Source organism: Peptacetobacter sp. AB800 (assembly GCF_047807365.1).
Lineage (GTDB): Bacteria > Bacillota > Clostridia > Peptostreptococcales > Peptostreptococcaceae > Peptacetobacter.
In genome coordinates this window covers 1-57,671 of record NZ_JBLOUI010000009.1, presented here as the reverse complement: position 1 = coordinate 57,671, position 57,671 = coordinate 1, and the positions used below count along the sequence as shown (strand labels likewise).

55 protein-coding genes, 1 tRNA gene and 1 other annotated feature (1 of these 57 running past the window's edge) are annotated in these 57,671 nt (G+C 31.4%); of the genes, 5 read left to right on the top strand and 51 right to left on the bottom strand.

The window, feature by feature from the left end:
* The 12 genes from ACK2WN_RS04800 to ACK2WN_RS04745 form a co-directional block, all read right to left on the bottom strand.
* Window positions 1–255, bottom strand: the beginning of a protein-coding gene (locus ACK2WN_RS04800; protein ID WP_006440706.1) for an amino acid ABC transporter permease. 417 nt of this gene lie to the left of the window's left edge; 255 of the gene's 672 nt are visible here — the first part of the coding sequence; its start codon is at window positions 253–255; its stop codon lies off the left edge, out of view.
* A gap of 60 nt (window positions 256–315) precedes the next feature.
* Window positions 316–1,137 carry a transporter substrate-binding domain-containing protein gene (locus ACK2WN_RS04795; RefSeq protein ID WP_300528216.1) on the bottom strand — a complete coding sequence of 274 codons (822 nt, stop codon included), beginning with the start codon at window positions 1,135–1,137 and terminating at the stop codon, window positions 316–318.
* Between the two features lie 82 nt (window positions 1,138–1,219).
* Window positions 1,220–2,059, bottom strand: a complete 840-nt coding sequence (locus ACK2WN_RS04790; RefSeq protein WP_416154963.1) for a transporter substrate-binding domain-containing protein — start codon at window positions 2,057–2,059, stop codon at window positions 1,220–1,222.
* Window positions 2,060–2,326: 267 nt separating this feature from the next.
* Window positions 2,327–2,538, bottom strand: a binding site (T-box leader).
* 71 nt (window positions 2,539–2,609) lie between these two features.
* A complete protein-coding gene (locus ACK2WN_RS04785) occupies window positions 2,610–4,502 on the bottom strand; it encodes an ATP-dependent helicase (protein WP_416154962.1) in 1,893 nt (630 codons plus the stop codon).
* A 67-nt stretch (window positions 4,503–4,569) separates the two neighbouring features.
* Window positions 4,570–6,153 carry a ClC family H(+)/Cl(-) exchange transporter gene (locus ACK2WN_RS04780; RefSeq protein ID WP_416154961.1) on the bottom strand — a complete coding sequence of 528 codons (1,584 nt, stop codon included), beginning with the start codon at window positions 6,151–6,153 and terminating at the stop codon, window positions 4,570–4,572.
* 245 nt (window positions 6,154–6,398) lie between these two features.
* A tRNA-Ser gene (locus ACK2WN_RS04775) sits at window positions 6,399–6,492 on the bottom strand.
* Window positions 6,493–6,588: 96 nt separating this feature from the next.
* Window positions 6,589–7,383, bottom strand: a complete 795-nt coding sequence (hisJ, locus tag ACK2WN_RS04770; RefSeq protein WP_416154960.1) for a histidinol-phosphatase HisJ — start codon at window positions 7,381–7,383, stop codon at window positions 6,589–6,591.
* A 26-nt stretch (window positions 7,384–7,409) separates the two neighbouring features.
* Window positions 7,410–8,297 (bottom strand): methylenetetrahydrofolate reductase, encoded by an 888-nt coding sequence (locus ACK2WN_RS04765; protein ID WP_416154959.1) that lies wholly within the window; start codon window positions 8,295–8,297, stop codon window positions 7,410–7,412.
* Window positions 8,297–8,971: a methylenetetrahydrofolate reductase C-terminal domain-containing protein gene (locus ACK2WN_RS04760; protein WP_300528231.1), complete on the bottom strand. Its 675-nt coding sequence runs from the start codon at window positions 8,969–8,971 to the stop codon at window positions 8,297–8,299. The genes ACK2WN_RS04765 and ACK2WN_RS04760 overlap by 1 nt, the downstream gene beginning before the upstream one ends.
* 172 nt (window positions 8,972–9,143) lie before the next feature.
* Window positions 9,144–10,001: a bifunctional 5,10-methylenetetrahydrofolate dehydrogenase/5,10-methenyltetrahydrofolate cyclohydrolase gene (locus tag ACK2WN_RS04755; protein WP_416154958.1), complete on the bottom strand. Its 858-nt coding sequence runs from the start codon at window positions 9,999–10,001 to the stop codon at window positions 9,144–9,146.
* A gap of 1 nt (window position 10,002) precedes the next feature.
* The gene (locus ACK2WN_RS04750; protein WP_300528236.1) at window positions 10,003–10,635 is read right to left on the bottom strand and encodes a cyclodeaminase/cyclohydrolase family protein; all 633 of its coding nucleotides are present in this window, start codon (window positions 10,633–10,635) and stop codon (window positions 10,003–10,005) included.
* 194 nt (window positions 10,636–10,829) lie between these two features.
* A complete protein-coding gene (locus ACK2WN_RS04745; RefSeq protein WP_201416752.1) occupies window positions 10,830–11,528 on the bottom strand; it encodes a TVP38/TMEM64 family protein in 699 nt (232 codons plus the stop codon).
* 263 nt (window positions 11,529–11,791) lie between these two features.
* On the opposite strand from ACK2WN_RS04745, the gene saoD reads away from it, so the two are divergent.
* Window positions 11,792–12,124, top strand: a complete 333-nt coding sequence (saoD, locus tag ACK2WN_RS04740) for a DsrE-related protein SaoD (protein WP_300528242.1) — start codon at window positions 11,792–11,794, stop codon at window positions 12,122–12,124.
* Between the two features lie 74 nt (window positions 12,125–12,198).
* Here saoD and saoL read toward each other — a convergent pair whose 3' ends face one another.
* The 23 genes from saoL to ACK2WN_RS04625 form a co-directional block, all read right to left on the bottom strand.
* Window positions 12,199–12,822, bottom strand: a complete 624-nt coding sequence (gene saoL, locus ACK2WN_RS04735; protein ID WP_416154957.1) for a MerB-like organometallic lyase SaoL — start codon at window positions 12,820–12,822, stop codon at window positions 12,199–12,201.
* Between the two features lie 34 nt (window positions 12,823–12,856).
* Window positions 12,857–13,618, bottom strand: coding sequence for an ABC transporter ATP-binding protein SaoA (saoA, locus tag ACK2WN_RS04730; protein ID WP_006440691.1), 762 nt, complete (start codon window positions 13,616–13,618; stop codon window positions 12,857–12,859).
* Window positions 13,618–14,364 carry an ABC transporter permease subunit SaoP gene (gene saoP / locus ACK2WN_RS04725; protein ID WP_243411984.1) on the bottom strand — a complete coding sequence of 249 codons (747 nt, stop codon included), beginning with the start codon at window positions 14,362–14,364 and terminating at the stop codon, window positions 13,618–13,620. The genes saoA and saoP overlap by 1 nt, the downstream gene beginning before the upstream one ends.
* 26 nt (window positions 14,365–14,390) lie before the next feature.
* Window positions 14,391–15,179, bottom strand: coding sequence for an ABC transporter substrate-binding (seleno)protein SaoB (gene saoB / locus ACK2WN_RS04720; RefSeq protein ID WP_416154956.1), 789 nt, complete (start codon window positions 15,177–15,179; stop codon window positions 14,391–14,393).
* A 14-nt stretch (window positions 15,180–15,193) separates the two neighbouring features.
* Window positions 15,194–16,288: an ABC transporter substrate-binding subunit SaoX gene (gene saoX, locus ACK2WN_RS04715; RefSeq protein ID WP_416154955.1), complete on the bottom strand. Its 1,095-nt coding sequence runs from the start codon at window positions 16,286–16,288 to the stop codon at window positions 15,194–15,196.
* A 62-nt stretch (window positions 16,289–16,350) separates the two neighbouring features.
* Complete coding sequence (saoC, locus tag ACK2WN_RS04710) at window positions 16,351–16,848, bottom strand: Cys-Cys-COOH (seleno)protein SaoC (protein WP_006440685.1); 498 nt, start codon at window positions 16,846–16,848, stop codon at window positions 16,351–16,353.
* Window positions 16,841–17,932 carry an efflux transporter SaoE gene (gene saoE / locus ACK2WN_RS04705; protein ID WP_416154954.1) on the bottom strand — a complete coding sequence of 364 codons (1,092 nt, stop codon included), beginning with the start codon at window positions 17,930–17,932 and terminating at the stop codon, window positions 16,841–16,843. Before saoE ends, saoC begins: the two co-directional genes overlap by 8 nt.
* A 16-nt stretch (window positions 17,933–17,948) precedes the next feature.
* The gene (gene saoT / locus ACK2WN_RS04700) at window positions 17,949–18,218 is read right to left on the bottom strand and encodes a thioredoxin-like (seleno)protein SaoT (protein WP_242649227.1); all 270 of its coding nucleotides are present in this window, start codon (window positions 18,216–18,218) and stop codon (window positions 17,949–17,951) included.
* Between the two features lie 314 nt (window positions 18,219–18,532).
* Entirely contained in the window at window positions 18,533–20,218 is a 1,686-nt protein-coding gene (gene ilvB, locus ACK2WN_RS04695; RefSeq protein WP_416154953.1) for a biosynthetic-type acetolactate synthase large subunit, read from the bottom strand.
* Window positions 20,219–20,236: 18 nt separating this feature from the next.
* Window positions 20,237–21,901, bottom strand: a complete 1,665-nt coding sequence (gene ilvD / locus ACK2WN_RS04690; RefSeq protein WP_416154952.1) for a dihydroxy-acid dehydratase — start codon at window positions 21,899–21,901, stop codon at window positions 20,237–20,239.
* A gap of 9 nt (window positions 21,902–21,910) precedes the next feature.
* Window positions 21,911–22,993, bottom strand: a complete 1,083-nt coding sequence (gene leuB, locus ACK2WN_RS04685) for a 3-isopropylmalate dehydrogenase (protein ID WP_416154951.1) — start codon at window positions 22,991–22,993, stop codon at window positions 21,911–21,913.
* A 6-nt stretch (window positions 22,994–22,999) separates the two neighbouring features.
* A complete protein-coding gene (gene leuD / locus ACK2WN_RS04680; protein WP_300528264.1) occupies window positions 23,000–23,494 on the bottom strand; it encodes a 3-isopropylmalate dehydratase small subunit in 495 nt (164 codons plus the stop codon).
* Between the two features lies 1 nt (window position 23,495).
* Window positions 23,496–24,767 (bottom strand): 3-isopropylmalate dehydratase large subunit, encoded by a 1,272-nt coding sequence (gene leuC, locus ACK2WN_RS04675; RefSeq protein ID WP_300528266.1) that lies wholly within the window; start codon window positions 24,765–24,767, stop codon window positions 23,496–23,498.
* A gap of 70 nt (window positions 24,768–24,837) precedes the next feature.
* Complete coding sequence (gene ilvC / locus ACK2WN_RS04670; RefSeq protein ID WP_300528268.1) at window positions 24,838–25,854, bottom strand: ketol-acid reductoisomerase; 1,017 nt, start codon at window positions 25,852–25,854, stop codon at window positions 24,838–24,840.
* Between the two features lie 91 nt (window positions 25,855–25,945).
* Window positions 25,946–26,422, bottom strand: a complete 477-nt coding sequence (gene ilvN, locus ACK2WN_RS04665) for an acetolactate synthase small subunit (protein WP_300528270.1) — start codon at window positions 26,420–26,422, stop codon at window positions 25,946–25,948.
* Window positions 26,423–26,425: 3 nt separating this feature from the next.
* Entirely contained in the window at window positions 26,426–28,111 is a 1,686-nt protein-coding gene (gene leuA / locus ACK2WN_RS04660; RefSeq protein WP_329999459.1) for a 2-isopropylmalate synthase, read from the bottom strand.
* A 188-nt stretch (window positions 28,112–28,299) separates the two neighbouring features.
* Entirely contained in the window at window positions 28,300–28,818 is a 519-nt protein-coding gene (locus tag ACK2WN_RS04655; RefSeq protein ID WP_118548608.1) for a hypothetical protein, read from the bottom strand.
* Window positions 28,819–28,839: 21 nt separating this feature from the next.
* Complete coding sequence (locus tag ACK2WN_RS04650; protein WP_300528278.1) at window positions 28,840–29,349, bottom strand: YcxB family protein; 510 nt, start codon at window positions 29,347–29,349, stop codon at window positions 28,840–28,842.
* A gap of 105 nt (window positions 29,350–29,454) precedes the next feature.
* Window positions 29,455–31,131, bottom strand: a complete 1,677-nt coding sequence (locus tag ACK2WN_RS04645; protein WP_416154950.1) for a formate--tetrahydrofolate ligase — start codon at window positions 31,129–31,131, stop codon at window positions 29,455–29,457.
* Between the two features lie 158 nt (window positions 31,132–31,289).
* Window positions 31,290–32,195 carry a bifunctional enoyl-CoA hydratase/phosphate acetyltransferase gene (locus ACK2WN_RS04640; RefSeq protein WP_416154949.1) on the bottom strand — a complete coding sequence of 302 codons (906 nt, stop codon included), beginning with the start codon at window positions 32,193–32,195 and terminating at the stop codon, window positions 31,290–31,292.
* 36 nt (window positions 32,196–32,231) lie between these two features.
* On the bottom strand, window positions 32,232–32,906 hold the full coding sequence (locus ACK2WN_RS04635; protein ID WP_329999454.1) for a hypothetical protein: 675 nt from the start codon (window positions 32,904–32,906) through the stop codon (window positions 32,232–32,234).
* A 308-nt stretch (window positions 32,907–33,214) separates the two neighbouring features.
* On the bottom strand, window positions 33,215–34,360 hold the full coding sequence (locus ACK2WN_RS04630) for a tetratricopeptide repeat protein (RefSeq protein WP_300530865.1): 1,146 nt from the start codon (window positions 34,358–34,360) through the stop codon (window positions 33,215–33,217).
* Window positions 34,361–34,392: 32 nt separating this feature from the next.
* Window positions 34,393–36,147, bottom strand: a complete 1,755-nt coding sequence (locus ACK2WN_RS04625) for a B12-binding domain-containing radical SAM protein (protein WP_300530868.1) — start codon at window positions 36,145–36,147, stop codon at window positions 34,393–34,395.
* Window positions 36,148–36,318: 171 nt separating this feature from the next.
* Here ACK2WN_RS04625 and ACK2WN_RS04620 point away from each other — a divergent pair, with 171 nt between their 5' ends.
* On the top strand, window positions 36,319–36,522 hold the full coding sequence (locus tag ACK2WN_RS04620) for a hypothetical protein (RefSeq protein WP_006440669.1): 204 nt from the start codon (window positions 36,319–36,321) through the stop codon (window positions 36,520–36,522).
* Window positions 36,523–36,528: 6 nt separating this feature from the next.
* Here ACK2WN_RS04620 and ACK2WN_RS04615 read toward each other — a convergent pair whose 3' ends face one another.
* The 4 genes from ACK2WN_RS04615 to ACK2WN_RS04600 form a co-directional block, all read right to left on the bottom strand.
* Complete coding sequence (locus tag ACK2WN_RS04615) at window positions 36,529–37,455, bottom strand: hypothetical protein (protein ID WP_416154948.1); 927 nt, start codon at window positions 37,453–37,455, stop codon at window positions 36,529–36,531.
* Between the two features lie 79 nt (window positions 37,456–37,534).
* On the bottom strand, window positions 37,535–39,232 hold the full coding sequence (gene argS, locus ACK2WN_RS04610; protein ID WP_416154947.1) for an arginine--tRNA ligase: 1,698 nt from the start codon (window positions 39,230–39,232) through the stop codon (window positions 37,535–37,537).
* A gap of 180 nt (window positions 39,233–39,412) precedes the next feature.
* Complete coding sequence (locus ACK2WN_RS04605) at window positions 39,413–39,868, bottom strand: DUF523 domain-containing protein (protein ID WP_416154946.1); 456 nt, start codon at window positions 39,866–39,868, stop codon at window positions 39,413–39,415.
* Between the two features lie 308 nt (window positions 39,869–40,176).
* The gene (locus ACK2WN_RS04600; protein ID WP_416154945.1) at window positions 40,177–42,558 is read right to left on the bottom strand and encodes an endonuclease MutS2; all 2,382 of its coding nucleotides are present in this window, start codon (window positions 42,556–42,558) and stop codon (window positions 40,177–40,179) included.
* Between the two features lie 299 nt (window positions 42,559–42,857).
* On the opposite strand from ACK2WN_RS04600, the gene ACK2WN_RS04595 reads away from it, so the two are divergent.
* On the top strand, window positions 42,858–44,318 hold the full coding sequence (locus tag ACK2WN_RS04595) for an aminoacyl-histidine dipeptidase (RefSeq protein WP_416154944.1): 1,461 nt from the start codon (window positions 42,858–42,860) through the stop codon (window positions 44,316–44,318).
* Window positions 44,319–45,823: 1,505 nt separating this feature from the next.
* Here ACK2WN_RS04595 and ACK2WN_RS04590 read toward each other — a convergent pair.
* The 5 genes from ACK2WN_RS04590 to queG all read right to left on the bottom strand — a co-directional run bounded on the left by ACK2WN_RS04590 (window position 45,824) and on the right by queG (window position 49,885).
* Window positions 45,824–46,834 (bottom strand): BMP family ABC transporter substrate-binding protein, encoded by a 1,011-nt coding sequence (locus ACK2WN_RS04590; protein WP_300531491.1) that lies wholly within the window; start codon window positions 46,832–46,834, stop codon window positions 45,824–45,826.
* A gap of 25 nt (window positions 46,835–46,859) precedes the next feature.
* Window positions 46,860–47,705, bottom strand: a complete 846-nt coding sequence (locus ACK2WN_RS04585; RefSeq protein ID WP_300531488.1) for a DegV family protein — start codon at window positions 47,703–47,705, stop codon at window positions 46,860–46,862.
* A gap of 20 nt (window positions 47,706–47,725) precedes the next feature.
* Window positions 47,726–48,196, bottom strand: a complete 471-nt coding sequence (locus ACK2WN_RS04580; RefSeq protein WP_118548589.1) for a tRNA (cytidine(34)-2'-O)-methyltransferase — start codon at window positions 48,194–48,196, stop codon at window positions 47,726–47,728.
* 85 nt (window positions 48,197–48,281) lie between these two features.
* Window positions 48,282–48,923 (bottom strand): endonuclease III, encoded by a 642-nt coding sequence (nth, locus tag ACK2WN_RS04575; RefSeq protein WP_118548588.1) that lies wholly within the window; start codon window positions 48,921–48,923, stop codon window positions 48,282–48,284.
* The gene (gene queG / locus ACK2WN_RS04570; protein WP_300531483.1) at window positions 48,923–49,885 is read right to left on the bottom strand and encodes a tRNA epoxyqueuosine(34) reductase QueG; all 963 of its coding nucleotides are present in this window, start codon (window positions 49,883–49,885) and stop codon (window positions 48,923–48,925) included. Before queG ends, nth begins: the two co-directional genes overlap by 1 nt.
* Before the next feature lie 110 nt (window positions 49,886–49,995).
* On the opposite strand from queG, the gene ACK2WN_RS04565 reads away from it, so the two are divergent.
* Window positions 49,996–50,412 (top strand): RusA family crossover junction endodeoxyribonuclease, encoded by a 417-nt coding sequence (locus tag ACK2WN_RS04565; RefSeq protein WP_270839726.1) that lies wholly within the window; start codon window positions 49,996–49,998, stop codon window positions 50,410–50,412.
* A gap of 136 nt (window positions 50,413–50,548) precedes the next feature.
* Here ACK2WN_RS04565 and ACK2WN_RS04560 read toward each other — a convergent pair whose 3' ends face one another.
* From ACK2WN_RS04560 to ACK2WN_RS04530, 7 genes are all read right to left on the bottom strand, one after another.
* Window positions 50,549–51,376 carry a deoxyribonuclease IV gene (locus ACK2WN_RS04560; protein ID WP_416154943.1) on the bottom strand — a complete coding sequence of 276 codons (828 nt, stop codon included), beginning with the start codon at window positions 51,374–51,376 and terminating at the stop codon, window positions 50,549–50,551.
* Window positions 51,377–51,528: 152 nt separating this feature from the next.
* Complete coding sequence (locus ACK2WN_RS04555) at window positions 51,529–52,080, bottom strand: helix-turn-helix domain-containing protein (RefSeq protein WP_329999930.1); 552 nt, start codon at window positions 52,078–52,080, stop codon at window positions 51,529–51,531.
* Between the two features lie 95 nt (window positions 52,081–52,175).
* Window positions 52,176–53,837: a nucleoside kinase gene (locus tag ACK2WN_RS04550; RefSeq protein WP_300531581.1), complete on the bottom strand. Its 1,662-nt coding sequence runs from the start codon at window positions 53,835–53,837 to the stop codon at window positions 52,176–52,178.
* Window positions 53,838–53,877: 40 nt separating this feature from the next.
* Window positions 53,878–54,672 carry an endonuclease gene (locus ACK2WN_RS04545; RefSeq protein WP_416154942.1) on the bottom strand — a complete coding sequence of 265 codons (795 nt, stop codon included), beginning with the start codon at window positions 54,670–54,672 and terminating at the stop codon, window positions 53,878–53,880.
* Between the two features lie 18 nt (window positions 54,673–54,690).
* On the bottom strand, window positions 54,691–55,347 hold the full coding sequence (gene lepB / locus ACK2WN_RS04540; protein ID WP_329999935.1) for a signal peptidase I: 657 nt from the start codon (window positions 55,345–55,347) through the stop codon (window positions 54,691–54,693).
* A 103-nt stretch (window positions 55,348–55,450) separates the two neighbouring features.
* A complete protein-coding gene (locus tag ACK2WN_RS04535) occupies window positions 55,451–56,752 on the bottom strand; it encodes an RsmF rRNA methyltransferase first C-terminal domain-containing protein (protein WP_416154941.1) in 1,302 nt (433 codons plus the stop codon).
* Between the two features lie 83 nt (window positions 56,753–56,835).
* Window positions 56,836–57,336 (bottom strand): GyrI-like domain-containing protein, encoded by a 501-nt coding sequence (locus ACK2WN_RS04530; RefSeq protein WP_416154940.1) that lies wholly within the window; start codon window positions 57,334–57,336, stop codon window positions 56,836–56,838.
* Between the two features lie 55 nt (window positions 57,337–57,391).
* Here ACK2WN_RS04530 and ACK2WN_RS04525 point away from each other — a divergent pair, with 55 nt between their 5' ends.
* Window positions 57,392–57,544, top strand: a complete 153-nt coding sequence (locus ACK2WN_RS04525; protein WP_329999940.1) for a hypothetical protein — start codon at window positions 57,392–57,394, stop codon at window positions 57,542–57,544.
* Window positions 57,545–57,671 lie beyond the last annotated feature (127 nt).

Below are 57,671 nucleotides of genomic sequence, written 5' to 3'. Positions count from 1 at the left end.
ACTTGGGAAATTAATTCCTATCTGTGGAAGTCCGTAATATATGATTGATAACTGTACTAAAAGTGGTGTATCACGAATTACTTCTATATATATTGTTGATAATGCTTTAAATATGCCATTTTTTGACATTTTAGCTAAGCAAAGTATAAGCCCTATTATAAAACCGAAGAATAATGCTATAAATGATATTTCTATAGTTGTTAGTGTCGATTTCATAAAGGTTGGTAAATATGGTCCTACAAAATCAAAACTCATGTTATATCTCTCCTATCCCCTTACAAAAGAATTCTTATTCTTTATCGTATTTATTTCTTATTATTCCTGAGCAGCTAAAGCTGAGTTATCTTCTAATGATTTCTGAAGATCGTTAGCTACGAAATCTTTTACTGCTTTGTTTATTGCTTCTAAGTATGCTGTGTTGTTTCCTTTTTTAACTGCTATAGCCATACTTTCTTCTGCGTCACCTTCTGGTAAGTTGAAGCTAGATAATGCTATACCATCTATCTGATTTACGTTTATTAAACCAACTGTATCATTAACTATTACTGCATCTACATTTCCATTTTTAAGTTCCATCATTAAATCTGGCACTGATTCAAGAGATTTTAATCCAGTACATCCTATTTTTTTAGCGTATGTTTCCTGTATTGAACCTTTCTGAGCTGCAACTTTCATTGATTTAACCTGATCTTCAGAAGTTATTTTATCTTCTTCACCTTCTCTTACTATAAGTACGTTTTTACCAGTGTAGTATACATCTGAGAAGTCAACATTTTCTTTTCTTTCTGGAGATGGTGACATTCCTGATATAACCATATCAACTTTGTCTGCTTTTAATGCTCCTACTAATCCATCAAATGTCATTTCTTTTACTTCTACATCTACACCTATTTCTTTTGCTACTGCATTTGCTAAGTCAACATCAACACCTGCAACTTTGTCTGCTCCGTCTTTTGTTGAATGGAATTCAAATGGTGGATAGTCAGCTGACATAGCCACTACTAATTTACCACTTTCTTTTACTGCATCTAGTTTGTCTGCTGCTTCAGAAGATTCTTTTTCTCCTCCACCACAAGCTACTAAACCTAAAGATAATACCATTGCCATTCCTAAACTTACTAATTTTTTCATTTTCATAATAATTACTCTCCTTCACGTTATAAATTTTTTTATTATTTTTTTATTTTAGTTATTATTTAAAATCAGCTTTTATATGTTACTATTTATTTTCTTTTGTTGCTAAATCTGTATTTTCTTTTAATGATTTTTCAAACTCATTAGTTTTGAAGTTGTTTACTGCTTTGTTTACTGCTTCTAAGAAAGCTTTGTTGTTGTCGTCCTGTTTTACAGCTGCTGCCATACCTTCTTCAGAATCTCCTGCTGGAAGTTCTAAGTTAGCCTGAACAAGTCCACCCATTTCCTGCATGTTTAGTATACCAACTGTGTCGTTTACTACTACTGCATCTACATTTCCATTTTTAAGTTCTGTCATAACATCTGGTATAGCTTCAAGAGATTTTATAGAAGTACATCCAAGTTTTGTTACATATGCTTCCTGTATTGAACCTTTCTGAACTGCTATTTTAAGATTTTTTAATTCATCTACTGATTTTATTTTATCTTCTTCTCCTTCTTTAACTGCTACTATGTTTTTACCAGTGTAGTATAAATCTGTGAAGTCTACGCTTTTTTCTCTTTCTGGAGTTGGAGACATTCCTGAAAGTACGATATCTATTTTATCTGCTTTTAATGCTCCTATAAGTCCATCAAATGTTATTTCTTTGAATTCTGCCTCTACTCCTAATTCTTCAGCGATTGCTTCTCCTAGATCTTTATCAACTCCTGCTATTTCATCTGAGCCATTAGCTGTTGAGTGGAACTCAAATGGTGGGTAGTCTGGATATATACCTACAACTAATTTTCCACTTTCTTTTACCTGTTCTAATTTGTCTGATGTCGATGAAGTTGAAGCTTCTTTATCTTCTCCTCCACTGCAAGCTACTAAGCCTAAAGATAATACCATTGCCATTCCTAAGCTGATTAATTTTTTCATTTTCATATGAAACCACTCCTTTTTTTAATTTTTCCTTTTTTTGTTTTTTAGTTTTTTGGTATTTTGGTAGTTTGTCGCCAATCTGAATTGGTAGTTCAGATACAACTGTCCAGTTTTAAGTAATAAAAAAAGTCCCCTAGCTAATTTTACTTAGCTAAGAGACGAATTAACCGCGTTACCACTCTTATTGATAGGTTTAAATACTATGTAGTAATTAGTGAATTCTTTTTAGTCTTTCGAATTTGGAAATAAAAAAATCTCTTAGTCCGAAGACTAAGAGACGAATTAACCGCGTTACCACTCTTATTGATAAGTATTTCTACCTACCCTCTCAAACCCTTAAGGCGGGCGACCTAATTCCATACTATTATTTCTGGAATTCTCCTCAAAAGTTCTCTTCACTCTATACTTCATTATCGGACTCACACCAAACTCCGACTCGCTGGAAATCCATTATAGGCTACTCTCTTTGTCACTGGATTTATATGTCTTTCAGTTGTTGATTATTATTATACTTTTACTATTTTATTTTGTCAACAATTTTTTGAAAATTTTTTTACTTCTTTATTTTTACCCTTTTATTTGTATCTTCCATCTCTTTTACAAATCTAGATACCTGTATTTTTTTTGAGTATCTATTTTTAGGAGAACTTATACAAACATTATTTTTCGCTCTTGTAACCGCTACATACATGAGTCTTCTTTCTTCCTCTATCTGAGATTCTTTTTTATCATCATCTTCAATATCATATGTCTTTTCATGTGGAGAAATTCCTTCACTTGCTCCGATAACATATACATTTTCAAACTCAAGCCCTTTTGCGCTGTGCATTGTAGTAAATATTACTCCATCTTGCTGCGAATTTAAAGTGTTTTCTTCTGCCTTTTTCTTTATCATTTCAATATGCTCTAAAAATTCTTTTATCGTTTTGAAATTTACAGCAGAGCTTTCAAATTCATTCATTATCTCTATAATTCCAGCTGGCTTAATTTTTCTATTTTGACAGTAATCCAGAATATATCTATCATAATCCAAAGTGGACCTTATATATGATATCGCGTACTTAGGCTGCAAAGTTTTTATATATCCCATATCTATATCTAGTTCTTCTAAAGTCCTAATCTGTATCTTTTTTAAATCACATTCAGACATAAGGCATCCGATAAAGTTTTTAGACGCCTTTGCCTTTGATATAGCTACTTTTGGAATATATCTAAGAGGTCTATTGATTATTCTCTCCCAATCTATATTCCTATTAGGATCTAATGCCAATTTTAAATATGATATAATGTCACAAATAGCCCAATGACTGTATATAGTCACTACAGAATCTTTTACACTAAAAGGAATTCTCATATTCATAAATACATCTACAAGAGCTCTCGACTGTATATTTGTCCTGTATATGACTGCATATTCGCTGTATTCATCGTCATTTTCTTGTACTTTTTTCTGAATTTCCTTAGCTATAAATGTAGCTTCTTCTTCTGGATCGTATGGCTCTATATATCTAACAGAAGCCCCTTCCCCAGACGCACATTTTATAGTCTTCTCAAATCTATTTAAGTTGTTTTTAATTAAGCTATTTGATATATCTATTATCTCTTTTTTAGAACGATAATTTACCTCAAGAAAAATTTTCTCAGTCCCTTCAAAGTACCTTTCAAATTCTAAAAGGAAATCTGGTCTAGCTCCTCTAAATCCATAAATACTCTGGTCCTCATCTCCCACAGCAAATATATTATTTAAAGGATTTGCAATCATTCTTATAATCTCAAACTGTACTCTATTTATATCCTGAAACTCATCTATAAGTATGTATTTATATACATTTCTAACAAATTCCAATCTATTTGGATATTCTTTAAGCATATAATATGTTCTAATGAGCATATCGTCAAAGTCTATCTTTCTCACATTTTCTTTATATGCCTCATACATAGAATATACTCTTGTAAAATCATCTTTTGTAAGTACATCCGAATTGAAATCAGAAGGACTCATTAGCTCATTTTTTATATATGAAATCTCTGTCATTATCTGAGTAATTGTATCATCGTCATCTGTATTTTCTATTTTTAAATTTTTTATTATATTTTTTATAGCGTATCTTTTCTCTTTATCATCGACTATACTTTTTAGCTGCAGATTTTCAAAATATCTCAACATCCTAAAAAATACAGAGTGGAAAGTACCACATGTAACTTTAGCTAATCTCACATTATTAGATATTGCCATTAATCTATTTTTCATTTCCATAGATGAAGCCTTTGTAAAACTTATCGCCAATATCCTAGCTCCTGGAATATTTTTGTTGATAACCATATTTGCAATTCTATATGTTATAACTCTAGTCTTTCCAGAACCTGGACCTGCAAGAACCATACATGGACCTTCTATATGTTGTACAGCCTTTAATTGATTTTCATTTAAACTATCTAAATTCATACACCTCTCCTCCTTTCTTAAAATTCTTATCTATTATAATTATCTACATCTATTCTTATTTTTATATCTATTCATTTACAGTCGTAAGCGTCGATATTGTTTTTAATTCCTCTAGTACGTATGGAGAGTTATCCTGTGAGGTCATTACGGTTATTAAATCGCCATGTATAAGCGTTAAATCACCTTTTGGAATTATTTCCTTTTCTCCTCTATTTACAGCAACTATTAAAGATGTTTCCGGCCATTTTATCTCTTTTATCTTTTTACCATCTGCCATACAATCCATATCTATTGAAACTTCAAGCAATGTTTTCTGTTTAGACGCACCTTTATATTCGTTTGCACTGTGTTCTCTAGCAAGAAGTCTATCAAGTAGGCTTTCATATATAGGTTCTCCTTTTAATACATCTGCTGTCAACTGCGCAACTACACTGACTATTGCAAGTGGTAGTAAATGAGCAAGAGATCCCGTCATTTCAGAAATTAGTATTATACCTGTTATTGGTGCTTTTACTATTGCTGCGAAATGTCCTGCCATTGCAAGTACAACAAAGTTCATTATATATATAGTAGGAATTCCAAGATATCTTATTGATATAAGTCCAACTATATTTCCTACAAGTGCACCAAGTACTAAAAGTGGGAAGAATATCCCTCCTGGCACTCCTGAACCAAAACATACAAATGTAAAAATAAATTTAACCACTAAAAATACAACTAATGTCATAAGCATAAAATCTGTGCTCTGAAGCTCCATTATTAGCTCATGTCCCCCACCTGTAAGTATTGGAGAAATCATACCTATAACACCTGTAACAAAGAATGGTATCATTATCTTTACATATCTATTTAATTTACTTTCTTTAAACATCTTTTGAGTTTTTAATATTCCACTATTGAATATAACACCACTAATTCCTACTGCTATTCCTAATATTATAAGTACCCAATAATATTTTATAGGCATTATATTTAACTGATTGAATTTTAAAGATGGGATTATCCCAAAGAATTGCTTTGCAACACAGTCCGCAGTAAGTGATGCAATCATAGCAGATAATAAAATCATCGGAGAAAAGTTTTTATGTGCCTCTTCAAGCGCAAACATAACACCAGACATAGGTGCATTAAATGCTGCTGAAAGACCTGCACTAGCACCACAGGTAGTTAGATACACTTCTTCATAGTCTGGCTTCTTCCCTCTTTTAGAGAATTCTTCACCTATACATCCACCCATCTGAACAGAAGGACCCTCTCTACCTACAGAAAGACCTGCTCCTAAGCAGATTACTCCCCCTACAAACTTATAAAATAATACCTTCATCCGGTTTATGCTTAATTTTCTTGAAAGTATTCCCTCTAACTGTGGTATACCACTTCCCGAAATCATAGGCTCTTTCTTTACAAATTCTGCAACTACAAAAGCCGATGCCGCAAGTAATATAAACACCGCTGGTATCATCAACATATTTTTATCTGCGTATCCGTAAATATAATTAAAAAATACAGCTAATTTTGACGCTAATATTCTATAAACAACTATAACAACACCTGTTATTATTCCGACCATAAGTGAATCCAAAATAAGCCTATTTTTTATAGTTCTAGTCCTCTGAAATATATCAGAAATCTTTAATCCTTTTCCGTCCATAAGTCACCTCTCGTATCATTATCTTTTAATTTATGTTTAATTTTTTCTTTACTTAGAATTTACACACTCTATTAGTATATCATAAATTTTCTTAAAAAAAGATTTTGTCATTATTCCAAAAGTTTTTATTTATAACATCTCTATAAATATAATAAAAAAGCGAGTAGATTACCAAAATTCTACTCACTTTTTTATTATTACTAATTTTTACAATAAAAAAAGACCTTTTAAAAAGGTCTTCACACTGGCGGAGAAGGAGGGATTCGAACCCTCGCACCGGTGTTACCCAGCCTAAACCCTTAGCAGGGGCTCCTCTTATAGCCTCTTGAGTACTTCTCCAGATACTCTTTATATTCTATATTATTAAACTAACTTAGTCAATATCTTTTAATATAGAAACGGCTATAATCTATTTATTTTCTTAATATTATTTAATTACTTAGTAAATTTTTCATATTCTTCTCTACTCACTATTGTTTCAGCTGTATGTGAATCAGATCCTAAAACAGTTTTTATATCGTATTTATCAGCTAATTCTTTTAAATATCCTGAAACATATATCTCACCACAGTATGGCTTTCTAATTCCAGATACATTTAAATCAAGCTCAAATTCATTTTCTTTTAATGCTTTCATTATATCTTCTAAAATATCTTGTTCACTATAATCATACTCAAACACCTTGCAGAATTTTCTTATTAGGTTTAGATGACCAAATCTCTTTGGTTTATACTCTCCTAAATTAGCTTCTATAGCTTTTTTAACAGTTTCATAGTATTTACCATAAAGCTTGTCAACTCCTCCTGCTAAATCTGAAATTCTTTTAAATTCCTCTGGGCTATAATCAATACATACAAATTCACCACAAACCTTCATATTATGTACAGAAAGCAAAGCATCATCCAATCTCTTTCCGTATTTTTCTAAATTATTTTTTATCTGTTCTTCATAGCCTTCAAGATAATCTACTTCAGTACCAACATTTATCTTTATCTTATCCCGATATTTCTTTTTCATTTCCTCAGCCTCATCTAAATACCGTTCAAAAGCTTCAACAGAAGGTGTGCTATCCTGCTCTGGAGATGGATCTACAAACCCATCTGGTAATGGAAAATGCTCGGTAAAACTTATCTCATCGTATCCGTTTTTTATAGCATTTTCTATGTACATTTCAAAAGAATCATTTGTCCCGTGAGGACAATAATGTGAATGTATATGACCGTCTTTCACAAAAATCACCTCTCTAAAAATATTTTTTATATTTCAATTCCAGCCATTTTTATAATTTCAGGAATATTTTTTTCTGCTCCAACAGACATTATATGAACGCCATCGCATAATTTTTCTTCTTTTAGTTTCTTAATAAACTCTGCGGCGATTTTCATTCCCTCTTCCCTATAATTTTCTTTTCCAACAGACTCCATTCGCTCTATTATATACTCTGGAACATCCACACCTGGAATATTTTTATTTAAAAATCTAGCCATTCCAGGAGATTTTAAAGGAATAATTCCTATAAGAACCTTACACTCAAAATTCTTAGTTCTTCTTCTAAATTCTCTCACTGTTTCTATATCAAAAACAGCTTGTGTCTGGAAAAATTTTGCTCCAGCAGCTATTTTCTTTATCATTTTTATGATTTGAATCTCAATCGGAACAAATCCCGGAGATACAGCAGCACCCATATAAAACTTTGGATGTCCTTTTAATTCATTGTGATTCATGTCCTTTCCAATAGATATGTACTCAGCAGCTTTTAATATATTTATACTATCCAAGTCGAATACATTTTTCGCTTGAGGATGGTCTCCCTTGCTAGTATGGTCCCCTGTTATAGCAAATAGATTTTCTATACCAAAAATTCCTGCTGATAAAAGCTCCCCTTGTATTGCAATTCTATTTCTATCTCTACCTGTCATCTGCAAAACTGGTTCTATTCCATTATCTTTTAATATCTTACAAGTTACAAGTGATGTCGAGCGTACAACAGCTGATTGAAAATCCGTTACATTAACTGCATCTACTTTTCCCTTTAATACTTCTATACACTCCATAACATGAGAAATATCTGTTCCCTTAGGAGGTGCTATTTCACACGTTATAGTAAATTTTCCACTTTCTAGTGACTCTTGTAATCTACTCATTAGCGTTTCCTCCTATCATTCAATTCCTTCATAGTTATATCTCTTTTTCTATTTAGTTTAGAGTAATCTCTTTCATCTCTAACTTTTAATAGATTTTCAAGTTGGTTTAATCTTTCTAGTCTTTTATATATTTTTACCCATGCACAGCTATATTCTGGATTTACCTCACATCTTCCATCTTTGTCAGCTCCACCACAAGCACCATTTAATAATCCTTTTGAGCAAGATGTGACAGGGCAAATTCCTCCAGTCCAAGCAAGTTGACAATCTCCACATGCTCTACATGCTTCCTCATATCTCCCCAACATCTGAACCTCACCAATAAACAGCGTGTCATTTGCTGGATAAACTGGCTTATATTCCATAACTTTTGCTATAGTCTGCGTTCCATCTCCACAAGCCATAGATAAAATAGAGTCTGTGTTCTGAATAATATCCATAAATTCCTCTAAATCTCTTTTAGTTTTTGAAAGTGTACATGCTGGGTCTAATATAGTGGTTCCTGTTATTACTTTACCTTCCCGTTCAAGGAGTTTTTTCATAGCTTGAACCTGCTCTTCTCCACCACTTTTACAAACTGTTGCACATTTTCCACAGCCGATTATAAATACAGTCTTATCATCTTTTAAAAACTCTTTTATCTCATCAAATGGTTTATTTCCCGAAATAATCATATTTTGCAACCCCCTTTATCTCAATATTTTTAGTTTTTTAACTTTAATTTATTATCTATTTAATAATTATAATATATTTAATTTTTTTATATATGTGTTTATAAAAAATCAACCTGCGCAAAATACACGCAGGTTTTTATTTTATTTATGTTTTTAATCTTATAAATTTACATTAAATATTATTTTGTTTTTTACAAGCTCTTATAACATGTTCAGCTAGTACAGATGTAGTAACAGATCCTACACCAGCTGGCACTGGAGTAACCATACTTGCAGTACCTAAAACAGATTCAGTATCCACATCTCCACATAGATTTCCACATTCATCTACATTTATACCTACATCTATCACAGTAGCTCCTTCTTTTATATAAGAGTTGTCCACCATTTTTGCTCTACCTATAGCTGCTATAAGTATATCAGCTTTCTTAGCCTCATCTGCCAGATTTTCTGTCTTAGAATGACATACTGTAACAGTTGCATTTTCTCCCATAAGCATCATTGATACTGGTTTACCTACTATCAACGATCTTCCAAGCACAACCGCTTTTTTCCCTGATAATTCTATACCGTAATACTTTAAAATTTTCATAACAGCCTCAGGAGTACATGGAGCATATCCAGATTTATCTCCTTCAAATAGCTTAGCTGAGTTTATAGGATTGAAACAATCCACATCTTTTTCAGCATCTATAACATATTTTACTTTGTTTTCATCTACATGTTTAGGAAGTGGTCTTAGACAAAGTATCCCACTTACAGATTTGTCTTTATTTAAATCTTCTATAGCATTTATGTAACCCTCTTCAGATACGTCTGATTTTAGAATAATATTTTTAACATCTATACCTATCTTGCCACATCTATTCATAGCTCCTCTTTCATAAGACATATCATCTGGATTTTCTCCTACTCTAACTATAGCTAGACTTGGTTCTATTCCAGCATTTTTTAAATTTTTAACTTCTTCTATTAAATTTTCGGTTATCTCATCGGCAACCGGCTTTCCTTTTATTATATTAGTTTCCATACTATTCCTCCATAATTTCTACTACTCTTTCAAAGACTTGGTCACATATAGCAATTCCTTCTTCTACTATTTCGTTTACCTCTTTAGAAATTTTGTCGGCATATTCTCTATCCTTCATAGATTTTGTATTAATCTTTACATTTAATTTAGATCCAAGTAGACATGCTCTTAAACATTGAACTCCTACCCCTATATCACTTATGACTATCTTAGATGATTTATCTACTATATCCTCATGTATTTTTATAGCTTTAAAACAAACTTTAGCAGCCTTATATGGTATTTCGCACGCCTGTTTTAATACTACTTCCATTCTTTTTGTTTTAAATTCTCTTTCCTCTTCTGTCGATGTTGGTAGCCCATAAGTCTGAGAAAGTGGCATAAAGCACGCTGCATCCTTATCAACCATAGATAGTAATTCTGCTTCTATCTCTTTCGCCTCTTTTAATAATTCTTTTATCTCATCTTCATATTCTGCGTATTTCTTCTTACCTATTGTAAGATTTGCCACCATATTTCCAAGTGCCACACCTATCGCTCCGACAAAAGCAGCAGCGCCACCCCCACCAGGAACTGGCTCTCTTGAAGAAAGAACTTCTATAAATTCTACGCAGCTTTTATCTACTATATTCAATAATCAGCACCTCTTCTCTTTCTCAATTTTCTAACTTTTTAATCTTGTATTATATTATATCAATTTAGACACTATACTTAAATATTTTTTATATAAATTTATAATTTTTTCATTTTAATGTTATTTTTCAAAAATAAAACACCAAGCTAAAAAATATAACTTGGTGTCCTTTTAAATGTATTATTACTTTAGTATTATGCATTTGATTTATTTTTTTTATCGTTATATATTTTCTTGAACATATATATAGCAACTGTAAGAGCAAATAATATCATTAGCCCTGTTACAAATAATTTTGCTCCACCAGTAAGCATTCCACCTACATAAGAGTAAACTATTGTCGCTGGCAACTGACCTAATCCAGTAGCTATAAAGAAAGGCATAAATTTCATTGAAGTAAGACCTGCTGCATAACTTACTATGTCAAATGACATAAATGGAAGTAATCTACAAACTAATATAGTATATTTCCCATATTTATCAAAGAATTCGTCTATACTGTTTATAGCCATTTTACTAGTAAGCTTTTCAACAACATCTCTTCCTAAGAATTTAGCTATAAAGAAGCATAGCGCTGCTCCTGCCATTGCACTTGACCAAGATAGTATAGCTCCCCATACCCAACCAAATAACGCTGCATTTGCAAATGTTATTAAAAATGCTGGAAGTGGTGCAGCTACTGATTGAAGTAGCATAAGTAAGAATGAAATTATTGGAGCCCAAATTCCAAATGAAAGTATGTATTGTTTTATTGATTCCAAATCTAAACTAGATAAGTAAAATACCATCTGATTTACAAATGTTTTTACAGGTGTTACAAAGAAATAGATAGCAAATACTAATAATACCGCACCTACTCTTGTGATTAATTTTTTCTTATTTTCTTTAGTCATTATACATTCCCTTCTACATATAAATTTTTTAATCTTGCTCTATACCTTTAATAATACTATAGTAATTGTATTTTATATTATATTAATTTTCTATATATATTATAAGTTTTATTTATATTATCTATATTTATTTAAAATAACATTTTATATGAAGTTAATATTTTTTTCTATTATACTATAGATAATTTCTATTTCAAAATTTATATACTCTCCTATATAATTATTTTAGAAATTAAAATAATTATATAGGAGGAGGCTTAAATATGAAAGTTGCTTACATATTTAATAGTACAAATACACACAAAATATTAGACAAAATGATAATACCACAGCTTGAAACAGATTCACATGTTGCTGAAGTTGCAGGAATGTTTTTCTTTATGGATAATACTTTATTCCTTTCTAAAGGAAACCCAATAGGAGAAAGATTAAGTAAAATACGGGAAAAAACTGGTATGATACTTATGGCATGTGATCAATGTGCAATAGAAAGAGGAATACAGGATAATCTTGTAGATGGTGCTACAATTGGATGTTTCCCTAACCTTTATACTTGTTTAGGAAGTGCTGGAATAGATCAAGTTATAACATTATAGTAAAGTTAAAACTATAAATAAAAAGACTAGTTATTATTGATTTTTATCAATTCAACTAGTCTTTTTTACATATATTATACCTCAAATGTATAATATGATTCTTCTATAGCCTCATCTAAATTGTATGCATATACATCTGGGTCATTTTCTTTTCCCGCTGCTTTAAGCCATGCTTCTAAATCATTCTTCGTCCAGAAGAAGTTCATTATGTTTCAACAAGCATTTGCCCAATCAGTATTCTTTAAAAGGTCTACATGTATTATATACATTCCTGGATTGTTTGTATACAATACTTTTCCATTATCAACTTTTAATTCTATTTCTTTTCCTGTTGCCACACACATAGAATTTATTGTTGCTGGTTGTTTAAATGTATAACTTGTCCCTATAGAGTCTATTGCACACATAGCACAAAAGCTTCTTCCATCTTCAAGTGTTATTCTATGATTTGTTGGTTTTCCAGATACTGGGAATATAAATGTTATTTCATCATCTATAACAACCATTACATTTGTATCTATAAACTGTTTAAAAGTAGCATCTATAGTTTCTTCACTACTTTCCATATGTTCTTTAACCCATTTTTTTGCAAGTTCTATATTTACAGAACCACCATTATCTATTATACAATCCATTATAGATATTCTTATTGCCTTCTGTTCATCAGTAAGACATCTATATTTTTCATATTTATTCAATTTTACACCTCATTTTATTATTTAGTTTTCAATATTATTCTTCTTTATCTCCGTAACATTCAGAAAGGATTGCTGTAAGCTCTTCTTTGTAGTTTATATATTTTTCGTCTTTTCTATCTCTAGGTCTTTCCATATCTATTTTTAAATCTTTTATTATCTCACCTTTATTTCTAGACATAACTACAACTCTATCACTCATATATACAGCTTCATCTACATCATGAGTTACCATTACAGCTGTTATTTTATTTTTCATCCATATCTTTTCAAGTTCTTCTTGTAAATTCTGTCTCATTCTAAAGTCTATTGCCCCTAAAGGTTCATCCATTAGAAGTACTTTTGGATTACAAGCAAGTGCCCTCATTACAGCAACTCTCTGCTTCATACCTCCAGATAGCTGGTGCGGATACATTTTCTCTTTTCCCTGTAAATCAGATAATTCTAAAAGCTCCTGAAGTCTTTTCTCTATTTCATCTTTATGCATCTTCTGTCTTTTCATAGGGAAAATTATATTTTCTTTTATTGTTTTCCAAGGGAATAAAGCATAGTTTTGGAATACAAATGCTCTATCTATTCCTGGCTTACTTACTTCTTTTCCATCTACAAATATCTTTCCAGATTCTGCATGCTGAAAACCACCTATTATAGTTAATAGAGTAGTTTTACCACATCCTGATGGACCTAATAGTGAAACAAATTCACCTTCATTCACTTTTAAACTTATATTTTCTAATACTTTATTTTCTACTTTATCATTGATAAATGTTTTATTTATATTTTCTACTCTTAATTCCATTATTCTGCGAACCTCCATTTACATAGAAGTTTATTTACATATTTTAAAACACGGTCTATTAAAAATCCTATTATAGCCGCAAATATCATAAGCCCAATTAGTATGTGTGTCTGCATTAAAGTTTGAGCCTGTACCATAGAGTAACCGATCCCGGCACTCGTAGCTATGAACTCGGCTCAGATAACAGACATCCAACCATTACTTATTGCCAGTCTTGCTCCTGTAAGTATATCAGGAAGTGCTGCTGGGAATATAACATCCTTAAATATAATAAATGGAGATGCTCCCATACTTTTCGCTGCATTATAGTAATCCTTTGATATAGTTCTAACTCCATGAATAGTATTTAATACTATAGAGAATATACCTGAGAATGCTATTAAGAATATAGTAGGTCCGTCACCTATCCCAAACCATACTATTGTTAGTGGTACCCAAGACATTATTGGAACCTGTCTAACTGAGTCTATAACTGGTGAAAGAACTTTTTCACAAGTACTTGAGAACCCCATAATAAATCCTATTGGTAATCCTATTACTAAGGCATATCCAAAACCTTTCATAACTCTTTGCATAGTTATAAATACATTTTTTATTGTCTCTGGATCAGTAAGACAATATAAAAATCCTTCAATAACTTTTGAAGGCATTGGTAAAAGAAGGTCACTTCCAAGGTCTTTAGCTGTAAAATGCCATAAAAGGTATATTCCAACTAAAAGAGCTATTCTATAAAAAATTTCTAGCATAGATTTCTTGGAAACAAACGTCTTTTTTAGTTTATTTTTAGAAACTCCAGTTTGCAATTTTCTATTACCCCCATGTCTTTTTTTTCTAGTTTTATATTTTTATAATTTTCTATAGCTTTTTTTAATTTATTTTTATCGCTTATATCATCTACACTTTTATTGTACAGTTTTTTAAATATTTCATAGTTATCTGTTTTTTTAAATTCTTTATTCACCACTAATACATACGTATCAAAATCCTTATTAGTAGCACAAGACTTTTTATTCCCTTCAATAGATAAAGATTTGATAACATCCATTACCCCACCATCTACTTTATTACTCTCTATACTATATGGCAGTGCATTTGCTAATAAATGTTTTACCTTAGCATTTGGATAATATTCCTTAACTAACTCATCTTGATATTTTCTATTTTGAACAGTACCCATTACATTTGGATTCTCATCACTTAATAAAAATACATCTGAATTTTTTACAACAGTTCCTACTATTTCAAAATTTTTTTCTGTTTGTACATATTTTTCTGCGGCATCTTTACATATTATAGCCATATCCATTTCATCCGAAGACAGTGCCCACTGCATACTAGCCGTTCAGCAGTCAGCTATAGAATATGAATCAATAATATTTTCAGATTCAACATTTTCAAAATAATTTTTATCTTGCATATAATTTAATATCAGACCTGATGTATCATCCGATACACCAAGTCTGATATTTCCTGTTATTTTTTCAGTTTTAAAATTAAATAAAACGATAAAAGCAAATATAAAAATTATAGAAAGTATTTTTACAATATCTTTTATCTTCATTTTTATAGCTTATATTATTCTTTTATTGATAAAGCTTTTTCTTTCCAAGTTTCATAATCCATGCCCTGTGGGAATACTGGATCTACTTTTTCTTTTATAAATGTATCAAAATCATCAGCACCACAAGATTTTAATATTGAATCATCAACAACTTCTTCATATGAAGGTATTTCTTCTAATGCATTTAAATCTTTGTACATTTTAAGGTTATTTTTATAAGCTGTTCCATCACCTATATCCCAAGTAAGAGTTCTACCTTCTCCTACAGTCTTTTTGTATATAGTCATCATACCAACTTCTTCATCAACATCGTAGTATTCAGCGAATATTTTTGCTGCCTGAGCTGGATGAGTGTATATATATTCTATAGCTTTAGTATGTGCAAGCATTAATTTTTCAGCTAATTCTGGATTTTCTTTTACAAAGTTTGTATTTAAGGCGAATGAACAACAGTTATATTCTGTTCCATCTTTTTCTTTATACTGAGTTGATGCTACTATTTTACCTGTTCCTTCAAATTCTGCAACTGATCCCCAAGGGTCACAAGCTGTAAAAGCATCTATTTTACCAGTTTTCATTGCTAAGTAAGCATCTTTACTTGAATCCATATTTATTATTTCATACTTAGATGCATCTACAGGAAGTCCTGTTTCTGGACCGTAGTCACTCTGCCATAAAAAGTCAGACATATCTGTAGCTATTTTTTTACCTATAAGTTCTTTTGGATCACTGTATTTGTTTGACATTATTAAGAATTCTGATCCACCTTTATGGTTATTTGCTCCTACAACTATTGGAGAACCTTTTGGTATTGCACCACAAAGACCTCTTGTACCTATGTAACCAGCATCCATCTGTCCAGCTGCCATAGCTTCAGGAACTTTCCCATTACCTACTGTTTTTACATTAAGTCCTAATTCTTTGTATATTCCAGCAGCTTCTGCAACTGGTGCTGCTGTCATGTGGTCACAGTTATAGTAACCTACTGTTATTTTTTTGCTAGTATCTCCACCTTCTGTACTAGCTTCTTTTTTACCACATCCTGTTAATGCAGTCATACCTATAACACCAACAAGACCTAGCGTCATTAATTTTTTCGCTAATTTCATATTTTCCTCCTAAATATATAATTATTATTTCCATAAAGAGCTTTTGCTCATTATTTCTCATTCTAGCAACAAGATTCCATATCTTGTCCAAATAAGTCTATCATTTCATTTCCTTCTAATCTATATATCGCATAGCCAACATTTCCATTTTTTGATCCTGAAACTATTACTTCCATTTCATCCTTGTCATCTATATTTTTAAAGCTTATTTGCTGATCATCTATAGGAGCTGGAATTGGCTCTGTAAGTATATATTCATCACCTTTACTCGCTACAACTGTCATCTGATTTGAATTTTTATTTACATAGTAAATTACAAGTAAATCATCTTTTCCATCATTATTCATATCTTGTTGAGCATATGTAATTATTTCTTCATCGTGATTTTTTTTAAATATATCCATAAGTTCTTTATCTGCTTTTTTTTCAGCAACTGCTCCACCATGTATATCTATTTCTGATTCCTGCTTTTGTTTTTCTTCATAATTATTAGATAAAACTAAGGCAACACCAGCTAATATTGCAATCGCTATCCCGATTATTATCTTTTTATTACGCATGTAATTTTAAACCTTCTTTCAATTTTGGTAGTATTGCTTTTATCCCTAAAAGTATTATTAATACTGTACATATATAGCTAAACCAATCAGGTATAGTTAACATTAAATTATTTGCAATCTGTATTGATGTACCTGTAGAATTTAAATTTGCTATTGTTTGTTCTCCTGCTAATAGAAGATTTGTTATATAACCAACTATCATAGAAGATATTACAAGCGTACAAGAATATATAAGTACAGCTCTCTTTCCTATAACCTTTGTTATACTTATAAGTTCTGGTAAGTTAGTTGCTGCACCAGCTATTAAAAATGTTATAGCTATCCCAGGTGCTGCACCACTTGCAATTAATGCTGCTATAAATGGTATATGACCAACAGCACAAACATACATTACACATGCTAATACAGAAACACTCCATAATGAAAGCATCCCTGGATTTCCTAAATATTTCTGAATTATGCTGCTTGGAAATACTGTTGTTATAAATCCTGCACAAAGCATACCAAGTATTACATATTTACTAACAGTAAGTGCTAAATCGTCAAAAGACCATTTTAATCCTTCTTTCATCTTTTCCCAGAAGGTTCTTTTTTCTTCCTCTAATTCAATCATTTCAACCTGTTCTTCCTCTGTATACATAGAAACCTCATCTTTACTAATTGTGTTTCCAAGTATACCTACTATAAACGGTATAGTAAATCCAGATATTATATATATTATTGTTATATTTGGACCTAAAAGACCTAAACATAATACAACAGCAATTGGATTTATTATTGGCGTCGATGTCATAAATGCTAAAACAGGTCCAAGATATGCACCAGAATAGTACATACTTATTCCTAAAGGTATAACCCCACAACTACATATTGGTAAAAACATACCAGAAATAGTAGCCTTTAATATAGATGATAACTTTTTATTTCCTAAATGTTTTTGGAATTTTTTTGGTGAAAGTACATTGTGAAGCACTCCAGCAAGTATAAAGCTTACTATCAACCATCCAGAAGCACCATTTAATGTTATTATGGCCGATACTATAGTATCTTTTACTCCATTAAATATTACGTTTAATATCTCCATTCTTCTCCCCTATTCTTTAATTATTCTCCTCAATTGCATCTAAAATTGCTTTTTCTATTTTAGCTTTATTCAAACTATCATATTTTTTCTTTTGATTTATTATCAAAGTTCCTTTTGTAATCATTCCGTATTTTCTTATATATGAAAAATCTTTTCCCGCTCTATAAAGTTTTACGTCTATTTTGTCTGAGTATTTTTCCCCCATACTCTCTACAAACACACTGTGTTCATCACATGTTGGTCAAGTATTTATAAATTCTACAAGTATTTTTTCGCTCAATTTTATACCTCCTATATGATATTCATACTCATCAATCAATAAATTAAATCTATAGTTTTTTACTATTTAATTATTTTTGATTATAGTTTTTATGAATTTTCCATGAATATTTTACTTCATGTAATTTTTATATTCAATATATATAGATATTTCCTATTACAATTTTATTGATATAGTTTTTTTAAATAATTATTTTATTGGAATATTTATTGCTAAAAAAAAGAATCCTCCAAATATTTTTAAATATTCAAAGAATTCTTTGATTTATATATTATTTATATTATTAATTATTTTTCTTTTTTTAAATCTAATTTAGTATTCTATAAATCGTCTTGATCAAAAGTATCTCTAAGACTTTTGCCAGGAGCGACCATAGGAAATACTTTATCATCTTCCTGTATCATACATTCAATAACAAAAATACCGTTATATGAATCTGCTTCTAAAAGAGCTTTTTCTAATTCATCCATTTTTGTAACTCTTACTGCTTTACAACCAAGTCCTTCTGCAACTTTACAAAAATCAACTTGATCGTCAAGGACTGTATCAGAATATCTTCCTTCATAGAAAAATGTCTGCCACTGTCGAACCATACCAAGTACTTTATTATTAAGTATAACCTGTATTATTGGAACATTATATCTTGAAGCTGTTGCCAGCTCATTCATATTCATTCTAAAGCATCCATCTCCTGCTATATTTACAACTGTTGACTTTGGATTTCCATATTTTGCACCTATTGATGCACCTAAGCCATATCCCATTGTCCCAAGACCTCCACTACTTATGAATTGTCTTGGTTTTTTGTAATGGAAATACTGTGCTGCCCACATCTGATGCTGGCCAACATCAGTACATATTATTGTATCATCACCCAGACATTCTTCTATTTTTTCTATTACATACGGCCCTGTAAGAATATCTTTATTGTATTTCATTGGATATTTATTTTTTAGAGTTTTTATTTCTTCCATCCACTCTGTGTTACATTGTTTTTTCAACATAAGGTTAAGTTTTTTTAGTATATATTTTGCATCCCCAGTTATACCTAGGTCTACATGTATATTTTTATTTATTTCTGCCTCGTCTATATCTATCTGTATTATATTTGCATTAGATGCAAATGTGCTTGCATTGCCAATTACTCTATCGCTGAATCTAGTTCCTATTGCTATAAGCAAATCGCATCTTGATACACCTAAATTACTTGCTTTTGTTCCATGCATCCCTAGCATTCCAGTATATCTTTCACTATTTCCGTCAAATCCACCTTTTCCCATAAGAGAATCTGCAACAGGTGCATCTATTATTTCAGCAAATCTTTTGAGTTCATCCGTTGCATTAGATGCTTTTATTCCTCCTCCAACAAATATAAATGGTTTTTTACTTTCTTCTATAAGTTCAACTGCCTTTTCAAGACTTTCTTGATAGTTTTTATCGTCATCTAAACTTGTTTCTCTATTTAAGGTTATATTTATTTCTTCTTTTTCATATTCACCATATCCTGCTGTTACATCCTTTGTTATATCTACAAGTACAGGACCTGGTCTTCCTTCTCTCGCTATTTTAAAGGCCTTTCTTATTGTAGGAGCAAGATCTTCTATTTTTTTTACTATAAAGTTATGCTTTGTTATTGGCATTGTAATTCCTGTAATATCTATTTCTTGAAAACTATCCCTTCCAAGAAGTGGAAGTGTTACATTTGCAGTTATTGCAACTATAGGAATTGAATCCATCTGTGCAGTTGCAATACCTGTTACAAGATTTGTTGCACCAGGTCCACTTGTCGCCATGCATACACCTACTTTTCCAGTAGCTCTTGCATATCCGTCTGCAGCATGAGATGCCCCTTGTTCATGTGATGTAAGTATTGACTGTATTTTATCCTTATATTTATATAAACTATCGTATATTTCAAGTATTGCCCCACCAGGATATCCAAATACCGTGTCAACTCCCTGTTCTAAAAGGCATTCCATTACCATGTCTGCTCCTTTAAGCCTCATTATATTTCACCGTCCTTTTTATTTAACTTTAAGGACTGCACCTGTATTTGCCGAAGTAACCATTGAAGCATATTTTTTTAAATATCCACTTACATTCGGAACTTTTGGTACAAAATCCTTTCTTCTTTCTTCAAGTTCTTCATCTGAAACTAGAAGCTGTATACTGTTGTTTTCTATATCTATATCTATCATATCTCCATCTTTTACAAATGCTATTGTTCCACCAAGAGCTGCCTCAGGTGAAACGTGTCCTATAGATGCACCTCTTGTAGCTCCTGAAAATCTTCCATCAGTTATAAGAGCTACATCTTTATCAAGTCCCATACCAGCTATTTCTGATGTAGGAGAAAGCATTTCTCTCATTCCTGGACCTCCTTTTGGTCCTTCATATCTTATTACTACAACATCACCAGATTTTATTTTTCCTGCCCTTATTGCTTCTATTGCACTTTCCTCACCATCAAATACCCTTGCAGGACCTTTATGTTTCATCATTTCAGGTGCAACCGCTGATTTTTTTACAACACAGCTATCTGGAGCAAGATTTCCTTTTAATACAGCTATTCCACCTGTTTTGCTGTATGGATTTTCAACTGGTCTGATTATATCTGTATCTAGATTTTCGCATCCTTTTATATTTTCTCCTACATTAAATCCTGTAACTGTCATACATTCTTTATCAAGTACTCCAAGCTTATCTAGTTCATTCATTACTGCATATACTCCACCAGCTTCATTTAAATCTTCTATAAAAGTATCTCCTGCTGGTGCAAGATGACAAAGGTTAGGAGTTTTCCGACTTATTTCATTAGCTATTTCAAGATTAAGATCAACTCCTGCTTCATATGCTATTGCTGGAAGGTGAAGCATAGAATTTGTAGAACATCCTAAAGCCATATCTACCGTCATCGCATTTCTAAACGCACTTTCTGTCATTATATCCGATGGTTTTATATCTTTTTCGACAAGCTCCATTATTTTCATACCGGCATGTTTTGCAAGTCTTATTCTTTCACTATATACTGCTGGTATTGTTCCATTTCCTTTAAGTCCCATTCCAAGAGCCTCTGTTAAGCAATTCATTGAATTTGCAGTATACATTCCTGAACAAGAACCACATGTAGGGCATGCTTTTTCTTCAAATTCTTTTAGTTTATCAAGGCTCATTTTCCCTGCGTTGTACTCACCTACAGCTTCAAAAAGAGTTGATAAACAAGTTTTCTTTCCATCAAGTTTTCTTCCTGCAAGCATTGGACCTCCACTTACAAATATTGTCGGTATATCTAATCTTGCTGCTGCCATAAGAAGCCCAGGAACATTTTTATCACAGTTTGGAATCATTACAAGTCCATCAAACTGATGTGCTCTTGCAAGACACTCAGTACTATCACATACTAGTTCTCTTGTAACAAGTGAATATCTCATTCCTGTATGGTTCATAGCTATTCCGTCACATACAGCTATTGCAGGAACTTCAACAGGAGTTCCTCCTGCCATATATATTCCTTTCTTTACAGCTTCAGCTATTTTGTCAAGGTTCATATGTCCTGGAACTATTTCATTATATGAATTAACTACACCTATTATCGGTCTATTTAGTTCCTCTTCTGTCATACCAAGGGCATTAAAAAGAGATCTATGAGGAGCTCTTTCAACTCCCTTTTTTACATTATTACTTTTCATATTTTCCTCCTATATTCTGTCAGCTATCAGTTCACTCATTTTTGAACAAGATACTTCTTTCTTACCTTCTGACATTATATCTACTGTTCTATATCCATCTTCAAGGACTTTTTTAACAGCATTTTCAATTGAATTAGCTTCAGCTATCATATCAAATGAATATCTAAGCATCATTGCTGCTGAAAGTATTGTAGCAATCGGGTTCGCTATATCTTTTCCAGCTATATCTGGAGCACTACCATGACTTGGTTCATACATTCCAAAACTATCATCTCTAAGTGAAGCACTCGAAAGCATACCTATTGAGCCAGTTATCATACTAGCTTCATCACTTAAAATATCGCCAAACATATTCTCTGTAAGTATTACGTCAAATTGTTTTGGATTTTTTATAAGCTGCATTGCACAATTATCAACTAGCATGTGCTCAAGTTCAACATCAGGATATTCCTTAGAAACTTCTTCAACAACCTTTCTCCATAATCTAGATGTATCTATGACATTTGCTTTGTCTACACTTGTGACCTTTTTATTCCTTTTTCTTGCTATATCAAATGCTCTTATCGCAATTCTTCTTATTTCCGATTCACTATACACAAGGTTATCATGTGCTACATATTCTCCATTTTTCAGTACTGTTTCTCTTTCTCCAAAGTATAGACCTCCTGTCAACTCTCTCATAATAACCATATCAAAGCCATCTTCCACGATTTCTTCTTTTAATGGACAGGCATCTTTTAGCTCATCATAAAGATATGATGGTCTAAGATTTGCAAATAAGTTTAGACTTTTTCTTAGTTTTAAAAGTCCAGCTTCTGGTCTAAGAAATGATTCCAGTTTATACCATGGCGATACAGATGCATCTCCACCTATAGCTCCAAGAAGTATTGCATCACAACTTGCTGCCTTAGAAAGAAATTCATCTGTCAGAGGTTTTCCGTATACATTTATAGATGCTCCTCCCATAAGAACATCTTCATATATAAATTTATGCCCATACTTTTCAGAAATAGCATCTATTACTTTTAATGCTCCATCTACTATTTCCGGACCTATACCATCTCCCCTGATAACAGCAATCTTCCTTTCCATAATATCTTATCCTTCCTTTTTATTATTTACATAGTTTACAAGCCCGTTTTCCTTTATCATTTTTTGAAGAAATTCAGGAAATACCTGCGCCTTGTAACATTTATCCTTTGTTTTGTTGTATATAATTCCTTTGTCAAAATCTATCTCTACATTATTTCCTTCGTCGATATCTTTTGCCGCCTCTTCGCATTCAAGTATTGCAAATCCTATGTTTATTGAGTTTCTGTAAAATATTCTTGCAAATGATTCCGCTATTACACATGATATTCCAGATGTTTTAAGTGCTAGAGGTGCGTGTTCTCTAGATGAGCCACATCCAAAGTTTTTACCAGCTACCATTATATCCCCTTTTTCAACTCTTTCTACAAATGTAGGGTCTATATCCGCCATAGCGTGTTTTGCCAGTTCCTGCGCATCAAATGAATTAAGGTATCTAGCAGGTATTATTACATCAGTATCGACATTATCTCCGTATTTAAGAACTTTTCCATTCGCTTTCATTTTACTCTGCCACCTTTCTTGGATCTGCTATGTATCCACATATTGCACTTGCTGCAGCTACCTCAGGAGAAGCAAGATATATTAGTGACTCTGTGTCCCCCATTCTTCCAACAAAATTTCTATTTGTTGTAGATACACATTTTTCACCTTTTGCCATAACTCCCATGTGACCTCCCATGCAAGGACCACAGCTTGGAGTATTAAAAGCACATCCTGCATCTATAAAAATATCCGCTATACCTTCCTTCATACACTCTTTAAATATTTTTTGAGTCGCTGGTACAACCATTACCCTTACATGATTTGCGACTTTTTTGCCCTTCATTATTTCTGCGGCTTTTTTAAGGTCGCTTAATCTTCCATTTGTACAAGAACCTATTACAACCTGATCTATCATTATTTTTTCATTTTCATTTATTTCATCTATTGTATGTGCATTTCCAGGAAGATGTGGAAATGCTACTGTAGGTACTATCTCAGAAAGATTTATTTCAATTACATCATCATACTCCGCATCATCATCCGCACAGAATTCTTTATATTTTTTGTCAGTATGATTGTCAAGATACTCTCTTGTTTTTTCATCAACAGGGAATATTCCATTTTTTGCTCCAGCTTCTATTGCCATATTACATATAGTAAATCTTTCGTCCATAGTAAGTTCAGATACACCCTCTCCTACAAACTCCATAGATTTATAAAGAGCTCCATCTACCCCTATCATTCCTATTATGTGAAGTATTACGTCTTTTCCGCCTACATAAGGATTAAGTTTACCTTTAAGAACAAATTTTATCGCTGATGGAACTTTAAACCATAACTCACCAGTAGCCATTGCAGTTGCTATATCTGTCGTTCCAACACCAGTAGAAAATGCTCCAAGCGCACCATAAGTACATGTATGTGAATCTGCACCAACTATACACTCTCCTGCTGCAACTATACCTCTTTCAGGAAGTATTGCATGTTCAACGCCACATTTTCCCTGCTCCATATGATGTGTAAGACATTGAGAAAGAGAAAATTCTCTTATCGCCTTTGAATTTTCTGCTGATTTTATATCTTTATTTGGAGTGAAATGGTCTGGTACAAGCACTACTTTATTTTTATCAAATACTTTTTCTGCCATCTGTTTAAATATAGGAAGTGCCATTGGACCAGTTATATCATTTGCCATAACCACATCAAGTTTAGCCTCTATAAGCTGCCCTGCCTTTACTTCTTCTAATCCAGCATGGTCTGCTAGTATTTTTTGCGTCATTGTCATAGACATTGTTTTTCCTCCTTTATAGGAAATTTCGGCAAGCATAATTTTATGCCTGCCGGAAATGTATATAATCTAATTAGTTATTTATTAATTTATCTTCATCTGACCAACTGTATAGGCTTCTTATTTCTTTTCCTACTTTTTCAGAATCATGTTCCTGAGCAAGTTTTCTCATAGCTTTGAAATGAGCCTGTCCTCCTGCTTCTGACATTTCAAGAAGGAATTCTCTTGCAAAGCTTCCATCCTGTATATCTTTTAATATTTTTTTCATCGAAGCTTTTGTTTCATCTGTTATTATTTTAGGACCAGTTACATAGTCTCCGTATTCAGCTGTGTTAGATATTGAGTATCTCATTCCTTCAAATCCAGACTGGTATATAAGGTCAACTATTAATTTCATTTCATGCACACATTCGAAATATGCATTTTCAGGGTCATATCCTGCTTCTACTAAAGTGTCATATCCTGCCTGCATTAGTGCACATATACCACCACATAATACAGCCTGTTCTCCAAATAAGTCTGTTTCTGTTTCTGTTTTAAATGTTGTTTCAAGAAGTCCTGCTCTTGCTCCACCTATAGCAGCTCCATATGCAAGTGCTAAATCTTTTGCATTTCCTGTAGCATCCTGTTCAACAGCTATAAGACAAGGAGTTCCTTTACCTGCACAATATTCGCTTCTTACAGTATGTCCTGGTGCTTTTGGTGCTATCATAGTAACATCTACACCTTCTGGAGGAACTATCTGTCCAAAATGTATATTAAATCCATGGGCAAACATAAGCATATTTCCTTTTTCAAGATTTGGTTCTATTTCATTTTTATAAAGTTTTGCCTGTAATTCATCATTTATAAGTATCATAACTATATCGGCTTTTTTAGCTGCTTCAGCAGATGTATATACTTCAAATCCCTGTTCTTCAGCTTTTTTCCATGATTTAGATCCTTCATAAAGACCAACTATTACTTTAACACCGCTATCTCTAAGATTTAGTGCATGTGCATGTCCCTGTGAACCATATCCTATTATTGCTACTGTTTTTCCTTCTAATAATTTCTGATTACATTCTTCTAAATAATATATTTTTGCCATTTTTAGCATCTCCTTTTTTTAGTCTTTTATCCTTTTTTAGTTTTAGTTTTTTAGTTTTTATGCTTTTGATTTTGTCTTTTTAGTTTTTACTTTATCCTCTTTTAATCGCTGATAAACCTGTTCTTACTATTTCCATAATTTCAAATTCTTCAAGAAGTTCTATAAGTCCATCAATTTTTAAACTATCACCTGTAACCTCTAGAGTCATAGATTCTTTTGATACATCTACTATTTTTGCCCTAAATATATCTGATACAGCTGAAATAGCCTGTCTTTTACTGTGATCAGCTTTTACTTTTATCATTACAAGTTCTCTTAAAACAGATTTCTCAGGATTAAGTATATTTACTTCTATGACATCTTCTAGTTTTTTAACTTGCTTTTCTATCTGTTCAAAGATTTGTGCTTCTCCCTGTGCAACAACTGTGAGCCTTGATAAACCTTTTTTCTCTGTTGGTCCAGCTGATATACTTAGAATACTGTATCCTCTTCTTGCAAATAATCCACTAATTCTTGTAAGAATACCTGCTCCATCGTTTACTAGTATAGATAAAACTAGTTTTTCCATATCCTACCCTTCTTTCTCTGATATTTTGTATAATCTATTCATTGCTGAAACCATAGCCATTATTGTTGCTGTAGTTATATTAGGATGTACTCCTACACCAAATTCATAACTTTCATTTTTTAGTGGTTTAAGTTTTATATAAGCAGCTGCCTTTGCTGATGATCCTGATGTAAGTGCGTGCTCACTGTAATCAAGAAGTTTTGTATCTATAAAATCATCACTCTTATTAAACGCATCTTTAACAGCGTCTATAGGACCATTTCCATAACCGACTATATTTTTAACTTTTCCATTTACTTCAACATTTAACTCAGCCTTTCTTTCAAACTCATTGTTTTCATCACTGATATCAAATATCTTGTATTTTTTTAACTTATATGGTTTTTCTATATTTATATACTCATCATCAAAATGTTCAAATACTTTTTCTGATGACACTTCTCCTTCTTTTTCACTAATTTTCTGTATAATTTTTGAAAAATCAATCCGTAACTGTTTTGGAACATTATACCCGTATATTGTATCAAGAACAAAGTATACTCCACCTTTTCCAGATTGAGAGTTTATTCTTACAATAGGTTCATACTGTCTATTTAAATCTGCTGGATCTATTGGAAGATATGGCACCTCCCAAATCTCTGATTTTCTTTCTTTATAGGCATGCATTCCTTTATTTATTGCATCCTGGTGACTTCCTGAGAAAGCTGTGAATACTAATTGTCCTCCATATGGATGTCTTGGTGGAACATCCATCTTTGTACATCTTTCATAAATCTCTTTAATCTTATTCATGTCAGAAAGCTCAAGCTTTGGATCAATTCCATGTGAGAAAAGATTAAGTGCAAGAGTTACAACATCCACATTTCCTGTTCTTTCTCCATTACCAAATAAAGTTGCTTCCACTCTATCAGCACCAGCAAGCAATGCCAATTCAGTAGAAGCAACTCCACAACCTCTGTCATTATGTGTATGAACACTCAATATGACTCTATCTCTATTTGAAAAGTTTTTGCACATCCATTCAATCTGATCTGCATAAACATTAGGTGTATCCATTTCGACGGTCGAAGGCAGATTTATTATAACTTTATTATTTTCATCTGCTCCCCATGTATCCATAACTGCCTCGCATACATCTAGTGCATAATCGACTTCTGTTCCTGTAAAACTCTCTGGAGAATACTCAAGAATTACCTTGCCGTCAAACTCTTCCGATAGAGTTTTTACAAGTTTAGTCCCTTCTACTGCTATTTCTTTTATTTCATCTTTATTTTTATTAAAAACTACATTTCTCTGAAGTATTGATGTTGAATTATATATATGAACTATGGCCTTATCCAAACCTTTAAGCGCATCAAAAGTTCTTCTTATGAGATGTTCTCTTGCCTGTGTAAGAACCTGAACTGTTACATCATCTGGTATGAGATTATCCTCAATAAGCAGTCTTAAAAAATCATATTCTATCTGTGAAGAAGATGGAAAACCAACTTCGATTTCTTTAAATCCAAGTTTTACTAATAGCTGAAACATCTCTACTTTTTCGTCTATATTCATAGGCGTAATCAGTGACTGGTTTCCATCGCGTAAATCAACAGAACACCATATTGGCGCTTTAGTTATTTCATTGTCCGGCCAAGTACGATCTTTTAGTTTTATTGTTTCAAATTTTTTATACTTGTTATAATTCATTTCTTCACCTCCATCTTGCATAAAGTATACATAATGCACTAATACTGTATACATCTTTTTCTTGCTTTATATAATATACTTTTCCGAAAATTTAGTCAATACTTTTTTCTGTTAAATTTTAATTTTCTGACAAATTTGTTTATTAATCTAACTCCCATTTTAGGCAAAAAAATAGAGGCTTATTACCCCTATTTCATTCCTCTTGCTGCATATATTAAATCTTCTACAGTTTCAAAATCTCCATATGTGAAGCCATCTTTTTTAAATGTAACCGCATAATCTTTATTAAAAACTAAAACTACTACATTCTGTCCTCTTCCCATCTTCTGTATCTTTCTATATTTTAATTCTGATTTTAATCCATTCTGATTATTTAATACTAAGTGATCTTTATAAAAGTCTATTTTTAATTTTATCTTGTCAGTACCATTTTCTTCTACAACTTTTTTAAAACTTTTTGATCCAAGTACGTTATAAGATATGAATAATTCCCATATAAGCATAACAAGTCCAAATATTGCAAATGCTAGTCCGTATGCAATAGCTCCTGTAAATGCACCATATCCACCTACAACAACTAATATTAAACTCAATATTATACTTACTGTTTTTATTTTTCTATTTGTAGAAAGTTTTACTGATTCTACATAATCTTCTTTTGTTATATAGCTAGTATTTCTAGCTTTTATTATTTCTGATTTTGCCAATTTTTACTCCTCCATCTATTACTATTTAGCCTCATTATTGTTAATTATAGGGATTAGTAAATCTTTTAAATCCTGAACTGTTCCCTCTTTAAATCCATCTTTTTTAATTATCATGACTACATCATTTCCTAGGATTATTACTAATTTATCCTTAGTTTCTCTCATCATATGCATATCAGCATATTTTAATTTTATCATTTTTGATCCACTTGTTATCATTTCTGCATGGTTATTGAAAAAGTTTACATTTTGAACCATTTCTTTACCGCCTTGAGCCTGTAATTTAGCTCTATACTGGCGTTTACCCATTTTAACTGGTAGATAATAGAATCTCCAAATAAGTATACCTATTGCAAGAAGTATAGAAGCTATTGCTGCAAAAGTTTTACCTTTATTTATTCCGTAAAATCCCATAGCTATTCCAAAGACACCAAAGAATAAACTCATTATAGAATAAAATTTTGGTATTCCAAATTTCATAACCTCTATCATATCTTTTTCGCTTATTTCATTTCTAGTTTTGATCGTCATATTTTCACCTCTTTTTGCGTAGTATAGTATATTATAACATAAAAAATCCCCGAATTTAAAAAAATCCGGGGATTCTATTAAACAATCTACAAATCAAATTTTAAATTAGAATAGTCCTGATATTACTCCGTTTTCATCAACATCTATTCTTTCTGCAGCTGGAGATTTTGGAAGTCCAGGCATTTTCATTATAGCACCAGTAAGAGCTACTATAAATCCTGCACCAGCTGATACAGTTAAATCTCTAACTGTTATTCTGAATCCTTCTGGTCTACCAAGTTTAGTCTGGTCATCAGTTAATGAGTACTGAGTTTTTGCCATACATATTGGTAATTTATTGAATCCTAATCTTTCAAATTTAGCTATTTCTTTTTCAGCTTCTTTAGTGAAATCTACACCATCAGCTCCGTATATTTTTGTTGCTATTGCGTTTATTTTTTCTTTTATTGATAGGTCTTCTTCGTAGCAGAACTGGAAGTTATTTTCTTCTTCGTCTATTAATCTTAAAACTTCTTTAGCTACTTCGATTCCACCTTCTCCACCTTTTGCCCAAACTTCAGATAATGCAACATTTACACCTAATTCTTTACATTTATCTTCTACTAATTTAAGCTCAGCTTCTGTATCCATTGGGAATCTATTTATAGCAACAACTGCTGGTAATCCAAATACTTTAGTTATGTTTTCTACGTGTTTTAATAAGTTTGGAAGACCTTTTTCAAGTGCTTCTAAGTTTTCTTCATTTAACTGCTCTTTAGCTACTCCACCATTGTATTTTAATGCTCTTATTGTAGCAACTATTATAACAGCATCTGGTTTTAAGTCAGCCATTCTACATTTTATATCTATGAATTTTTCAGCACCTAAGTCAGCACCGAATCCTGCTTCTGTTAATACGTAATCTGAGAAATGCATAGCCATTTTTGTAGCTATAACAGAGTTACATCCATGAGCTATATTAGCAAATGGTCCACCATGTACAAATGCTGGTGTTCCTTCTAATGTCTGAACTAAGTTTGGTTTTAATGCGTCTTTTAATAATGCAGCCATAGCTCCATTAGCTTTTAATTCTCTAGCTGTTACAGGTTCTCCATCGTAGTTATAAGCAACTATTATGTCACCTAATCTTTCTTTTAAGTCAGCTATATCATTTGCTAAACAGAAAGCAGCCATTACTTCTGAAGCAACTGTTATATCGAATCCATCTTCTCTTGTTACACCGTCTACTCTTCTTCCTAATCCGTCTACAACATTTCTAAGCTGTCTGTCATTCATGTCTACACATCTTCTCCAAGTTATGCTTCTTGTGTCTATATTAAGAGCATTTCCCTGATGTATGTGGTTATCAAGCATAGCAGCTAATAAGTTGTTTGCTGCTCCTATTGCGTGGAAGTCACCTGTGAAATGAAGGTTTATATCTTCCATTGGAACTACCTGTGCATATCCTCCACCTGCAGCTCCACCTTTTATACCGAAAACTGGTCCTAGTGATGGTTCTCTAAGAGCAACTAATGCATTTTTTCCTAATCTTGAGAATGCATCTGCAACACCTATTGTTGTAGTTGTTTTACCTTCTCCTGCTGGAGTAGGGTTTATTGCTGTTGCAAGTATTAATTTAGCTTTTTTCCCTGTATCTTTTTTTAATAAATTGTAGTCAACTTTTGCTTTATATTTTCCGTAAAGTTCTATATCGTCTTCTGAAAGACCAACTTTTTTAGCAACCTCTCTTATGTCTAAAGGTTTAGCTTCCTGTGCTATTTCGATATCAGATTTGAATCCCATGTTAATTCCCTCCAACTAATAATTTTGATTTTATAGATAAAAATATTTTTTTACGTCTTTATAATTAGATTATATTCAAAAACACGAATAATTTCAAGTATTTTTTTATAATCATTCTTATTATTATATTTAATCGCGTCTTTTTTATTATTGTTGTTCTATTTTGCAGCTATAGCTCCATATGCTATAGAGTATAGTTTTGACTCATGTGTATCAGCTCTTGAAACTAGTACAATTGGTGCTTTTGCTCCCATTATTATACCTGCAGACTTTGCATTTGCCATATATGTAAGTGCTTTACCTATTCCATTACCTGTTTCTATAGTTGGAACAAGTAGAATATCAGCATCTCCACCTACTTCACTTTCATATCCTTTTATTTTACATGCTTCTTTAGAAACAGCTAAGTCAAATGCTATTGGCCCTTCAACAACAACCCCATTTCCGAACATTCCATCCTTACACATAGATTTCAGTTCGTCTGCATCTAATGTTGCCTGCATTTTAGGATTTACTTTCTCCTTAGCTGCTAGACAAGCAACTTTTACATTTTCTATTCCTAGAGATTTTGCAGCTTTTATAGCATTATCTGCAATTTTCTTTTTCTGAGATACATCTGGATCTATATTCATTCCTCCATCAGTTAGTATCAAAAGTTTATGATAAGAAGGAACTTCATAAATCATAACATGACTTAGTAAGCTATCTGTTCTAAGTCCATATTCTTTATTTAATACTTCTTTTAATATTATAGAAGTATCTAACAGACCTTTCATAACGTAGTCAGCTTTACCAGATGATACCAATTTTACAGCTTTTTCAGCACATAGTTTTAAATCACTTTCATTTATGACTTCTACGTCACTTAAATCAAAATTAATTTCACTAGCTATTTTTCTAATCTTTTCTTCTTCACCGATAAGAATAGCTTTAATTATATTCATATCACAAGCATCTTTAACAGCTAGTAAAACTTCCTCATCATGTGCAGCAGCTACAGAAAGAACAGCTTTTTTATCACAAGATTTTAGCTCATCGAAAATATCGTCTAATTTTTTTATCATACTCCACCTCCAGATGTAATTTTTATAATAAATATTTTATCCTATATTCTCTCTTTTATCCTTAGATATTAAACACTCTATATACTGATGTTTTACTTCTTTTGCATCGAAATTAACTATTCTAAATACAATCCGCATAACAACTCCCATTCCAAATGCACTCAAAAGAGTTCCTACTCCAACAGGTCCTCCAAGGAAGTACCCTATAATTAATACTATTACCTCTATACAACTTCTTATAAGTCCAATAGGTTTTCCTGTTCTTCTATGGAATAAAAGCATCATACCATCTCTCGGCCCCGAACCCATTCCAGCACCTATATACCACCACATACATATAGAAAGCAGTGTAAGACCTATTATCACCATAGAAACACTCATTAAAAATCCATTAGTATGTGGAACAAAGTCCATATACATTATTAAATCTATGAACAATCCAAAGAATATCATATTTAAAACAGTTCCCCACCCAATATACTCTCCAGATATCTGGTCCAAAATTATAACCAACAGAGAAACCATAATAGATGCCTGACCTATAGTAATTCCAAACATTTCTGAAATACCTATATGCAACACATCCCATGGTGCAACTCCGATATTTGCATTTATCATAAATACCGTACCTGTAGCACCTATAAAAAATCCTGCAAACAATCTAATTAGTCTAAACAAACTCACTCTCTCACTCTTCTTAATCTTTTCCAAAATCTCGACCCTCTCCCTAAAAAAAATTCTACTAATATAAGTTTATAACTTTTTCATAAATAAGTAAATTACAAGAAAAAATATCACATAATTTATTTCTAAGACTCAAAAATGATTAAATATTTTCAAAACTTATAAATATTTCCTACTCTCATTATACAAAATGCTTGTTTGAGAGAATTAACAATAAATATAAATAAAAAATGAGAATAAAAAAATAACTATAACTCGTTGACTATCTGCAGGCGTAGGCTAAGCCGTATCTGAAGCCAGGAAACGAGTATAGTTATTTTTTATTCTCACGATTTTTATCTATATTTATTTAATTCTCTTAAACAAGCATTTGTAACCTCATCCATTGGATCAAGTTCATAAGCTCTTTCTATGTAATAAGCTGCATCATCCATATTTCCATTATTGAAATATGCCATTCCTAGATTACAAAGTATCTCTGGATCTTCTTTTCTAAGCTTAGCAGCCTTTTCAAAGTATTCTATAGCTCCTTCAAGATTGTATTTCTGAGCTTCTAAAAGTCCCATTTCAACAAGTGTATCCACCTGAGTTGGTCTTAACACTAGTATCTTTTCAAAGTATTTCTGGGCATTTTCAATATCAGCCATACCTTTATATCCAAGTGCTATCATAAATAATAAGTTCCACCAATCTGGGAATTCATCTTCTAATGGAAGAAGTTTTTCTAAACCTTCTTCGCATTTTCCAGAAAGAACTAGAGTATATCCTTCTTCATACTGAACTTTGTAGTCCATCTTACCTAAATTATCCTGAATTTCGGCTATTATATCATCATCTAAGTCTAATTTTAAAGCTTCTTCCCAAGTTAATTTAGATTTTATATACTGATCCTGGTTGTAATAATGGTAACCTAACTGATAGTAAGCTGGACCAAATTTTGGATCTATATTTATTATTCTTTCTAATTTATCAAGTGCATCAAGTAAAAAGTCATTTACCGCTTTTGCATCCTCGTCTTTTTTGTACTGTTCTGCTATCTGCTGACAAATTATAGCATAGTGATATAGTCCATTTACATCTTCTGGATATTTATTTACTAATGATTTCATATATATTAATGAATCTGTGTATTCACCTATTTCAAAGTATTTATTAGACATATATCCCATATATGCTTTTAAGTCTAAATCTAATCCTTTAGCAAGTGCTTCGATAAATTTATCATATTCTTCATTGTATTTAAATGTAGAATCTATCCCCATTATATAAATCATCGCGTCTGCTATAGACATAGAGTTTAAACTTTCCTGAGCAGTTTTGTCTTTTATTCCTTTTACAAGGACCTCATTTTTTATTGGAACATCAAGCCCTTCTGCAGGAATATCATATCCTTTTATCTTAAAATCTCCGTCTGCTTTCAGAGTTATAAAAGCAAGCTCATCTGTCTTTTTAAGAAGGTATTTTTCTATTTTATATTTCATATTTATTCACCTTTCCTTTTTTGTATATTCAACTAAATTTCTACTCTATATGATAGAGATTTTTCAAATATCTTTGAAATATCATAATCGAACATAACTATATTGTCAATCTTTTCAGGATTTATCATAATATTTTCTTTTAAAGCCTCTACATCGTATCTAAATGGCTCAAACTGTACATATTTTATTATCATTTTAGCTGGGGTATTGAAGTGTTTTGGAATATACTTCTTAACATTTTCGTCATCCTGAAGGAATACATGACATCTATTTTTAAAGTCCTCAGGATAATTTCTAACAAAGAAATCCGGTACATTGCTAGTTTTTCCAAGAGATACATAATCGTATTTTAGAATATCTCTAAACAATTCTATATCCTCTCCAATTTTTTCTTCATAGAAATCTAATAAAATTTTGTAGTTCTGATTTTTTCCCTGACCTGCATCAAAATATCCATTTGAATCGTGATACTCTGCAAATTCTTCATAGAATTTAAATGGAGATTCTCTATAATATCTCTTTACAATAAATTCCATAGACATTCTAAAGTTTCCTGAGTTGTAGTATCTTTCAACCATTTCCTCGATATCTTTTAGTTTTAATATTTCCCCATAAGAAATATATTTATTTGATAATACTTCATATGGTGGATATGATTTATATTCAAATCCATGCATATCTGCAGTTTTTCTTATTCCAGTTCCCTTTATCATCTTTAAAAATCCTAACTGAAGTTGCTCTATTCCTAAGTTATATACATCATTGAAAGATTTTTCAAATCCTTTATACCCTTCATAAGGTAACCCTGCTATTAAATCTAAGTGCTGATGTATATTTTTATAAGATTCTATCTGTTTTACAACTTTAGATAATTTTACAAAGTCGTCTTTTCTTCCACACGCCTCAAGTACATTTTGGTCTGTAGACTGAACACCTATTTCAAACTGGAATAATCCTGGTTTACAATCTTTTAAGAACTCCAACATCTCATCATCAATTAAATGAGCAGTTACCTCAAAATGGTATGTTGTAAACCCATTATCGTTTTCCATAAGGAATTTCATTATATCCATAGCAGTTTTTTTCTTAGCATTGAAAGTTCTATCTATAAATTTTATCTGAGCAACTCTAGCATCTATAAGATTTTTTAAATCTTTTTTAACCCTATCTAAACTAAAGTATCTAAGTCCTTTTATAGCTGAAGATAGGCAGTACTGACAGTTAAATGGACATCCTCTTGAAGATTCATAGTAAACTATTCTATTTTCGTATTCTTTAGGATCCATATTGTCGTATGGACTTGGTATTAAATCTAAATCCTGTAGATAAGGTCTTTCTTCATTGACAACAACCTTATCACCATCTCTCCAAACAAGACCTTTTATATCAGCTGCATTCATTTTGCCGTTTAACATAAGGCAAACATCTCTAAATGTAACCTCACCTTCGCCGTATAAAATATAATCTATGAATTTATTTTCTTTCATTAAATTTTCGCTGTCGTAACTAACCTCAGGTCCACCTAAACCTATTATTAAATTAGGCATAACCTTTTTTAAATTTTCACAAAGGCTCATTATATCTACAACATTCCAAATATATACTGAGAAAAATACAGCATCGTAGCCACCTTTGTATATATCTTTTAAAATATAATCAGCTTGATTATTTATCGTATACTCTCTTATTTCTGTTTCCTGCACGTCTTTTGCAAATTCTTTTAAATATCTTATCGCTAAATTTGTGTGTATAAATTTAGAGTTAAGGGTTGTAAGTAATATCTTCAAAAAATCACCCTCCAAAATTCTTTTTATATTTATTTTTGCAATATTTTCATCTATTTCAGTTTAATATTGCAACATTCTCTTCTTTCCTTGTATTTTGTTCTTTATTTTATTATTATAATAATTGTAGGTAATATATTATAATCGTCTATTTTGACAGAAAGGATAGCTATCATGGAAAAATTCGAAAAAGTCTCACTTAATGATTTATCTGTTCAAGATCTTCTTCTTATAATAAAAGCCCTTGAATACACTAACGAAAATACTAAACTAAATGTATTTGGCGATCTTAGAAATAATCTTGTAAAAGAGCTTTGTTTCCTTACTGAAACAACTGAAGAAGAATTTCTTTCTTATATCGAATCTAAATCAGAATAATTCTAATTAAGATTTTTTAGCAAATCTAAAGCAGTACTCTCCTGATTTAGCTTGCACATTTATTTTTAATAAATTTCCATTTATAATCTTTGATTTTACTGTAAGCTTGTTTAATATAGGGTCTTGAATCGAATCACCCTCATTTAACGAAATAATTTCCAGAGGATTTGCCTTAGCATGATACTCTTTTTTATTAATTTTATATTTTTTAAGTTTTACAGTATATTCAGCCATGGAATCCACAAAGTCTATATTCTCTATTTCCGTTGAAATCTTTTGACCTAATAGCGAGAATAGGACTTTTTTTATTGAATCTATATCAGACTTTTCCTCTCTATCCTCTACATATATATCAAAAATAGCATCAAGTAATCCTGAGCATATATCATCACTAGAATCTCTTTTTCCATCTTTATACTCATCTATAGTTTTTATAAGACCAATTCTGTACATCTGGAATTTTACAACATCAGATTTTTCCATATCTATATTTAAAGAAATCACTCTTTCTTTTATCATGTCCATTATCTCATCATACTCAATAGATGGATTTTTTAATAAATTATGAATTAATTCACTGTAAATCAACGTTGCAATTAAATATTCACTATATTTATTTTCAATCTTAAAATACATTACATATTTTTTTACAAGCTCAACAAGCTCTTTATCACATTTTTCTCCAGCATTATTTCCCAATATTACCGGAAGAAAAATATTTAAAAGATTTTCACCATTGTACTCAGCTCCATAAAACTTATAATATCTAAGCTCATCTCTAAGTCTGTTATTATCTACAAATAAATATCTCTGCTTAAAATCATCTATCAAACATTTTGTATTTACAAGCATCAACATTTTTATTATATCACTATCTGTATCAAACGCACTTATATAGGCATTTTTTACAATACTATCTATTTGATTTTCCATAATTTCACCTCTAATTTAAAAAAAGAGGCTTATAAAAATAAACCTCTCTCTTTACTCTAAACTACTTTAAATCTAAAAACTACATTTTATGTGGTGCGTGCATTCCTAATAATGCAAGACCATTTTCTATTGACTGTCTTGTAGCTTCAACAAGAGCAAGTCTTGCTTTTCTTAATTCCGCATCATCTACAAGTATTGGGTTGTCATGATAGAATTTATTGAATGCCTGAGCAAGATCTAGTACAAATCTTGTTACTATATGAGGCTCATTTTTCTTCATTGATGCAAGTATACATTTGTTGAATGATTCTATAACTTTTAGAACTTCTGAGCTTCCTTCATCAGAAAGTAGGCTGTAATCTATATCAGAAGTAACCTCTTCGTTAGCTTTTCTTAATACTGCACAACATCTAGCGTGAGTGTACTGTACATAAGGTCCAGTTTCTCCATCAAAGCTAAGTGTTTTATCCCAAGAGAATGTGTAGTCTTTTATTCTGCTGTTTGATAATTCCTGGAATACTACTGCACCTACACCTACCTGTTTAGCTATTTCATCAACATTTTCAGCGTTAGGATTCTTAGTAAGTATTATATCTTTAGTTTTTTCTATTGCCTGTTTTAAAACGTCTTCAAGGAATACTACTCTACCTTTTCTAGTAGACATTGTTCCACTTTCAAGAGCAACCATACCAAATGGAACGTGAACAAGGTCTTTAGACCATTCGTATCCCATAAGTTCTAGTACTTTGAATAACTGCTGGAAGTGAAGTGCCTGCTGAGAACCAACTACATATAAACATTTGTCGAAATCATAAGTTTCTTTTCTGTATATAGCAGCTGCTAAATCTCTTGTCATATATAATGTTGAACCGTCTTTTTTAGTTATAAGAGCTGGAGTTAAATTATATGCATCAAGATTTACTATATTTGTTCCTTCAGATTCTTCTAGTAATCCTTTTTCTTTTATTAAATCTATTACTCTATCCATTTTATCTGAATAGAAACTTTCTCCTGCGTATGAGTCGAATTCTATGTCTAAAAGGTCGTAAACTCTTGAGAATTCTTTTAAACTTTCATCTCTGAACCACTGCCATAAAGCTTTAGCTTCTTCATCACCGTTTTCTAGTTTTGTAAACCATGCTCTAGCTTCATCTTCCATTTCTGGATGTACTTCAGCTTCATCGTGGAATCTTACGTATAATTTTAATAATTCTGGTATTGGGTTGCTTTCTACTGTTTCTTTATCTCCCCATAATTTGAATGCTACTATTAATTTACCGAACTGTGTTCCGTAGTCACCAAGATGGTTTATTCTAACCATATTGTATCCCTGAGAATTGTATATTTTGTATAGTGCATTACCTATAACTGTAGTTCTTATATGTCCTATATGGAATGGTTTTGCTATGTTAGGAGAAGAGAAGTCAACTACAACAGTTTTACCTTTTCCTAATTCACTTTTACCGTAGTTTTCTTTTTCAGTAAGAACTTTATTTATAACTGTTTCAGCTAATTTTGATTTGTCAACGAAGAAGTTCACATATCCTCCTAACTGAACAACTTTTGATATAGATCCTTTTGGTTCTATCTTTCCTGCTATATCTTCAGCTATCATATTTGGAGCTTTTCTAAATATTTTAGCTAATTTAAAACAAGGGAATGCATAATCTCCCATTTCTTTATTAGGTGGTATTTCTATATAGCTCTGTATTTCTTCTAAAGTAAGGTCTTCTATCTGTTCCTTTAAAGCAGAAGCTACTTCTAATTTAAAATCCATTATTTCTTCCTCCTCAAATATTTTCTTTATATATTATTAATTTTCTTTATATTTTCCGTACAAAAATCATATTTTTTCGATTTTACATACTTACACTTATCTCTCTATGTTAAAACAATTTCAACTATTTTTCAAGGTGTTTAGACAATTTAATATATCATTTTTTATTTTCATTTATTTTTATCTTTTCTGTTCTAAATCTTTCTCGCTAATAGCTCTTATTCCGTTCATTTCAAATAATGCTGCAGTTACACCTTTCCCAACTTTCTTTATTCCTTTAAACTCACCATTGTGTATCTTATTAACACCACAAGAAGGACTTCCTTCTTTCAATATCGCTAACTCAACATTGTTTTTCTTAGCCTCATCTAAACTAATCTGAGCACCCTTCATATACTCTTTTGTAACATCTACTCCCACTCTAGATATAACCTTACAATTTCCATCTATTACATCTTTTCCTTCTCCACCTATTATCTCTGCAGGCTCTCTTGGAGTAGAAAGACCTCCTGTGCACTCTGGACAAATTGTTATATATTCCTTTCCTTCTAAATAACCTAAAACCGCATCATTTCTATTATTTCCACCACTGTACTTGCAATTTTCTCCAACTAAACAAGCTGAAACAACTATCATAACCTCATCCTCCTAATCTATATTAAAACTAATAAAATAATATCTCTCTCATATACTAATTATACATTTATCTACACACTCTTGTCCCAAAATATTTTACTATTAAACCTTTAAAAAGTATGTTTATAATTTTATGTAACAATTTCGTACCATTAAAATAATTTTATTACATAGAAAAAAGGTGGGGTTCAATCAAACAGCAACAATCTACAGACTATTTTTACATTAGCCTCGAACAACGTCCGAGATTTAAAAAAATCGTCGAAGCCTGGCGCGTTTGATGAACCTCACCTTTTTCTTTGAATATATTATTTTAATGTTACAATTGTGACACCTACGCCACCTTCACCGTATCCACCCGGTCTTTTTTTCTTTACATGTTTATTCTTTTTAAGAACATCCTGAAGTCCTGTCTTTAATACTCCAGTCCCAACACCATGTATTACAGTCACCTGTTCTAAACCTGCAACTGTAGCATCATCAAGATACTTTTCAAGTTCAAGAGTTGCCTCTTCAAGATTCATTCCTCTTAAATCAACTTCTCCTTTTACTCTTCCTGATTTTGCCTTTATTACACTTCTAGTTTTCTTAGTAACTGTAGCCTGTTGCTGATTTTTAATTCTCTGAAGAGATTTGTATGGCAATGTCATCTTCATTATACCAATCTGAACAACAGCTTCTTTCTTTTTATCATCAGCTGAAACAACTGTACCTTCCTGATTAAGTGTAATTACTTTTACATCTTCACCAGCTTTTAAATTTTTAATTTCTTTTGAAGCTACTTTAGGCACTATCATACTTTTAACAGTAGGCTGTAAACTTCCCATTGAATCCGTCAATTCTTTTCTAAGCTGTTCAATCTGTCTATTCTTTTCTTTAGATGCTCTTTCTTGCTCTAATTCTCTAAGACGTTTTATTATTTCGTCTACTTCTTCTTTCGCCTGTCTTGTTATAGAGAATGCCTCACTTCTAGCTCTTTCCATCATCTTTTCTTTCTGATTAGTTAGTTTTTCTAGTTTTTCAGCCTCAGCATCTCTTATCATCTGTATTTCAGTTTTTAATTTTTCAGCTTCTGCTCTATCTTCTTCTGCTTTTATTCTATTCTTTTCTACATTCTGAAGAAGGTCTTCAAGTTCTATATTTTCTGTATTTATAAATTCTTTAGCTCTATTTATAACAAATTCGCTAAGCCCTAATTTTTTCGATATTTCAAAGGCATTAGATTTTCCTGGCACTCCTATAAGAAGTCTATATGTAGGACTTAATGTTTCAACATCAAACTCAACCGCAGCATTTTCAACACCTTTTTTAGTAAGGGCATAGTTTTTAAGTTCACTGTAATGAGTAGTAGCTATACATTTTGCTCCTGCCATCCGAACATCTTCTAGTATTGCTATTGCAAGTGCTGCACCTTCTACTGGATCTGTTCCTGCTCCAAGTTCGTCAAATATTACTAAAGAATCTTCTGTAACCTTATCTAATATAGATACAATTCTAGTCATATGAGATGAGAATGTAGATAAACTCTGTTCTATACTCTGTTCATCACCTATATCTGCAAATATATTGTCGTATACACACATACTACTTCCAAAATCAGCAGGTATATGTAGACCACTCTGTGTCATAAGTGCAAATAAACCTACAGTTTTAATAGTTACTGTTTTACCACCTGTATTTGGTCCTGTTATAACTAATGTGTGGAATTCATCTCCAAGATATATTGTATTTGCAACAACTTTTTTAGGATCTAGCAATGGATGACGTCCATTTTTTATTACAAAGCTTTTATCCTTATTAAGCTTTGGATCTATCCCCTTCATTTCTAATGAAAGTTTACCTTTTGCAAATATAAAGTCTATTTTTTCTAGTATTTCTTGATTTGATATTATTTCTCTAGCTATTTCACCTATCATCTTAGATAATTCAGCAAGAATTCTTTCTATTTCTTCCTGTTCATCTAATTTTAACTTTCTAAGTTCGTTGTTCATCTCAACTATACTCATAGGCTCTATAAATAGCGTTGCTCCAGATGATGACTGGTCGTGTACTATACCTGCAACAACAGATCTGTATTCTGCTTTTACAGGTACAACAAATCTATCTCCTCTCATAGAAATAATACTATCCTGTAAGTATTTCTGGTATGTAGCTGAAGATATTATAGTGTTTAGTTTTGATCTTATAGACTGATTTTTTTGTACGATTTTTCTTCTTATATCCCTAAGTGTAGAAGATGCACTATCTGCTATCTCTATTTCACTAACTATTGCATTGTATATTGCGTCTTCTATTTCTCTATGTATGTAAAGAGATGTAGCAAGTGATTGTATTATAGGATAGTTAAAATCCTCTTCTTCCCCATCTCCAGATAAGCTATTAGATAATACTCTAGCTGCTCTCAACGTATCAGCAACCATTAATAAACTTCCTGGATCAAGCGATGCTCCTATTTCCGCTCTCTTTACCTTATCTAAAACATCGTGTATCCCACCTAAGTTTACATGTCCTCTCTTTATTAAAATAGACTGTGCCTCTGTAGTTTCTTGCAATCTATACTGTACTTCTTCAAAATCAGAACTTGGTTCTAAATTTTCTATTTTATGAAGTCCTAAAGATGACGATGCTTTTGTTTTTAAAATTTCTATTATTTTATCAAACTCAAGAACTCTAAATGATTTATTATCCATATTTCCCCCTCTTTCTAAAATTTTTTAAATTTATTAATCAAAATTTTTTATCAATTAAATTTAATATAATTTATATTTATTTATAAAACGTTGAATTTTAGGACATATTGAGAAAATCGTTTTTTCTTTTTTAAAAAATTTTCAGATTTCAATATAAATTTGACGTTTTCCAATGTTTTTTTTTTATTTTTGTATTATACTGTTAATGTAGCTATTTAATATTATACATAAACATACAAAATTTGTATAATACAAAAGCACTTTTATTTATTATTATTTTATTCAGGAGGATTTTACAAATGTCAAATGTATTAGGACACTTAGAACCAAAAAGAGTTTTCGAAAACTTCGAAGCAATGAACCAGATACCAAGAGCTTCATATCATGAAGAAGCAGTTAGTAACTGGTTAAAAGAATTCGGTGAAAAATTAGGATTAGAAACTATCCAGGATAAAGTTGGTAACATAATAATCAGAAAACCAGCTACTGAAGGATATGAAAACTGCCCAACAGTTATACTTCAGGGACACATGGATATGGTTCCAGTTAAAGGAAAAGGATCTAACCATAACTTCGACACTGATCCAATAGAAATGAAAATAGTTGATGACATGATATACGCTAACAACACTACTCTTGGTGCTGATGACGGTATAGCAATAGCTATGTCTTTAGCTATATTAGAAGACAATACTTTAAAACACCCAGCATTAGAAGCTGTATTCACAATAAACGAAGAAAGTGGAATGGACGGTGCTTATGCACTAGATACTTCTTTATTAAAAGGTAAATATCTTTTAAATATAGACTCTGAAGAAGAAGGATTCTTCACTATAGGATGTGCTGGTGGTAAAACTCCACTTCTAACTTTAGACAAAGAATATAAAGAAGCTTGTAGCTGCAAAAAAGCAGTAAAATTCTCTGTTACTGATTTACTTGGTGGACATTCAGGACAGGAAATACAGTTACAGAGAGCTAATGCAACTAAATTAGTTGTAAGAATGTTAACTCAGCTTTCAGTTGATTTCGATTTAGCGGACTTAACTGGTGGTACTATGCATAATGCTATACCAAATCACGCAGAAGCTGTTATATTAGTAGAAGATGTTGATGCTGTTAAAGCTGAATTAGAAGCATTATACAACAAAATGAGAGCTGAATTCGCAGTTTCTGAACCTCACATGAACTTAGTATTTGAAGATGTTTCAGTTGAAAAAGTTTACACTGATGAATTCAAAACAAAACTATTAACATTATTAACTTTATTACCACATGGTGTTAATTCTTACACAGTTAATGAAGATGGATCTCTTGATACTTCTCTTCCAGAAAGTTCAACTAATATGGCTATAGTTGAAAACGTTGGAGATCAGATTAAAGTTACTTTCTCTATAAGAAGTGCTAAAGAATCTATAAAAGAAGAAATAGCTAAGAGAGTTGAATTACTTGCAGCTTCTTTAGGATGCAAATTCGAAATAATAGCAGGATACCCAGCTTGGGAAGTAATTCCTCACTCAACTATAGAAAAAATATGTACAACTTCTTGGAAAAAATTAACTGGCAATGAACCAAAAATAATAGCTATACATGCAGGACTTGAATGTGGTCTTCTTCTTGACAAAATGGAAGGTGTAGAAGCTATATCTATAGGACCAGATATGTTCGATGTTCACTCTGAAAAAGAACATTTAAGCATACCATCAACTAAAAACTGCTACGAATTCGTTCTAGATGTATTAGAATCTATGAACCAGTACTAAAATTAAATAGTACAACTTAAAACTGAATAAATAATAGACTGAAAGAGATTGTTTCTTTAAGATTCAATCTCTTTTTTATTATCCTATACTTGTATTCTTTCAAAAAATAAAAAAATAGACACCATCTCTTTCAGCTTTTGCTTATGAGATGGTGTCTATAATATGTCACCGTTTTTCTTTATTATCATATTTTTTACCTTTCCTTTTCCACAATCTATATTAATTTTAATTGTAATATTATTTTTTATATCATCTAATTAAATTCGCTTATATTTTTTTCTGTTTAGATGATTTTATCTATTTAATCAATATGTTATTTTTTATAACATTTGTTAGTATATAACGAATCTTTTTTAAGATTCACTTGCTTTACCCTTTAGTTTTAACTTCTTTGTAGTGCTTTTTTAATTTTGTAATATTGGAGGTTTTAATTTGTAATGGCTAATGTAAACTCTATGCTGGATGTTTTTGTTTAATTCTTAACTTTTCATTGGACTCACCACTTTCTTTTTATATTTGCTACTTTAGCTATTTTTTGATTTAGATTTATTTTAAAAATCTTTTATCTTTTTGTTTAATTAAATTATACTCCCAGTTTTGCAAGTTGTCAACTATTTTTCAGAATATTTTTTGAATTTATTTTATTTTTTTGTTTCGCTATTTCAACTAATTTATCCTGCTCCAAAAATCTTATATCAATTAATTTGATCCAACAAAAAACTAATAAATCTCTTTATAAACAAAAAAAATTATAGACACCATCTTTGCCAATTTTCTTTGACCTTCTAGAGATGGTGTCTATAATGTATCACCGTTTTTCTTTACCATTTTTGTTACCTGTCCTTTTTAGATTTTATAATTAATTAATAGTTTTAATTAACCTTTTTGCAAATTATTTTAGTTTATATTTTTTATTATATTAGATTATAATGCGATTAATGTAACTTTGAACTACTTTTTCTCGGAGGTTTTATTTCCGTTACTACTTTTTGCTGGATGAAGTTTAATTGCTTTAATGTTTAGAGAATAGATTTTTTTATTTTGTATTATATATCTGTATATTGATTGCCATCCATTTTTACTTTATATACTTTTATATATTTTAAATATATAATTAAGTATCTTATAATTCAATTTACTGATATATATTCTTTATATTTTCATTGGACCCACCACTTTCTTTTTTCTTATTTTTGGATTCTATCCAAATCTTCCAATTAACTTAATCTTTTTATTAGATTTAGTTTTGTTTTTGAAAAAGTGTTTTTATCTTTTTCTTTAATTAGATTATACACTCCATTTTGCAAGTTGTCAATTAGTTTTCAGAATCTTTTTTTAATTCTTTCTTTTTAAACTTATATAACATAATTCATCAAAAAAGGCAAGATATTTTTATAAATACCTTGCCTTTTTTTACACATAAAAGTTTTTTTATATAGTTTTTAAAGTTATTTTTTTATCATTTTTGAAACTTTTTTTAAAAATCTTTCTATTTTTTGATTTTTCTAGTTTCCTGAAGAGTATTCTTCTTTTAATGCCTTGCTCAATGAGCTAAGTACATCCGGTGGAACTGTATTTTCTGTAGATGGAGCTAAAGCTATTGCTTTTTCAGCTACACCATATTGAGTATTTTTTCCACCTTTAAAAGAATCTCCCCCATCGTATACCATGGCACATAAATCATAAACAGCCTTTGAATAGCTTTTTGTTATAGATGCAACCACCTTATCTTTAGAATAATGGTACTGATCTTTATTAACGGCTATAATTTTTGAATAATTGCTATTAATTGAATCTATAGCTGCCTTTGAATCATCCTCTGTAGGTGCAAATAATATATCTGCTCCATAATATTCTACATCCACAAATGCATTTTTTGCATCCTCATAAGATTCATATATATTTACATTTCTAGATATAATTTCTGGATTTTTATCATTGGCTTTTTTTAGACCTTTTTCAAAACCTTGTCTATACGCTTTTTCACTACTTCCACTTGTTCCACTTATATATCCCACTTTATTTTTAGCAGTCATCTTTCCTGCTATAAATCCAGCTATAAACCCAGATCTTTCATCATCAAATGTTATGCTAGTTAAATTCTTAGGCATATCTCCATCAACTGTAGCATCTATTAATGCAAAATCCTGATTAGGATATTTTTTAGCGTATACACTTATTATATTTTCAAATCTAGGTCCTGCTCCTATTATTAGAGAAGTTTTTCCTCCCTTTACAAGAACCTCTATATTACTCTTTATATCGTCTTTACTTGAACATTTTATAAATCTTCCATCTATACCAAGACCAGATTCAGCTTCTTCAAGACCTGCTCTTGCTGATGAAATAAGTGTTTCCCCTGCTCCACCTTCTGCATCAGTCAAAAGAGTTACATTTACTAAATCCGATACTGGCTCCTCTTTTTCCTTTTCTTTATTAATCATACTACAACCACCAAGGCTAGTAGCAATCATAACAGCCGAAAGAGATGAAATTATAAATTTTTTTAACCTCATCTTATCCTCCCTAAAAATAATTATTCTATTTCTTTAGGCAAATAATTCCCATTGCTCCAGGACCTGAATGAGTTCCTATTCCTGTTCCTATCTGGAATAACTCTATATTATCCGGATGAAGTTCTTCTTTTACACAATCCATAAATTTCTTTATTTCATCCTCATCATTATCAGTATATCCCACATATGCAGTCTGTCCTGAAAGATCTCCACATTTGTCCTTTGTTAATTCTACCATTTTAGATACTAAATTTCTTTTACCTCTAACCTGAGATAACTGTGATACTAAACCATCTTTAACGTATAATATAGGTTTAATATTTAATATATTTCCTATAGCTGCTTTAGTAGAAGAAATTCTTCCACCTTTCTGAAGGTATTCAAGTGTATCTGTGCAGAACATTACAAATACTTTTTCTTTCATAGCTTCAAGTGCTTCTAATATCTCATCTATAGTTTTTCCTTCATCTCTTAATTTTATTGCCTCTATAACGTATCTAGCTATACCGTAGCAAACCTGCTGAGAATCGAAAACTCTTATATCTCCTGACATATCATTTTTTGCCATTATTGCACTCTGGCAAGTTCCAGTTGCTGAAGAAGATGCAGCTATATATAATATGCTAGTATCTTCTGAATTGTATTTACCAAACACTTCTTTAAACTGTCCATAAGTTACCTGAGATGTTTTTGGATATACATTTTCATTTCTTAACATTTTATAAAAATCATCTTTTGAAATATCTATACCATCTCTGTATTCTTTTTCCCCGATTATCACAGTTAGTGGTATCATTTCTATATCATTTTTTTCAACTATGCTTTTGTCTAAATCACAAAGACTATCGCATATTATTTTAATTTTACTCATATCCATTCTCCTCCTGTTTATTATCTCATTCCTGGGTAATCTAGCTGTCTAAGCGCTTCGTATGTCATAACTGCAACAGCATTAGAAAGGTTTAAACATCTAGCTCTTTCTAAATCAAGCATAGGGATTCTTGCACAATCCTCTATATGTCTTTCTATTATTTCTTTAGATAAACCTTTTGTTTCGCTTCCAAAAACAAGAAAACATCCATCTTTATATTCTACATCAGTATGAGTTCTTTTGACCTTACTTGTCCCTAAAACATACTGTGCATCTGGATTCTGAGCTTCTAGTTCTTCAAAGTTTTCATATATCTTAACATCTGCTATATCCCAATAATCAAGACCACATCTTTTAAGATGTTTATCTGTTAATTCAAATCCTAATGGTTTTACAAGGTGTAATTTTGCACCTGTAACTGCACATGTTCTTATTATATTGCCTGTATTATGTGGTATTTCAGGCTCAACTAAAACTATATTAATTGCCATCTATCTTCCTCCTACATATATACTATTCCTATAAAGCATTTATTTTATTCAATAGTATTCCTCATTATAAAGTATTCTCAGTCTTTTATTTTACTATCTCTAAAAAATAATTACAATGCTTTTTTATCGGGCAGTCGGTACATTCTGGCTTTCTAGCCTTACACATTCTTCTTCCTAAAAAGATAAATAAATGATGTGCTTTTGACCATCTTTCTTTAGGAAGAACTTTCATAAGTTCAAATTCTGTTTTTTCAGGAGTAGAAGTTTCGACAATTCCTATTCTATTTACTATTCTAAAAACATGAGTATCTACTGGAATCGCAGGATGCCCAAATGCATTACTTAAAACAACTCCCGCAGTTTTTCTTCCTACACCTGGAAGCTTTACTAGTTCTTCTAATGAGTCTGGAACCTCTGAGTTGTAATCGTTGTATAAAATTTCTGATGTCATCTTTATTTTTTTAGCCTTACTTTTGTAAAGCCCACAAGTTTTTATCATCTCTCCTATTTCTTCCTCAGAAAGATCTGCAAACTGTTTCGGTGTATTGCAAACTTTAAACATTTCATCTGTTACCTTATTTACTCTGACATCTGTACACTGAGCAGAAAGAATTGTCGCAACTAACAATTCAAAAGGCGTCGTATAATGCAATTCACACTCAGCATCAGGATACTGAATCTCTAATAAATCTAAAATTTCTTTTATCTCTTCACTACTTTTTCCCATTAATCTTCCTCCAATATCTCAAGATTTCTCTTTATAATTCCCTTTCCTCTCCAAGAAAATGCTCTATTATAATATCTTCTTTTAAATTCTTTATTTGATATCCGATTTATCTCCTCTAAATCAAGCTTTTCAATTAAATCATTTTTAAATTCTTCAATATTTGTCATTTCAATATTCTTATTATGAGGACATACCTTTTGACACATATCACATCCAAAAATAATTTTATTTTCCTTGATTATATTCTTTTCATCGTCACTAAGCTCGCCTTTCTTTTGGGTTATATAAGAAATACATTTTTTAGCATCCATATCATAGCCTTCAAGAAGTGCATTTCCTGGACAGCTCTTTATACATTTTCCGCATTTTAAGCAGGTCTTTTCCAAAGGAACATCTTTTTCTATATCTAAGTTTGTAACAATATAACCAATAAATACATATGATCCATATTTATCAGTTATTATACTACCATTCATCCCCCAAAATCCTATCCCTGAAATATAGGCCAAATACCTGTCAACAAGCGGACCATTATCTACAAATATCTCTGTTTTTATAGAATTTTCCTGTGTATCATTTTCCCCATTCGAAAATTTTTCCTGTATTTTTTCACAGATACTGTTCATTATACCCCTAATTACTAAATGATAATCGTATCCTCTACAATAACAAGAAATATTAGAGTCATTTACATCCCCACAGTAATAAGGAAAAGCTGCAACTATTATCGACTTTGCATCCTCCATTATCAAAGTAGCATCAAGCCTTTTATCTATATCACTCTCTTCCATACCGCTAAGATGATTCTCATCTGCTCTCTTCTGCAAAATATCTCTAATCTCATTTCCAAATTTTACTGGAGCAATTCCACAATAATCCACTCCATACTCTAAAAAAATTGACTTTACAATCTCGTTTCTTGATTTTAACTCTCTACCTTCAAAATCATCCTTAATTAACAAAAATGCCTCCTCCTTTTTACTTCAGAAACATTCAATTTGATTTAACATCACTAAAAAAGTATAATGTTATTATTAATATGATAACACAAATTAAAAAAAGGTGGTAAATTATGATAAAACTGGTAATACCTGGTAGACCAATAAGTAAGTCTAATTTCAAACTACATAACGTAAATGGACAGGCTTGGATGCCAGCAAAAGGTAAATATTCAAAATATCTAGCTTACGAAAACATGATTGCAGGATACGTAAACCAACAATATCAAGGTGAACAAATAGAAGAAAACCTAATAACAGTCATGAAACTATACTTCCCAAACAAAAAAATGGGGGATCTTCACAACTATCCAAAAAGCATCTGTGACGGACTAGAAAAAAGCGGAATAATAAAAAACGACAAACAACTAAAACCTGTAATGCTATTTGACTTCATAGACAAAGAAAACCCTAGAGTAGAAATAGAACTATACCCCGCATCAGAATATGCTATAGAATATAACATAGTAAAAAAAGATAACGAAAAATAAGCTATAATTTTTGACAATTAGATTGTAATTATTTTATTCTAAAAAACTTTTCTTTATGTAGAAATTTCAATATAAGAAAATAGATAATTCAATAAGATGTCGTAATAATTTTTTAGTGTTTTAATCTTTATTTATATTATCTATTTTCTTTTAGCATTGCAATTTCTCTTCCATGTCCCTCATCATCATAAGGAGTTTCCAAGAAGAATGGAATATCTCTTAATTTAGGATGATTAACAACCTCTAAAAGAGCCTTCATCCCAATCTCTCCTTCACCTATACCAGCATGTCTATCCTTATGCTTTCCAAAAGGCATCATACTATCATTCAAATGTATAGTCTTTAATCTATCAAGACCAATCACTCTATCAAACTCATCTAAAACACCATCTAAATCATTAACTATATCGTATCCAGCAGAGAATATATGACATGTATCCATACATACACCTATTCTTTCATTATGCTCAACGCCGTCTATTATAGCTCTTATCTCCTCAAAACTTCTTCCTATCTCAGTACCTTTTCCAGACATAGTTTCAAGAAGTACAGTTATATTCTCATCTCCAGTTATAGCCTGATTAAGCCCTTCTATTATCTTTCTAGTACCTTCTTCAACTCCACCACCTACATGGCTTCCTGGATGGAAACAAATGTACTCAACACCTATTGAATCCATTCTCTTAACATCTTCTCTAATAACCATCTTTGCAAATTCATAAGTATCTTCATTTGCAGCTGCTAAATTCATAGTATATGGAGCATGTGCTAATAATTTTCCAAAATTATTTTCCTCTCTAATCTTCTGAAACGCATCCATATCCTTTTCATTAAATTCTTTTGCATTTCCACCTCTTGGATTTCTACTGAAAAACTGGAACGTATTTGCTCCTATATCCACAGAAATCTGAGCTGCCTTTTTAAAACCTTTTGGTATTGAAACATGTGCACCTATAGTAAACATAAATAATCCTCCTAATAAATTATAAATTTCGTAATTTCATATACATTCTTATACCCTAAAAATTATATAATAACCAAAACAAAAAAATAAGGGATTCTAATTAACCACAAATTAACTAGATATCCCTTGTTATATCTTACATATCATAATTTCTATTTTTCTGGTATAGAAACAAAAGCTACTTCGTAACGTTCTCTATCAGCATCTCTGTTTTCTCTAGCTGATATTTCCTCTAATTTTGCACGAAGAGTTTCTTTTATTTCTTCAGCTTCTTCTTTTGATAATTCTACATTGTGGAAATCTTCTATATTAGATCCACTTAATTTTCCAGCTTCAGCAGCATTGAAAAACGCTTCGCTAACATCTTCAAACTTATTTACATAGAACTCATCAGTTTCTCCTTCAATTTTTCCTGCTAATGAAAAATTAAAAACATTCTTCCCTATCTCTATACTTTTAGCTGTTGGATAATAGTATTTTTCAACTATTCCTGATTTTATTTTTTCCTCTACTAAATCTAATATCCCCACCTTATAAAGCATCTTTATATGGTAGTTTATTTTTGCATGAGGTTCTTCTAAAATTTCTGACAATTGTTTAGCAGATAGTGGAGAATTTTTGAACTGGTTTAATATTTCTATTCTTTTTGGATGCGCCACAGCTTTTATACATTCTAAATCTCTTAAAACCATTACCTCTTTCATAATTTTCTCTCCTAAAAAAATTTTTTAATATAAATCATACTACTCTCAATTATATATTACCAATCCTTATATTGTCAAAAAAAAATTTTATGTCATTAAACTATTTTGCTTCCTCCAATAAATTCTCTGACAATAGATGTTGATGGTATATCAGAAACATCCTCTATCGTAGCAAAGTATTGTATAAAGCTAAGTATTCTTGCTGCCTCAATATATTCTATACTTTCTGGATCTACTTCCTTTAAAAGTGGCTCTACATATTTCTTTAATACTGAAATTTCGTATACACACGCTGAATTAAACATAGCATCTGCCTCTTCTTGATAAGGGAATATATTCTCTTTTTCTCCCTCTCTTACATTCTTCCAACTTTTTATAGTATCTTCTGCACTATATCCTCTAAAATTAGAGTCCCTTACAATTCTTCTTATAAGTCTTAAATCTGTTGTAGGTATTCTGTTGTGAGAATCAAGATTTATCTGAGTTAATGCACTTATATATATTCTAAATTTTTTACTATCATCTATATGAGCAGTTAATTTAGGATTTAGTCCATGTATTCCCTCGATTATTATAGATTCATTTTCTCCAATAGACATCATCTCTCCAGTAAACACTCTCTTACCAGTTTTAAAATCGTATCTTATTATCTCAATTTCTCCACCACTTAAAAGCGTGTTCATGTCTTCATTGAATTTTTCAACATCTATAGCATTTATAGATTCATAGTCATAAGAACCATCTGCCTTACGAGGTGTATGCTCTCTTTCTATAAAGTAATCATCTAAAGAAATTGCTCTAGATTTTACTCCACTAACCCTCATCTGTATAGAAAGTCTGTGTGCAAAACTTGTCTTACCTGATGATGAAGGAGCTGCTATTAAAATAACTCTACTGTTTCTTTCTTTTATCATATCGGCAATCTGAGAAATCTTCTTCTCATGAAGTGCTTCAACAGTTCTTATAACATCTCCTGACTCTCCAGATTCAATTATTCTATTTAAATCTATTACATTCATTACACCTAATTTTGCCGCCCAATCTTCAGACTCATCGTAAATATTTGATAGCTTAGGCTGATCTATAAACTTCTCTGGAACTAGTGCATCATCTTCTGATGGCCCCATAAGAACAACACCTTTTTTGTATTTAACTACATCAAATACATCCATATATTTTGTAGAAGGTGGCATCATCCCATAAAAATGATCTATATAACCTTCACACACATATATTTTTGCATTCTCTTCATCCTTATTTTCTATAAGTTCTGCTTTATCTTCTCTACTAAGTATTCTAAAAATCTGTCCAGCATCCAATTTATCCATTACAACCTTTTTAATCGGACAATCTTCAGCTACTATATTTCTCATTTTATTTTTTATATCTTCTATATCTTTATCTGTAAGTTCTCTACCTATATCCATACTATAGTAGACACCATTTGATAAAGAGTGCTCTACTGTAACTTCCATTTTTTCATAAAGTTTTCTGCAAGCTGTTATAAATACAAAAGAAAGACCTCTAAAGTACACTCTAGCTCCATCTTCATTATAAAAATCTAAAAGCTCTACCTCTTCACCGTTGTATACTTTTTCGTATAAATCACAAAGAGATTTCCCTTTTATCGCTGCAGTTACAACTCCATCATGTGCTTCATTAAACTCATCTGCTATTTCAGAAAGAAGTAAATAATCTCTATTTTTTCTTTCAAATTTTTCAATTTTTCCGTCAACTTTAACTTCTATTACTCCCATCTCAAACCTCCCAAATTGTTTATTTAACACTTACTTATTGTTATATTATTTTAAAAAATTCTTTAACCCTAGTTATACTATTCTCCAAATACTCTGATTTAACCTCTATTACTGCGTAATCTGGACTCATATCTATTGCTGCTTGCAGCTCTTCCCCTGTAAGTCTACCGGAGAAAATTTCAACATGATCGTCTACTTCACCGCTGCAATCACTAATATGAACAACCTTTGTATATTCTTTAAGAGTAGAATAGTCATCTCCACTTAAAATACAGTGCCCTGTATCAAAGCAAAAGTAAGGCATATCAACTTTTGCCCTTATTTTATTTGTATTTTCAAAAATATACTCAAATTCTCCTGTGGATATCCCTGTATTCATCAAATCTCCACCATTTAAACTGTATGAGTTTTCCACAGTTATCACAGGAACTCTTGATAACCTTTGCAAATTTTCTTCTAGTTTAAAAAAGAAATCCACAGAATTATTTAGATATCTCTTTTTATTATTTAAATATCTATTCTTCATAGCATATCCCATATGCAAATTTAAATATACTGGTTTTAAAAATTCAACACCTCTACACATATCAACACAGAATTTTGCCCAAGAGATTCTAATACACTCTATTTCCTCACATGTATTTATCTCCATAGCCAAATGTACTCCAATAGACAAGCCAAGCTCCTCTATCTTGTCGATAAAAGGAGCTACCTTGTTAATTTGAGCAACTGTGTCTATCCCTATTTCTAAATGATTGATAAAATCTCTATTTCGCTCTATAATCTCTAGAGTTTTTTCTATTTCATAGTATAAACAAGCTACACCTATTCTCATTTTTCTAATTCCTTAAAATTAATCTACAAAGCCAAAGCTAGACATTGGGAATAGTCTAAGCATAACATGGCCCATTATATCTTTTTCGTCTATTAATCCAACTTCTGGGAATCTACTATCTAAGCTATTTACTCTATTATCTCCCATTGCGAATACCTTTCCTTCAGGAACTACAACATCGACATCTCCTTCTGTGTACATTCCTTCATCTAAATAAGGCTCATCTATTACTTCACCATTTACTCTAACTTCTCCGTTAGATATCTGTACATGGTCTCCACCAACACCTATTACCCTTTTTACAAGGTCTTTACCTCTGCTGTCATCGTGAAGAATAAAGTCCATAGCTCTTCTAAGTGGGTTTCTTGTTTCCACAGACAAATCTGAGTATCCATCAATAGGCATATCTGTGTCAAATATTATAATATCCCCTCTCTTTGGATCTCCTATTTTATATTTTATAGTATTTACTATTAGATAATCTCTATCCTGAAGTGTAGAAAGCATTGATTCTCCATCAACTCTTGTAGGTCTAACAAACTGAACTACTACACCTGCTATTATAAGGGCTGTTACTATTATTCCAACCCATTCTTTTACTACAGAAAAAGCTCCTTTATTCTCTTTTTCTGCTTTTTTATTTTCGTTTTTATCTTTTTTACTCAAAAGCTTCATCTCCAATCATAACAAATAAATATAAATACGCTTTGAAAATATCAGTTGTCTTCAAAACATACTTATACTATATCACTTTTTTATAATTTCGTCTTTCATTTTTCTAAAGTTGAATTTTTCTTCTAAGTCCTTTAGGATATCTATTTTTTATAACTCCTCCAGACTCTTTTCCCCAACCTAGAGAAACACCTTCAACCCCTACAATTATCCATCCTCTAGACTCTCCTGTATTAATTACATCACCACTCATATAAGCTTTTATCTCATCTGAGTCGAATTTAAAATCAGCAAAGTTTTTAACATCTTCTTTTTTAAGATAGTGAGCTAATGCGTGAGAAGGCTCAAATCTATTTTTCTTTAACTCACCAAGATGTAATCCCTGTCTTAATAATTTTATCTTCTTAGTATCTGGAGAATCTTTAGGCATTAGATATAAATTTTCTCCTCTTATAAAGAAGTCTCCATCTAGTTTTATGTTTAAGAATTTTTTTTCAAAATCTCTAAAGTCTTTTAGCTCTTTATCCAATCTTTTGAATTTCGCTGGTTTTACACTGCAATCCTCTTCGTCGTGTTTTATTATCTTAGCTACAAAGTGTCCTTCTCCTTTTACCTTATGTGGCCATAATCTTTCCTTTAATACAACCTCTGCATTTTCAAATTCTTCTGCAAATCCGTCTATTATATCTTCGTCCTCTTCCTTTGCAAAAGTACAAGTTGAATAGACTAAAGTTCCTCCATTTTTAAGCATTTTATATCCATCTCTAATTATTTCATGCTGAATATCTCTACATTCTATTACCTTTGCATAGCTCCAATCGTCGATTGCAACCTGATCTTTTCTAAACATACCTTCTCCAGAACAAGGTGCATCTATTATAACTTTATCAAAATAACCTTCAAATACTTTTAACAATCCCTTAGAATCTGTATTAGTTATTATTGCATTGGCTGCTCCAAATCTCTCAAGATTTTCTCCAAGTGCCTTTATTCTAGTCGCATTTATCTCATTAGATACTAAAAGCCCTGTATTATTTAACTTTGATAATATATATGTAGATTTTCCTCCAGGTGCAGCACACATATCAAGAATTCTGTCTCCTTCTTGTATATCAGCCTTTGGTACAACGCTCATTGCAGAAGGCTCCTGTAAGTAGTATGCTCCTGCATCATGAAGTGGATTTCTCCCTGGTTTGTATTCATCTTCATCGTAATAAAGCCCTTCTTCTGCCCATGGAATATCCTCTGTATTACAATCTAAAAGCTCTTTTAATCTATCTTTTTCCATTTTCATTGTATTTACTCTTATAGCAGTAGTTTTTTTCTGCTCGTAGCTTTTTATAAAATCTTCAAACTCATCTCCTAAAAGCTCCTTAACATCATTTAAAAATCTTTCTGGTAAATTCATCTTTTTTCCTCTCTATTTTTATATTATAAAATTTATCATTCTAACCTTTATTTAGAATTTATCATCTCTTTAATTCCAATAATTTATTTTACACTATTGATGTTATTTTCTTCAACTCTTATCATAATTTGAGTAATATAATCCTTCATATCTGAAATAGCAAAATCATTCATGCCTATCTCAAAAGAATATCCGACAAGTGTTAGATTATTTTCTTCTGCGTATTTTACAATTTCACCATAAAATTTAGGTAGAGTATCCCAATCTCCCATATGATACGCACAAATATATTTTCCCTTTGGCTTTATTATCATATTATCAGAATCTATATCATCTAACATTTCTATAAATAAACCATCATATTCCTCAAATTCTCCTCTTTGTATCTTTTCAACCGAAACAAAACTTCCTATTCCTTTGCAGTATTCGTCAACAGTCCAAACATCTTTTATATGTGATATAAGCTGCTTTAAATCGTCGTCCTCAAACTTAAAAGGTGTGTAGAAAAATTTTTCTTCCTCACACTCAACAACTTTTATATAGTTTTTATTTCTTACCTCATCACACTTACTCAATTTCTGCAATTTATCCTCAAGTACTTCTTTTCTTCTATTCAATAAATATATGAAATCTGATGGTATGAATGATTTCTACTTATTCACTGATACAACTTGCAACTTCGGATTCTATGAACACAATGGTATGACTAGAAGAGGAGAAAAAAGAGAAAAAGTAGAGGTTGATGGACAGATGGCAGATATGAAGTTCTTCATTTACGACTTCAATTTATAAAATAGATAGGATTATCAAGTAGGGGCTAACTTGTAGCCCCTCTCACACCACGGAGCGTGCCGTTCGGCACTCCGCGGTTCAATTTCATATAATAATCTAAGCAACTTATTAATCCTCTTTTAGTGAA

Excerpts from the sequence above, each read along its gene's own strand:
- ACK2WN_RS04795 (WP_300528216.1), bottom strand. The coding sequence starts at position 1,137 with ATGAAAATGAAAAAATTAGTAAGTTTAGGAATGGCAATGGTATTATCT.
- ACK2WN_RS04790 (WP_416154963.1), bottom strand. The coding sequence starts at position 2,059 with ATGAAAATGAAAAAATTAATCAGCTTAGGAATGGCAATGGTATTATCT.
- ACK2WN_RS04785 (WP_416154962.1), bottom strand. The coding sequence starts at position 4,502 with ATGAATTTAGATAGTTTAAATGAAAATCAATTAAAGGCTGTACAACAT.
- ACK2WN_RS04780 (WP_416154961.1), bottom strand. The coding sequence starts at position 6,153 with ATGGACGGAAAAGGATTAAAGATTTCTGATATATTTCAGAGGACTAGA.
- ACK2WN_RS04765 (WP_416154959.1), bottom strand. The coding sequence starts at position 8,297 with ATGAGTAGATTACAAGAGTCACTAGAAAGTGGAAAATTTACTATAACG.
- ACK2WN_RS04760 (WP_300528231.1), bottom strand. The coding sequence starts at position 8,971 with ATGATTATTTCGGGAAATAAACCATTTGATGAGATAAAAGAGTTTTTA.
- ACK2WN_RS04755 (WP_416154958.1), bottom strand. The coding sequence starts at position 10,001 with ATGGAAACTAATATAATAAAAGGAAAGCCGGTTGCCGATGAGATAACC.
- ACK2WN_RS04745 (WP_201416752.1), bottom strand. The coding sequence starts at position 11,528 with ATGACTAAAGAAAATAAGAAAAAATTAATCACAAGAGTAGGTGCGGTA.
- saoD (WP_300528242.1), top strand. The coding sequence starts at position 11,792 with ATGAAAGTTGCTTACATATTTAATAGTACAAATACACACAAAATATTA.
- saoA (WP_006440691.1), bottom strand. The coding sequence starts at position 13,618 with ATGGAATTAAGAGTAGAAAATATAAATAAAACATTTATCAATGATAAA.
- saoX (WP_416154955.1), bottom strand. The coding sequence starts at position 16,288 with ATGAAATTAGCGAAAAAATTAATGACGCTAGGTCTTGTTGGTGTTATA.
- saoC (WP_006440685.1), bottom strand. The coding sequence starts at position 16,848 with ATGCGTAATAAAAAGATAATAATCGGGATAGCGATTGCAATATTAGCT.
- saoE (WP_416154954.1), bottom strand. The coding sequence starts at position 17,932 with ATGGAGATATTAAACGTAATATTTAATGGAGTAAAAGATACTATAGTA.
- ilvB (WP_416154953.1), bottom strand. The coding sequence starts at position 20,218 with ATGAGGCTTAAAGGAGCAGACATGGTAATGGAATGCCTTTTAGAACAG.
- ilvD (WP_416154952.1), bottom strand. The coding sequence starts at position 21,901 with ATGAAAAGTAATAATGTAAAAAAGGGAGTTGAAAGAGCTCCTCATAGA.
- leuB (WP_416154951.1), bottom strand. The coding sequence starts at position 22,993 with ATGGAAAGGAAGATTGCTGTTATCAGGGGAGATGGTATAGGTCCGGAA.
- leuD (WP_300528264.1), bottom strand. The coding sequence starts at position 23,494 with ATGAAAGCGAATGGAAAAGTTCTTAAATACGGAGATAATGTCGATACT.
- leuC (WP_300528266.1), bottom strand. The coding sequence starts at position 24,767 with ATGTCTATGACAATGACGCAAAAAATACTAGCAGACCATGCTGGATTA.
- ilvC (WP_300528268.1), bottom strand. The coding sequence starts at position 25,854 with ATGGCAAAAATATATTATTTAGAAGAATGTAATCAGAAATTATTAGAA.
- ilvN (WP_300528270.1), bottom strand. The coding sequence starts at position 26,422 with ATGGAAAAACTAGTTTTATCTATACTAGTAAACGATGGAGCAGGTATT.
- leuA (WP_329999459.1), bottom strand. The coding sequence starts at position 28,111 with ATGAATTATAACAAGTATAAAAAATTTGAAACAATAAAACTAAAAGAT.
- ACK2WN_RS04650 (WP_300528278.1), bottom strand. The coding sequence starts at position 29,349 with ATGACGATCAAAACTAGAAATGAAATAAGCGAAAAAGATATGATAGAG.
- ACK2WN_RS04645 (WP_416154950.1), bottom strand. The coding sequence starts at position 31,131 with ATGGGATTCAAATCTGATATCGAAATAGCACAGGAAGCTAAACCTTTA.
- ACK2WN_RS04640 (WP_416154949.1), bottom strand. The coding sequence starts at position 32,195 with ATGATAAAAAAATTAGACGATATTTTCGATGAGCTAAAATCTTGTGAT.
- ACK2WN_RS04630 (WP_300530865.1), bottom strand. The coding sequence starts at position 34,360 with ATGAAATATAAAATAGAAAAATACCTTCTTAAAAAGACAGATGAGCTT.
- ACK2WN_RS04620 (WP_006440669.1), top strand. The coding sequence starts at position 36,319 with ATGGAAAAATTCGAAAAAGTCTCACTTAATGATTTATCTGTTCAAGAT.
- ACK2WN_RS04615 (WP_416154948.1), bottom strand. The coding sequence starts at position 37,455 with ATGGAAAATCAAATAGATAGTATTGTAAAAAATGCCTATATAAGTGCG.
- argS (WP_416154947.1), bottom strand. The coding sequence starts at position 39,232 with ATGGATTTTAAATTAGAAGTAGCTTCTGCTTTAAAGGAACAGATAGAA.
- ACK2WN_RS04605 (WP_416154946.1), bottom strand. The coding sequence starts at position 39,868 with ATGATAGTTGTTTCAGCTTGTTTAGTTGGAGAAAATTGCAAGTACAGT.
- ACK2WN_RS04600 (WP_416154945.1), bottom strand. The coding sequence starts at position 42,558 with ATGGATAATAAATCATTTAGAGTTCTTGAGTTTGATAAAATAATAGAA.
- ACK2WN_RS04595 (WP_416154944.1), top strand. The coding sequence starts at position 42,858 with ATGTCAAATGTATTAGGACACTTAGAACCAAAAAGAGTTTTCGAAAAC.
- ACK2WN_RS04590 (WP_300531491.1), bottom strand. The coding sequence starts at position 46,834 with ATGAGGTTAAAAAAATTTATAATTTCATCTCTTTCGGCTGTTATGATT.
- ACK2WN_RS04585 (WP_300531488.1), bottom strand. The coding sequence starts at position 47,705 with ATGAGTAAAATTAAAATAATATGCGATAGTCTTTGTGATTTAGACAAA.
- ACK2WN_RS04580 (WP_118548589.1), bottom strand. The coding sequence starts at position 48,196 with ATGGCAATTAATATAGTTTTAGTTGAGCCTGAAATACCACATAATACA.
- nth (WP_118548588.1), bottom strand. The coding sequence starts at position 48,923 with ATGGGAAAAAGTAGTGAAGAGATAAAAGAAATTTTAGATTTATTAGAG.
- ACK2WN_RS04565 (WP_270839726.1), top strand. The coding sequence starts at position 49,996 with ATGATAAAACTGGTAATACCTGGTAGACCAATAAGTAAGTCTAATTTC.
- ACK2WN_RS04560 (WP_416154943.1), bottom strand. The coding sequence starts at position 51,376 with ATGTTTACTATAGGTGCACATGTTTCAATACCAAAAGGTTTTAAAAAG.
- ACK2WN_RS04555 (WP_329999930.1), bottom strand. The coding sequence starts at position 52,080 with ATGAAAGAGGTAATGGTTTTAAGAGATTTAGAATGTATAAAAGCTGTG.
- ACK2WN_RS04550 (WP_300531581.1), bottom strand. The coding sequence starts at position 53,837 with ATGGGAGTAATAGAAGTTAAAGTTGACGGAAAAATTGAAAAATTTGAA.
- ACK2WN_RS04545 (WP_416154942.1), bottom strand. The coding sequence starts at position 54,672 with ATGAGAATAGGTGTAGCTTGTTTATACTATGAAATAGAAAAAACTCTA.
- lepB (WP_329999935.1), bottom strand. The coding sequence starts at position 55,347 with ATGAAGCTTTTGAGTAAAAAAGATAAAAACGAAAATAAAAAAGCAGAA.
- ACK2WN_RS04535 (WP_416154941.1), bottom strand. The coding sequence starts at position 56,752 with ATGAATTTACCAGAAAGATTTTTAAATGATGTTAAGGAGCTTTTAGGA.
- ACK2WN_RS04525 (WP_329999940.1), top strand. The coding sequence starts at position 57,392 with ATGAATGATTTCTACTTATTCACTGATACAACTTGCAACTTCGGATTC.